The organism is Curvibacter sp. Hmag1.1 (assembly GCF_059769165.1).
Genome location: NZ_JBMBGX010000001.1, coordinates 1 through 57,386 on the forward strand (window position 1 = coordinate 1; position 57,386 = coordinate 57,386).

Consider the following 57,386-nt stretch of genomic DNA (forward strand, 5'->3'; position numbering starts at 1 on the left):
TCTCCCTGTGGGGTTGCAATTGCCGAACACTATAACTGGCGAGGGGATGCTAAATCGAGGGCAAGAAAACCAAGGGTTTACCCTTGGTAGAAAGCGCGACAATTTGCACGCAAACCTAGATTACCCCATCTCCCACAGCCTGCCGTCCGGAGCCTGCACCAGCCCTTGAGGGTTGCGATGGCCGTAGCTCCAGATTTCCGGGAGCGCACCAGTTTTGCGTGATTCTGGAGTGGCAAAGGGGTTGTCCGCCGGTGCCTTGCCGTCCTTGAGGATGCGGATGACTTTGCCGTGGTGGTTGTTCAGTGTCTGGGCGTCTTCCTTGCGGCTGAAGCGTTCACCCAAGGCAAGGTACAGAGTGCCATCCGCCTTCCCGTTGCGTTTGCCTTCGACGATGCGGCAGCCAAAATGCGCGCTGCTCTGCACCTTGGGTTGTTGCCGGAACAGTACCTGTAGCTCTGTCAGTTGGCTGCCATCCGGGCTCAGGCGTGCACGCGCAAGCGCTGTGCTGTTGCCGCCTTCCCCTGGCTCGGCATAGCAGAAGTAAATCAGCCGGTTGTCCGCAAATTCGCTGTCGAGCTGCAGGTCCAACAGGCCGCCTTGTCCCCGGGCGTCCACCCTGGGAAGCCCCGTGATCGGAACCCCTATCCGACCTTGGGCATCCACAATTCGGAGACGGCCGGGGCGCTCGGTCACCAGAAACCGTCCGTCCGGCAAAAACGCCAAGGCCCAAGGGTGCTCCAGTCCCTGCGTCACTGTCTCAGTGCGCAGTGAATCTGCGTGCCCCAACGGAGTTGCGAAGGTGATACAGAGTGCTAAGCATGCGCCCCCAACACGCCACCGGCTGACATACGGCTTGAGCCACGCAAAGACTGAGAATTTCATCTGTATAGACCTCCAGCGCACGCTGAATATGAGCGAGCAGCTATAAAAAAAATAGCAGAGCTTCTCGCCAGATGAACTTATAGCTTTTTGAGTCTTTCCAATGCCAGTTCCAGGGTTTCATCCTTTTTGGCGAAGCAGAAGCGCACGACCCGTTGATCGAAGCCATTGCCATAGAAGGCGGAGAGCGGAATCGCTGCCACGCCCACTTCGCGGGTGAGCCATTGGCAGAAGTCCGCCTCATTGAGGTCGCTCACTTCAGAAATGTCCACGCACTGAAAGTAACTGCCTTGGCTGGGCAGCAGTTTGAAGCGGGTGCTGGCCAAGCCTGCGCGGAAGAGGTCGCGCTTGGCGCTATAGAACGCCGGCAGGTTGACATACGGTGCGGGGTCGCCCAGGTAGGCTGCCAGTGCATGCTGCACCGGGGTGTTGACCGTGAACACGTTGAACTGGTGCACCTTGCGGAACTCGGCAGTTAATGCCGCGGGTGCTGCGACAGTGCCCACTTTCCAGCCGGTGACGTGGAAGGTTTTGCCGAAGCTGGACACCACAAACGCCCGCGCCGCGAGGCCCGGAAAGCGCGAAGCGCTCTCGTGAGGCTGCCCGTCGAACACCATGTGCTCGTAGACCTCGTCACTGATGAGCAGGATGTTGGTAGGCTCCAGCAGGTCTTGGAGGGCCAGCATCTCGGAGCGGCTCCACACTGTCGCACTCGGGTTGTGGGGGGTGTTGATCAGGATGGCGCGAGTCTTGGAAGTGATGGCCGCGCTGATCTTGGCGAAGTCGGGGCGGAAGGTACCGGGCGTCAGGGGTACGCGCACCACGACGCCGCCGGCCAGTTCGATATTGGGCACGTAGCTGTCGTAGCAGGGCTCCAGCACGATCACCTCGTCACCCGGATGTACGATGGCCAGAATGGCCGTGATGATGGCCTGCGTGGCGCCGGCGGTGATGGTGATCTCACTGTCGGGCTGGTAGGTCTTGCCATGCAGGCCCGCAATTTTGGCCGACACCGCTTGCCGCAAAGCCGGTACACCGGTCATGGGCGGGTACTGGTTGTGCCCGGCCTGCATGGCAGATGTCACTGCATCAACCAGTTTGGGGTCACACGCAAAGTCCGGAAAGCCTTGACCGAGATTGACTGCCTTGTGCTCTGTAGCGAGCGCCGACATGACGGTAAAGATAGTTGTGCCCACATTCGGCAGGCGGCTGGTGAGTGAGGGTGTAAACGCAGTGGTCATGAAATCACAGCTCATAGTCGTTGACATGGCCTTCCATGGCCTTGGCAATCAGGGCGCGGTTCAGGCGGCTGCTGAGCAGCTCGGCAAAGGTGAACACGAAGTTGCGCAGGTAAGCACTTCGCTTGAAGGCCACGCGCGTGACGTTCTGGCCAAACAGGTAGCCGGCAGGTCGCACCACCAAGCCACCGCGGGCGCCGTTTTTCTCCATGTCTTCCACCACATCGGTCACGGCCATTTCGGCGGCAATGCCGATGCCAAGGCCCAGGCGCACATAGGTCTTGATCACGTCAGAGTCGATGGCTTCCAGCGATATGCGGGGCTCCAGTTTGCGGGCCTCAAAGGCCTGGTCGATCTTGGTGCGGCCAGTGAAAGACGGGTGGTAGGTGATCAGCGGCTCTGCGGCTACGTCTTCCAGGGTGACGCGTTCCTTCTGGGCCAGCGGGTGGTCCGTGGGAAGCACCAACACGTGCTGCCATTCGTAGCAGGGCAGGGTCACCAGCTCGGTGTAGTTGGAGAGCGATTCGGTGGCGATGCCGATTTCGGCCACATCGTCGATCAGCATGCGCGCCACCTGGTCCGGGGCCCCTTGGTGCAGGCTGACGTTCACTTTGGGAAAGGCGGTGCGCAACTGGGCCACTTTCTCGGGCAACACATAGCGCGCCTGGGTGTGGGTGGTGGCGATCGACAGCGTGCCGCTGTCCTGAGAACTGTATTGCTCGCCGATGCGCTTAAGGTTGTTGACCTCGCGCAGGATCAGTTCAATGCTTTTGAGCACATGCTGGCCGGGCTCGGTGATGCGCTTGAGGCGCTTGCCGTGCCGGGCGAATATGTCTATGCCCAGCTCTTCCTCCAGCTCAATGATCGCTTTGGACACCCCCGGTTGCGAGGTATGCAGCGCCTTGGCGGCTTCGGTGAGGTTGAGGTTGCGTCGCGCAGCTTCTTGAACGAAGCGGAATTGGTGGAGGTTCATATCGAATTCCAACTAAAGATGGAATTCATTATGCCTCAGGGGTATTGCTTCAAGCGGGGCTTAGCGCTATTTTTGCCAGCATGTCCAGAAGGCGCGCATCTTCGCCCACTGCGGCCTGCAAGTGAAAGGTCACTGTTGGATGTTGCGCCTTCAGTTGCACCACCAGTTCCGGCAAATCTTCTCGTGCATGGCGCCCCACACCCAGGAACATGGGAACGATGGTGATGTGATTCACCTCCTTGGCGACCAGCCTGGATACCGTGTCGGGCAGGTCCGGCTGGCTGAGTTCAAGGTAGGCACAGGTGACTTCCACATTGGCAGACTGCGCGCGTATGCGCTCGGCCACCGCCTCCATGGGTTTGTGCCAAAGAGGGTCGCGGGAGCCATGGGCAAACAGCACGATGGCGTTGCGGGGAGAGGAACTTGTCATCGTCGGAGTACCAGCCAGGTGAAGGCAGCAAGGGAGAAGAAGGAGTAAATCAACCCCGGGAGCGCCGCCGTAATCCACGGCTGCCAGCCTTGCAGGTTGCCCAGGTCATTGAGCACGTTGTTCAACAGCACAAAGCTGATGCCCGCCATCACGCCCCCAAATGTGTAGCCCGCTATGCTGCCGGAGCGGAAATGCAGGTACGCAAAGGGGAGTGACAACACCACCATCACCAGGCAGCTCAGCGGATAAAACACCTTTTTCCAGAACTGGATTTCGTACTTCTGCGCACTTTGGCCGTTGGCGTTGAGGTGGCGGATGTACTGGAAGAGATCAATGGTGCCCATGCGTTCGGGGCGAAGCACGGCTGCAGCCACCATTTCAGCGCTGATTTGGGTAGGCCAACGGAAGCTCTCAAAAGCCACCCGGTCGACCTTGGAGACCTGGTCGGGCCCGCTGGTGAATTCGGTGCGCACACCCTGCGTCAGCATCCACGATTCGTCATCGCCGAAGGTGCCGGCTTTGGCTTCCGTCAGGGACACCACTTTGCCTTGGTTGTCGAATTCATAGACGCGAACATCTTTCAACGTCGCATCAGACGACAGCGCCCCCACATTGACCGAGTAACTGCCATACGCCTGCCGCTCTTTGAGCCAGGCGCCCGTTTTGCCGACACTGATCTTTCCCTGAAAACGGGACTTCAGCAGTTGCGCCGTTTTGTCCGCCAAGGGGGCGACATAGTCGCCAACGGCAAAAGTGAACAGGACAAAACCCAATCCCAGCGCGAGCAAGGTGCGCAGTGCCCGCCAAGGGCCGAGGCCACTGGTGCGCAGAATGGTGAATTCCGAGCTGCGCGCCAAGCGTGCCATCACAAAAATCGTCCCGATCAACACCGTGATGGGAAAGAGTTCATACACGTGGGCGGGAATCATCAGCGCCACATAGATCAGCGCCTGGGGAACCTGGTAGCCGCTGGAAGCAATGCGGCTGACAGACTGCAACTCTTCGACCACGTCAAAGAAAAAGAACAGCGCCATGAAGCCCAGTGTCACCAAAGTCACCGCGGTAATGACCTCCCCGTACAGGAGTTTGCGCAGTGTCTTCATGAGGGGCTCCCGGCAACCGTTTTTCGGCGGGGCAGGCGCAGGGTCCAGTGGTTATGCCGTTTGGCAAGCCACAGCATGGAAAGCAGAAAGACGCCTCCATGCAATTGGAGCAGCATGGGAATGAGCTCCGCCTTGCCGTTCTCCACCCAATTCTTGCCAAGCACCAGCAAATTGAAATACACCACAAACGCCAGAAAAGCGAAGATGAGGTTGGTGCTGCGTCCGGCTCGCGGATTTGCACCGGCGGCCGCTAAACCGATCCAGATCAGGTTGAAAGCGGCCAGTGCCAAACCGGCACGCCACGACAATTCCCCCATGTGCAAGGCCGAAGGCGTTTGCACGAGCTCCAGCGTGGTCTTTGCGTTGGACGGTGCATAGTCCCGCGCTGAGTTGTCATCGGCGCCAACCCTGGCCCCGTAGCGCTCGAAAGTGCTCAGGGTCATGTCGTTCTTGCCGGAACTTCGCTCCAAGCGCTGACCGTTTTGCAACACCAGAAATTTGTCGCCGTTCATCACTTCCACAGTGCCCGATCGAGCGCTCGTAATGGTTTCCTTGTTTCCCTCGTGGGTGGCAATGAATACGTTCTTGCCGGTCTGCTGGCCTTTGCTGTCTTTCTCGATAAAGAAAACCCGGTCCCCATTGCCGGACTCCTGAAACTGGCCGGGTTCAATTCGGGCGATGTCTCCACGCTTGTCGTACTTGTCCCGCAGATCTTCAATCTTGCTGAAAGACCAAGGCAGGATCAAAAAAGCCAAGGCAAGGATCACGACCAATACGGGCCAGGCAAATCGCATGAGCGGGCGCACCAGGCCCAAGAGCCCACGGCCACTGCCGAACCAGATCACCATTTCACTGTCCCGGTACATGCGGGTTACCACACTCAACACCGAAATGAACAGGCTCATGGACAGGATGGTGGGCATGTCCGAGAGCACGGTGTAACCCATGATGATCAGGACGTCCGCCGGATTGAAGGTGCCGCGCGAAGCTTCGCCCAAGGTGCGCAACAAGGTCATGGTCATCACGACCGTGACAAGCACCACCAGGGTAGCCCCGAAACTGCGGCCTAATTCTTTGCGGATGGAGGAATGGAATAACATTGTGCAGAACGAAAGCGTGAATTATGAACTTTGAACTCAAGCCTCTGAACCTCGTCGCCCTTGCCAACGAAAAAGCTGATTTGCTGATCCTGCTGGTCGCGCAGGATTTCAAGGCCGGCAAAGATGAATTGTCTGTGCTAGTGGCCCAAACCCTGAAGCAGGGGGACTTTGCCGTCAAGCCGGGCACCGTGCTCTCGCTGTACCGGCCAGTGCAATTCAACGCCACCAAGGTGGTGTTGGCAGGAATCGGCGAAGGCCGTGCGCGCCAAGTGCGCAGTGCGCTGGCTGCCTGTGCGAGCGCCCTGAAGGCCACCAGTCTCAAAAAACTGGTGGTAGCGTTTGCCGCCCCCGCGCAGGAAGATGCAGTACGCGCGGTACCTTTGGCGGTTGCAGATGCGAGCTACGTGTACACACACACCAAATCCAAGTCTGAGCCCCGGACTTTACAAAAGGTTTTGGTGGCTGCCACCAATGCGTCTGAAGTGAAAGCGTCTTTTGATACAGGCGCAGCTACGGTTAGCGGTGTGGAATTCGCCAAGGAATGGGCGAATCGTCCTGCCAATTACGCAACCCCCACGCTGCTGGGGCAGGCCGCTCAAAGTCTGGCCAAGTTTGCCAAGATCAGTTGCGAAGTACTCGGGCCCAAAGAAGTGGCCAAGTTGGGCATGGGCTCCTTCATGGCCGTAGCACAAGGTTCTGACGAGCCCTTGCGCTTCATCGTGTTGCAGTATTCCGGCGCGCCCAAAGCACAAGCTCCCGTGGTTCTGGTGGGGAAGGGCATCACGTTTGATAGCGGCGGCATTTCCATCAAGCCGGCGGCTGAAATGGATGAAATGAAGTTCGACATGTCGGGTGCTGCCAGCGTGTTGGGAACATTCCGGACTCTGGCAGAGCTCAAGCCGGCTATCAACGTCATCGGTTTGATTCCCGCCTGCGAGAACCTGCTTAATGGAAAAGCCGTCAAACCGGGCGATGTGGTGACCAGCATGAGCGGGCAAACCATTGAAATATTGAATACCGATGCAGAAGGGCGCTTGGTCTTGTGCGACGCTCTGACTTATGCGGAGCGCTTCAAGCCTGCAGCCGTGGTTGACATTGCCACACTGACAGGCGCTTGCATGGTGGCTTTGGGCGGCGTACGAAGCGGCTTGTTTGCCAACAAGCCGGAATTGGGTGATGCATTGTTCCATGCGGGTGAGATCAGTGGTGACCTGTGCTGGCGCCTGCCCCTGGACGATGACTATGCAGAAGGCCTAAAGACCAACTTTGCGGATGTTGCCAATGTGGCCGGACGGGCGGGCGGAGCCATCACCGCTGCCAAGTTTTTGCAACGATTTACCGACAAATACTCTTGGGCTCACCTGGATATCGCGGGGACCGCATGGAAGAGCGGCGGTGCAAAAGGCGCTACCGGCCGTCCTGTGCCCCTGTTGGTCGAGTTTCTTTTGAGCCGGGTTGCAGGCAAGTGACTGACATCGCGTTCCATTTCGGTGCGCCCAACAAATTGGAATATGTGGGGCGCCTGCTGCGCAAAGCAGTAGCAAGGGGTGCCCGGTTGACGGTCCTGGCACCACCTGCTCAGGTGCAGTACCTTGATGCGAGCCTTTGGGCGACCTCTCCCACCGATTTTCTGGTGCACGCCGTCGATGACGGTCAAGCACCGCATGCGATGTGCCCGGTAGTTTTGACGTCCAGGGTGCACGGTGCGTTGAAGAACCATAGCGTATTGGTAAATTTGACGACCGCGGTGCCGGCTGATTTCGTTCAGTTTGAGCGGGTGATTGAAGTCGTATCCGTAGACGATGACGACCGGGCTTTGGCGCGCAATCGATGGAGGCACTATGTGCTGCAAGGTTACGAGATTCAGCGGCACGATCTGAAGCTGAAAGGGCCTGAGTGATGCACGCACCCAAGGCGACTCCGCGGTTTTTGCCGACCTTGACTGAGGTTGTAAAGCCATCGGCACCACTTTCTGAGGAGCCCATGCAGCTGTCGGCTGAAGCGCCCGTGCCAAGTCCTTTGACTCAAGATGCGTTGGTGGCTGCGGTGATGGAGCGTCTTTTACCCAATCTGGAGCACCAGGTGCAGAATGCTTTGCGACAGAGCTTGCAGGCTCAGTTGGAACTGCTTTTGCCGGCTGTGATGGCGGACCTCGAAGACGCAGTGCGTTCCGCGGTCAGAGAAGCTGCCACCCATTCTCGGGATGCCAACCACTCGTAGTGCGTGGTGTGCAGGAATTACGTGCTCAGTCGCACGGACTTTTTCTAAAAAGTTTTCGCTGGAGTCCGGAATGCGCAAAATTACGGGCTAGAATACGAGGCTCTGGAGCGGTGGATGAGCGGTTTAAGTCACACGCCTGGAAAGCGTGCGTGGGGTAAAACCCACCGCGGGTTCGAATCCCGCCTGCTCCGCCAGAAAACAGATAGCCCGTAGCGCGTAAGCGTTACGGGCTTTTTTGTTGCCCGCCGTCTTAGACCTATTTGCTGGACTGCACCATTTTCATGGCGGTCGCGATCAAGCCGGACACCTCGCTCATATTGCCAGGGATGATCAAGGTCGTGGTCGCATCGGCGGCCACTTTGCCATAGGCGTCTACTGCACGTTCGGCCACCTTGAGTTGTACCGCCTGTTCACCCCCGGGTTGCCGGATGGCCGCTGCAATGCGTTCGATGGCGGAGGCCGTAGCTTCTGCCACCGCAGTGATCGAGGCAGCCTCACCTTGTGCGCTGTTTATGGCTGCCTGCTTTTCGCCCTCCGAACGCGCGATGAAGGCTTCGCGTTCGCCGGTCGCGATGTTGATCTGTTCCTGGCGACGGCCCTCAGAAGCTGCAATCAAGGCACGCTTCTCGCGCTCAGCCGTAATCTGGGCCTGCATGGCATGCAGGATCTCTTTGGGCGGCGTCAGGTCCTTGATTTCATAGCGGAGCACTTTCACGCCCCAGTTCAAGGCCGCCTCGTCAATCGCTGCGACGACCTGGGCATTGATGATGTCTCGCTCTTCAAAGGTTTTGTCCAGCTCCAGTTTGCCGATGACCGAGCGCAACGACGTTTGCGCCAGCTGAGAAATCGCGACGATGTAGTTGCTGGAGCCGTAGCTGGCCCGCATGGCATCAGTGACCTGGAAATACAGAATGCCATCCACCTGCAGTTGGGTGTTGTCCTTGGTGATGCAGACCTGACTGGCGATATCGAGCGGGATTTCCTTCAGCACATGCTTGTAGGCCACCTTGTCGATGAAGGGCACCAGAAAGTTCAAGCCGGGGGTGAGGGTGCCGTGGTATTTGCCGAGCCGCTCAATCACCCAGGCATGCTGCTGCGGCACTACCTTGACGGAGCGCGTCACAAAAATCACGGCGATAACCAAAAGTACGATTGCGATTTCCATAGGGTTTCCTTCTTACGATTTGTCGACCAACAGGCGGTTGCCCACCATTTCTGCCACGCGGTGCGCTCCCGGTACCGGAATGACTCCGTTGCGATGAATAGCTGTCCAATGGGCTCCACGGTACTGCACGCTGGCGGTGCCATCCGGATTCCAAGCGATGATTTGCACGGTTTCACCGATATCGAGGTTGACGTTGGGGTTGGCCTGGGCAGGGGGCTCGTCGTTCCGGCGGGTCCGTTTCAAGTGCCATGCTGCCACCGCGCCGCCGCCTACAACAGCTGCCAGCACGAGTTGTGTTGTGACAGTGGCACCGGCATGGGCCGCAAGTGCTGCTGCCACGGCTCCCGCTGCCAACATAAGCAGGTAAAACGTGCCAGTGAGCAGCTCAATCGCCACGATGGCACCTGTGAGCAGCCACCAGAGGGTGGGTTCTGACATGGGGCGGACTCCGGTTGTATTGATGACGCCACATTGTGGGCCAATTGAATGACCGTGCCGCGGACTTGCCGCAATAAGTCCTTACACTTCGCGCCTGTTTGCCTTTTTTAGCCCGTCGTTGGAGCCTTTCGATGAAGTTTCGCTTTCCCATCATCATCATTGACGAAGATTTCCGTTCGGAAAACACGTCGGGCCTGGGCATACGCGCCCTGGCCCAGGCCATCGAAACGGAAGGCTTTGAGGTTCTGGGCGTCACCAGCTACGGCGATCTCTCGCAATTTGCGCAGCAGCAGTCGCGTGCCAGTGCCTTCATCTTGTCAATTGACGACGAGGAATTCACCCCCGGCCCCGACCTGGACCCTGCGGTGCTGAACCTGCGTCACTTCATTGAAGAAGTGCGCCGCAAGAACCTGGATGTTCCGATCTATGTGTATGGCGAAACGAAGACCAGCCGCCACATTCCTAACGACATCCTGCGCGAACTGCATGGCTTCATTCACATGTTTGAGGACACGCCCGAGTTCGTGGCGCGCCACATCATCCGCGAGGCCAAGGGCTATCTGGAGGGCGTACAGCCTCCGTTTTTCAAGGCGCTGCTGGATTACGCCGAAGATGGCTCCTACAGCTGGCACTGCCCGGGGCATTCCGGAGGCGTTGCCTTCTTGAAGAGCCCGGTAGGGCAGATGTACCACCAGTTTTATGGTGAAAACATGCTGCGCGCCGACGTGTGTAATGCGGTGGAAGAGCTGGGCCAGTTGCTGGACCACAACGGAGCCATCGGTGCCTCCGAGCGTAATGCGGCGCGGATTTTCAATGCGGATCACTGCTTCTTTGTGACCAACGGCACCTCCACCTCCAACAAGATGGTGTGGCACCACACGGTAGCGCCCGGTGACATCGTGATCGTGGATCGCAACTGCCACAAGTCCAACCTGCACGCCATCATCATGACCGGGGCGATCCCCGTGTTCCTGAAGCCCACGCGCAACCACTTCGGCATCATCGGCCCGATTCCGCAAAGTGAGTTTGAGCCGGCGACTATCCAGGCCAAGATCAAGGCCAACCCTTTGCTCAAAGGCGTGGACACCAAGAAAATCAAGCCGCGCATCCTGACGCTGACGCAGTCCACCTACGACGGTGTGCTTTACAACACCGAAACCATCAAGAGCATGCTCGACGGCTATGTGGAGAACATCCACTTCGACGAAGCCTGGCTGCCCCATGCGGCGTTCCACCCGTTCTATGGCACCTACCACGCCATGGGCAAGAACCGCGCGCGCCCCAAGGAGGCCGTGGTGTACAGCACGCAATCTATCCACAAGCTGCTGGCCGGCATCAGCCAGGCCAGCCACGTGTTGGTGCAGGACTCCCAGACTGTCAAGTTGGACAAGCACTTGTTCAACGAGGCCTACCTGATGCACACCTCCACCAGTCCGCAGTACAGCATCATTGCCAGCTGCGACGTGGCCGCTGCCATGATGGAGCCACCCGGTGGCACCGCCTTGGTGGAGGAGAGCATTGCCGAAGCACTCGATTTCCGCCGTGCCATGCGCAAGGTGGACGAAGAGTACGGCGACGACTGGTGGTTCAAGGTCTGGGGACCGGACAAGTTGGCCGACGAAGGCATTGGCAAGGCCGCTGACTGGATCATCAAAGGCGAGTCCAAGAGCGCAAAGGCCAACTGGCACGGCTTCGGCAAGCTGGCCAATGGCTTCAACATGTTGGACCCGATCAAGTCGACCATCGTGACGCCCGGTCTGGACCTGAACGGCAAGTTCGCCAAGACCGGTATTCCGGCTTCCATCGTGACCAAGTTTTTGGCTGAGCACGGGGTGGTGGTCGAGAAGACCGGCCTGTACAGCTTCTTCATCATGTTCACCATTGGCATTACCAAAGGCCGCTGGAACAGCATGTTGACCGCGTTGCAGCAGTTCAAGGACGACTACGCCAAGAACCAGCCCATGTGGCGCGTGTTGCCTGAGTTTGTGCAGAAGTACCCGCGCTACGAGAAGATGGGTTTGGCCGACTTGTGCCACCACATCCACCAGCTGTACGCCAAGTTCGACATTGCCCGCCTGACGACCGAGGTGTACCTCGGCGATCTGGTGCCCGCCATGAAACCCAGTGATGCCTATGCGCACATTGCCTTGCGTAAGACCGAACGTGTGGAAATCGACCACCTGGAAGGCCGCGTGTCAGTGGGCATGGTCACGCCATATCCACCCGGTATCCCTTTGCTGGTGCCTGGCGAGGTGTTCAACAAGAAAGTGGTGGACTACCTCAAGTTCTCGCGCGAGTTCAACGCCCAGTGCCCCGGTTTTGAGACCGATGTGCACGGTTTGGTAAGTGAAGTGGGAGAAGACGGTAAGGTCCGCTACTACGCTGACTGTGTGAAGGCTTGATTCACCCCTAAGGGACAGGAGTCCCATAGAAAAGAGCGCCGGCAGATCAATCTGCAGGCGCTCTTTTTTTGATAGCTGCCCGCGCACATTCCATGGGCGCGAGCGGTGTATTTGATTTAAATTTCTGCGGTCACGCCCATGGTCTGGCTGTAGCCGCCGTCCACGTAGGTGATCTCTGCAGTCACACCACCTGCCAGGTCGCTCAGCAAGAAAGCAGCCACATTGCCTACATCCTCAATCGTCACATTGCGACGGATGGGGGAGGCGCCGGCCACCATGTTCAGCAACTTGCTGAAGTCCTTGATACCGCTGGCAGCCAGTGTCTTGATCGGACCGGCGCTGATGCCGTTCACGCGAATGCCCTTGGGGCCCACGGCCTCCGCGAGGTAGCGCACGCTGGCTTCCAGTGAGGCCTTGGCCAAGCCCATGGTGTTGTAGTTGGGGATGATGCGCTCGGCACCCAGGTACGAAAGGGTCAGCAAAGCCGCTTTGGGTGTCAGGTAGGGCAGGGCCGCCTTGGCCATCGCCGGGAAGCTGTAGGCGCTGATGTCGTGCGCGATTTTGAAGTTCTCGCGGGTCAGGCCGTCCAGGAAGTTACCTGCAATCGCTTCGCGTGGCGCAAAGCCGATGCTGTGTACAAATCCGTCAAAGGTAGGCCAGTGAACAGACAGGTCCTTGAACAACTGGTCGATCTGCTCATCGTTGCCCACATCGCAGTCAAAGACCAGCTTGGAGTCGAAGTCGGCCGCAAACTCGGTGATGCGTTCCTTGAAACGCTCGCCTACATAACTGAAGGCCAATTCGGCGCCTTGTTCTTTGCACGCTTTGGCAATGCCGTAGGCGATGGAGCGGTTCGACAACACTCCGGTGATCAACAACTTCTTGCCTGCTAAAAAGCCCATATCGTCCTCATAAAAATGCGTGGTCTGGTGCAGAATTGTCTCATGCGGAAATGGGTGGCATTACTGTGGAGTTTCATGGCGGGCGGCGCGTGGGCAGCGCATGGCTATGCACTCTGGGGCGACCTGCAATATCCGCCGGGCTTTGCCCACTTCAGTTATGTCAATCCGGCCGCACCCAAAGGTGGAGAGTTGCGACTGGTCAGCAACTTGCGAGTCTCCACCTTCGACAAGTACAACCCGTTCACAGTCAAGGGCTCGGCGCCTGCCTACCTCAGCAGCCTGATGTTTGACAGTCTGCTTGCCGGCGCATTGGATGAGACCGCGGCAGGTTACGGGCTGCTCGCCAAAGACGTGAGCGTGTCAGCAGATGGCTTGAGCGCCACCTTTGTATTGCGGACTGAAGCGCGTTTTCATAATGGCGATCCGGTGCTCGCGCGCGATGTGAAGCACAGCTTTGACATGCTCAAAGGCCCGCTGGCATCCCCCGGGTTTCGGACCCTGCTGGAAGACGTGCTGGGGGTGGATGTGCTGGATGAACGCACCGTGCGTTACCGCTTTGCCAAGCCCAACCGCGACTTGCCGCTGACCGTGGGCGGACTGCCAGTCTTCAGCCACCGATGGGGCGAGGAGGGTGGCAAGCTCAAACCTTTTGACCAGATCGTGATGGACATCCCCATCGGCAGCGGGCCTTACAAAGTGGGCCCGGTGAACTTCGGCAAAGACATTACCTATGTGCGTGACCCGCAGTATTGGGCGCATGATCTGAACGTGCGCCGGGGTACCGCTAACTTTGACCGCATCACGGTCAAGATTTACAAAGACAGCACGGCCCGCCTGGAAGCCTTGAAGGCCGGCGAGTTCGACCTGATGCGTTTCTTTTCTGCCGGGGACTGGGCGCGACGCGTCACCGGGCGCAAGTTCGACAGCGGTGAGTTGGTCAAGGCCGAGTTCCAACACCGCTTGCCCACGGGTTTCCAGAGCTATGTGCTCAACACCCGCAAGCCCTTGTTGCAGGATGTGCGGGTGCGCCAAGCCCTGGGATTGGCGCTGGACTACGAGTGGATGAACCGCCAGATGTTTTACGGCGCCTACCAGCGCGTGCAGGGGCTGTTCGGCAACACCGACTGCCAGGCCACCGGTCTGCCCCCAGAGCAAGAGTTGGCACTGTTGAATCCGTGGCACGGCAAAGTGCCGGAGGCTGCTTTCGGCGCTATGGCGATAGCCCCTCGCACCGATGGCGAAGACTCTCTGCGCAATAACTTGCGCAAGGCGCAAGCCTTGTTGAAAGACGCCGGCTGGACCTACCGCGACGGCGCCTTGCGCAACGCCAAAGGCCAGGCGTTTGAGCTGGAGTACCTGGACAGCAATGAGGCCGGCGCACGGGTGGTGACTCCGTGGGCGCGTAATCTGGAAAAAATCGGCGTCACGCTCAAGTTCCGTCCGGTGGACTTTGCGCTGTACCAGCAACGACTCCAGAAGTTCGATTTCGACATTACTTCCATCGCCTTTGCAGGTACCCAGAATCCCGGTCAGGAGTTTGTGGATTTGTTCAGCAGCAAAGCGGCAGACCAGGAAGACTCAGGCAATTTGAGTGGCATCAAGAGTCCGGCAGTGGACGCTTTGATTCAGCACATGACCAGCGCCAAATCCAAGGCTGCTTTGTTGCCCGCCTGCCGCGCGCTGGACCGGGTGATCGCCCACAGCCATGTGCTGGTACCCCAGTGGTCTGCGGCCACGCACCGTATTGCGTACAACGCTTGGCGCCTGGAGAAGCCAGCGCAGATGCCGCCCTACGCCCAAGGCGAGGGTTGGGCCATTGACACCTGGTGGGCCAAGCCATGATGGTCTATACCCTTAAGCGCTTGTTGTTGATGCTGCCCACGCTGTTCGGCGTGCTGCTATTGACTTTTGTCGTAGTGCAATTTGTGCCCGGAGGGCCCGTGGAGCAGTATCTGGCGGAAGCTAAGGCAGGTGCCGGCGTGGGTGCGGAAGGGGGCATCAGTTATCGGGGCGCGCAAGGGGTTGACCCCAAACGCTTAGAGCAAGCCAAAGCGCTGTATGGCTTTGACAAGCCTGCGCCCGAGCGCTTCTGGCAGATGCTTACCCAGTTCGCCCGCTTTGATCTGGGTACCAGCTTTTTCCAGAACCGCAAAGTCTCTGAGCTGATCTGGGAGAAGCTGCCGGTCTCCATGAGCTTGGGGCTGTGGACCTTCTTTCTGAGCTACGGCATTGCGGTCCCGCTGGGCATTGCCAAGGCGGTCCGCGCGGGCTCCCGGTTTGATTTGGTGACCAGCATCGTGGTGCTGGTGGGCTTCGCCATTCCCGGTTTCGTGCTGGGCGTGGCGTTGCTGGTGGTGTTTGGCGGGCAGTTGCAGTGGTTTCCGCTGCGCGGGCTGGTATCGGCAAATTGGGAGAGCTTGTCCTGGGGCGCCAAAGTGACGGACTACCTCTGGCACATCGCCATGCCGGTCACAGCCATGGTGATGAGCAGCTTTGCCACCATCGCGATGCTCACCAAAAATTCTTTTTTGGAAGAAATCCGCAAGCAGTATGTCTTGACCGCCCGAGCCAAAGGCTTGCCCGAGCGCAAAGTGCTGTGGAAGCATGTGATGCGCAACGCCTTGATTCCCATCGTGACCGGGTTTCCAGCTGCGTTCATAGGCGCTTTTTTTACGGGGTCCCTGCTGATCGAGACCCAGTTTTCGCTCGATGGCCTGGGCCTCTTGAGCTACGAGAGCGTGATCCGGCGTGACTACCCTGTCGTCATGGGCACGTTGTACCTGTTTACGCTCATCGGCTTGGTTACCAAGCTGGTGTCAGACCTTTGTTATGCCTGGGTGGACCCGCGTGTTACCTTTGAATAATCCCGGCCCCGCACTGCGCGCCTGGAGGCGCTTTCGCAGCAACCGACTGGGCTTTGCCAGTCTGATCATTTTTTGTGGCTTGGTGGTGCTGAGCCTCGCGGCTGAGTTGGTCTCCAACGACAAGCCGCTGGTCGTGGTCTACCAAGGCACGACCTATTGGCCTTTGGTGAAGGATTACCCGGAAACCACCTTCGGCGGCGACTTCGCCACGCCGACCGACTACCTGGACCCTTTCATCCAGCAAAAGTTTTCGGAGCCTGGCAACTGGGCGCTGTTCGCTCCCAACCGCTACGGCCCCAAGACACTGAATTACTTTGCGACCTCGCCCAACCCGGCACCGCCCAGCGCCGCCAATTGGCTGGGCACGGATGACCGGGGCCGTGATCTGCTGGCTCAGCTGCTCTATGGCTTCAGGGTCAGCGTGTTGTTTGCGTTGGCGCTGACCGTGACCGGTGTTTTGCTCGGCATCCTGACAGGTGCGATTCAGGGCTTTTTTGGCGGCAAAACAGACCTGGTGTTTCAGCGCTTCATCGAAATCTGGAGCTCCATGCCGGAGCTTTATCTGTTGATCATTTTCAGTGCCCTGTTTGCCCCTAGTGTGGGCTTGCTGCTGATTTTGCTGAGCCTGTTCGGCTGGATGGGCTTGTCCGACTATGTACGGGCCGAGTTTCTGCGCAATCGCCAGCTGGATTACGTGCGCGCAGCCAGAGCACTGGGGGTGTCCAACCGGGCCATCATCCTGCGGCATATCCTGCCCAACAGCTTGACGCCGGTGGTGACCTTTCTGCCATTCCGCATGAGTGGGGCGATTCTGGCACTTACCTCTTTGGATTTTTTGGGCCTCGGCGTTCCGCCCGGTACCCCTTCTCTGGGCGAGCTGCTGTCCCAAGGGAAAAACAATATTGATGCCTGGTGGATTTCGCTTTCCACGTTTTGTGTGCTGGTAGTGACCTTGCTATTGCTCACGCAGATGGGCGACGCGCTGCGTGACGCCCTGGACCCCAGGAAGCAAGACACATGAGCAAGCCAACTGCATTGCTAACCGTGGAAGGGCTGCGGGTGGCATTCGGCCATCGTGAGGTGGTTCGTGGCATCCGCTTCGACATCCAGCCGGGGGAAAAGCTGGCGCTCGTGGGAGAGTCCGGCTCCGGCAAAACCATCACTGCATTGAGTCTGCTGGGTTTGGCCCAAGGCGCCAGCGTCACAGGGAGAGCGGACTTTGCCTCCAGTTCCGGCCCTATCGATTTGTTGGCTTTGCCGGAGCGGCAGCTGCGCGGCATTCGCGGGCAAGACATCGCCATGGTGTTTCAGGAGCCCATGACGGCGCTGAATCCGGTATTCACCATTGGCAGCCAGATTGCTGAAGTTCTAGAGGAAAAACAAGGTCTGACGCCCAAGGAATCTGCGCGGGCTGCTATTGAATTAATAGCAGAAACGGGCATTGACGACCCTGCGCGGCGCGCGAACGCCTATCCACACCTGCTCTCAGGCGGCCAACGCCAGCGCGCGATGATCGCCATGGCTTTGGCCTGCGCCCCCAAATTGCTGCTGGCGGATGAGCCCACGACAGCGCTGGACGTGAGCGTGCGGCAGCAGATTCTGGATTTGCTCACTGACTTGCAACGACGCAAGGGTGTGGCTGTATTGCTAATCACCCATGATTTGCATCTGGTCCGCAAGTTCGCGGATCGCGTGGCGGTGATGGAAAAGGGTGAAATCGTGGAGCAGGGCACAGTGGCGGAGGTGTTTGCACGGCCCCAGCACGCCTACACTCGCCAACTCTTGGACAGCCTACCGGTGCGTAAAGTGCCTGTCGTGGCACCCGGTGCACCCTTGTTGCTCGAAGCCAAAGCAGTCCAAGTGACCTACCCCATTCCCAAGTCGGGTTTTCGGGGGTGGTTCTCCAGCGGACGATTCACTGCGGTGCACTCCGCCGACTTCCAGTTGCATCGCGGCGAGACATTGGGTGTCGTAGGGGAGTCAGGCTCTGGCAAGTCCTCCTTGGCGCTGGCGGCTCTGGGTTTGACGGCTTTTGAGGGTGTGGTCCAGGTAGGCGGCAAAACGTGGTCCGGCAAAGCTGCGCGTGATGTTGGGCTGCGCAAACAGGTGCAAGTGGTTTTTCAGGATCCGTTTTCCTCCCTATCGCCACGGATGACGGTGGAGGAGCTGGTGGGCGAGGGTCTGGATGTGCATATGCCTGACTTGGCTGCAGACGCGCGGCGGCAGCGCGTGTTGAGCGCGCTGGAGGTGGTCGGCATGGGAGAGCAGCAGTTTCCCGCCATTTTGCAGCGCTACCCCCATCAGTTCTCCGGTGGGCAACGCCAGCGATTGGCGATTGCACGGGCATTGGTGCTGGAGCCCACCGTCATCGTGCTCGACGAGCCCACCAGCGCCTTGGATGTCACCATGGCGCAGCAGGTGTTGCGTCTTTTGCAGTCACTCCAGAAAGAGCGCGGCTTGACCTATCTGCTAATCACCCATGATGTGGCGGTCATCAAGGCCATGGCGCACCGGGTACTGGTGATGCAGGGGGGCAAAATTGTGGAATCCGGTAGTGTAGAAGCCGTGATGGAGGCGCCTGTGCACCCTTACACGGTCAAGCTTCTCGCGGCGAGTGCGTAATTTCCTTAAGAATCAAGGGACTTAGCGCGCTTTTCGAGTACAATCCAAAGCTCACGACCAAACGGGCGGGTAATTACCGCCCGTTTTTTTTGGTCGATCGTTTTTCACTCGCATTTCGTTGCTCAACATTAGGCAGGCTTTACAGACGTGGCATTACAGGAAATCGTTGAACAAACCGTAGCAGGACTGGGATATGACTTGGTAGAGATTGAACGCTCTGCCGGAGGCTTGCTGCGTATTACCATCGATTTGCCGTGGGTCGCGCCTGTTGAAGGGCAGCCTGTGTCCGAGCAGTTTGTAAACGTGGAAGACTGCGAAAAAGTGACTCGCCAGTTGCAGTTCGCGCTGGAAGTCGATGGCGTGGAATACAAGCGGCTCGAGGTGTCCTCGCCCGGTATCGATCGCCCTCTGCGTCACACCCAAGATTTCGAACGTTTTGCCGGTCACGTGATTGACATTACCTTGAAGGCGCCCATGGGGGCTGCTGCCAATGGCCAGGTCAGTGCGAACCGCAAGAAGTTCCGTGGCACGCTGGAGCGAGTGCCAGCGGCTGATGGCAGCACAGGATGGCAGATCGTTTGGAGCGATGCCCCTGAGGTCAAGCCCGGGCAGAAAGTCAGCAAAAAGCGTGTACCGCCGCCCCTGCAGGCGCTGGGCTTTGCTTTCGACGAATTGCGGGATGCCCGTTTGGCACCCATTGTGAATTTCAAAGGCCGTGGCGGCCAAGGGCAGGCGGACGAGGCCTGAGTGCCCGTTTGTCACACCATCCGTTTTTGTATTGGTTGATTAGAGTGTTCAGGAGAGTCATGGCATGAATCGCGAACTGTTGATGCTGGTGGAAGCAATTTCCCGTGAGAAGAACGTGGAACGTGATGTGGTGTTGGGCGCCGTCGAGGCAGCCTTGGCCCAGGCGACCAAGAAGTTGTACGCCGGTGATGTGGACATCCGTGTCGCATTGGATCGTGACAGCGGCAACTACGAAACCTTCCGTCGCTGGCACGTAGTTCCCGATGAGGCCGGTTTGCAATTGCCTGACCAGGAAATTCTGCTGTTTGAAGCCAAAGAGCAAATCGCCGACATCGAAGTTGACGAGTACATCGAAGAGCCTGTGGCGTCTGTGCCCATCGGCCGTATCGGTGCGATGGCCGCCAAGCAAGTCATCTTGCAAAAGATCCGTGATGCCGAGCGCGAAATGCTGCTCAACGACTTCATGTCGCGTGGCGAAAAGATCTTTGTCGGCACCGTCAAGCGCATGGACAAGGGCGACATCATTGTCGAAAGCGGCCGTGTGGAAGGCCGTCTGCGCCGCGGCGAAATGATCCCCAAGGAAAACCTGCGCACAGGTGACCGCGTTCGCGCCATGATCATGGAAGTGGACCTGACCTTGCGCGGTGCGCCCATCGTGTTGTCGCGCTCTGCGCCGGAGTTCATGATTGAGCTGTTCCGCCAGGAAGTGCCCGAGATCGAACAAGGCTTGTTGGAGATCAAGTCCTGCGCACGTGATGCAGGTTCCCGCGCCAAGATCGCAGTTCTGTCCCATGACAAGCGGGTAGATCCCATTGGCACTTGTGTGGGTGTGCGTGGAACCCGCGTCAATGGTGTGACCAATGAGCTGGCTGGTGAGCGTGTCGACATTGTGTTGTGGAGCGAAGATCCCGCGCAGTTCGTCATTGGAGCCCTGGCGCCCGCGAACGTGACTTCCATCGTGGTGGACGAAGAGCGTCACGCGATGGACGTGGTGGTGGACGAAGAAAACCTTGCCATCGCCATCGGCCGTGGTGGTCAGAATGTCCGCTTGGCCTCCGAGCTGACCGGCTGGAAGATCAACATCATGGACGCCGCCGAGTCTGCTCAGAAACTGGCGAACGAAACGGATTCCGGCCGCAAGTTGTTCATGGAAAAGTTGGATGTGGATGAGGAAATCGCCGACATCCTGATTGCCGAAGGCTTCACCAGCCTGGAAGAAGTGGCCTATGTGCCGCTGCAGGAAATGCTGGAAATTGAGTCCTTCGACGAAGACACCGTGCATGAACTGCGTAATCGCGCAAAAGACGCGTTGCTCACCATGGAAATTGCCCACGAAGAGAGCGTGGAAGAGGTTTCGCAGAATCTGCGCGACCTGGAGGGCTTGACCCCTGAACTGATCGGCAAACTGGCAGACGGCGGTGTTCACACCCGCGATGAACTGGCTGACCTTGCCGTGGACGAATTGACAGATATTACCGGCCAGTCTGCGGACGAGGCCAAGGCCCTGATCATGAAGGCGCGTGAGCATTGGTTTACCAATGACGGCGCTTCTCAAGAGTAACGGTCATGAAAGGTTTCACAGAATATGACCAGTACGACCGTTGCCGAGTTTGCCAATGAACTCAAAAAATCTACCGATATCTTGCTCGAACAGCTGAAGTCTGCCGGAGTGCCCAAGGCCTCCGCAGCCGACGTGCTGACCGATGCTGACAAGCACAGCCTCTTGAACTACTTGCAAAACAGCCACGGCACTGCCAGCCCTGAACGCAAGAAGATCACGTTGGTGAAAAAGCAGACTACAGAAATCAAGCAGGCCGACGCCACTGGCAAGGCCCGTACCATCCAGGTGGAAGTGCGCAAGAAGCGCACCTTTGTCCGCCGTGATGATGGTGTTGAAGGCACGACTGAAGTTGAAGAGCAGGATGTTGCCTCTGCTCAAGCCGCTCAAGCGTTGGAAGATGCCGAATTGGCCCGCCGTGAGGAAGAGGCCAGCCGTCAGGCAGAGTTGATCCGCCGCCAGGAAGAAGAGCTGGCGCAACGCCGTCGCGAGCGTGAAGAGCAGGAAGCCCGTGCCAAGGCGGCTGCTGAGCAGGCCGCCGCTGCAGAGCGCGAAGCTGAAGCCGCTGCCCGCCTGGCCAAAGAGCAGGCAGTGGCACAGGTCCAGTCTGCTGTCAAAGCCGAAGCAGCACCCGCAGCACAGGCTGTGGATGCCGCTGCTGCCGCCCAAGCCAGCGAAGCTGCTGCCAAAGCTGCAGCGCAAGAACGTGCCGCTGCGGCTGCGCAAGCGTCCAAGGCTGCTGCGGCTGAAGAAGCAGCCCGTGCAGCCGATCTGGGTGAACGCCGTCGCAAGGCGGAAGCCGAAGCTGCCGCCATCCGCTCCATGATGGCGGCTCCCAAGAAGGTCATGGTTGCGCCCAAGAAGGTGGAAGAGCCCAAGAAGGTGGAAGAGCCCAAGCCTGCGGCTGACGCCAAGGCCGGAATGAAGGGTACGCTGCACAAGCCTGCCAATGGGTCCGCGGTTGCCAAACCGGCAAAACCTGCAGCTGGCGCCCCGGGTGCGGGCGCACCTGCCGGGAATGGCAAGGAAGTCAAATCTGCCAAGCTGTCCAGCAGCTGGGCTGGAGACACTGCCAAGAAGAAAGAACTCAAGACCCGTGGTGACACAACGGCAGGCGCTGGGCGTTCCAGCAACTGGCGTGCTGGTCCCAAGGGCCGTCGGGGCAATGACCGCGATCGTGATGACCATCACAACCAGCAGTCCGCTCCGGTCGAAGCACGTGTAATCGAAGTGCACGTGCCCGAAACCATCACCGTGGCCGAATTGGCGCACAAGATGGCGATCAAGGCCTCTGAAGTCATCAAGCAGTTGATGAAGCTGGGCCAGATGGTCACCATCAACCAGCCTCTGGATCAGGATACTGCCATGATCGTGGTGGAAGAGCTGGGCCACAAAGCAGTGGTAGCTGCGCTGGATGACCCGGAAGCGTTTACCGACGACGAAGTGCAAGGTCAGGAAGCGCCTTCCTTGCCACGCGCTCCTGTGGTGACCGTGATGGGCCACGTGGACCACGGCAAGACATCGCTGCTGGACTACATCCGCCGTGCCAAAGTGGCTGCGGGCGAAGCCGGTGGCATTACGCAGCACATTGGTGCCTACCACGTGGAAACTCCCCGCGGCATGGTTTCCTTCCTCGATACCCCAGGTCACGAAGCGTTTACCGCCATGCGTGCCCGTGGTGCACAAGCAACCGACATCGTGATTCTGGTGGTGGCAGCCGACGACGGCGTGATGCCGCAAACCAAGGAAGCGATCAAGCACGCGAAAGCGGCTGGCGTTCCCCTGGTGGTAGCGATCACCAAGTCCGACAAGCCCGATGCCAACCCCGATCGCGTCAAGCAAGAGCTGGTCGTCGAAGAAGTGGTGCCCGAAGAATACGGTGGTGATTCTCCGTTTGTGCCCGTGTCTTCCAAGACCGGCATGGGTATCGATGCCTTGTTGGAACAGGTGCTTTTGCAAGCCGAAGTGTTGGAGCTCAAGGCGCCTGTCGATGCCATGGCCAAGGGTCTGGTGATCGAAGCCAAGTTGGACAAGGGCCGCGGTCCTGTGGCCACCATGCTGGTGCAGTCCGGTACTTTGAAGGTGGGCGATGTGGTGCTGGCTGGTCAAACTTATGGCCGCGTGCGTGCCATGTTGGACGAGAACGGTCACAAGATCGAAACCGCCGGACCTTCCATTCCAGTGGAAATCCAGGGCTTGACCGAAGTGCCGCAGGCCGGTGATGAATTCATGGTGTTGACCGATGAACGTCGTGCCCGCGAAATCGCAACCTATCGTGCAGGCAAGTTCCGCAACACCAAGTTGGCCAAGCAGCAGGCTGCCAAGTTGGAGAACATGTTCTCCGACATCGGTGCAGGCGACGTGAAGATGTTGCCCATCATCGTCAAGGCGGATGTACAGGGTTCGCAGGAAGCTTTGGCACAGTCGCTGCTCAAGCTGTCTACGGACGAAGTCAAAGTGCAGATGGTCTACTCTGCGGTGGGTGGTATCAGCGAATCTGACATCAACCTGGCCATCGCTTCCAAGGCGATCGTCATCGGCTTCAACACCCGTGCCGATGCCGGCGCGCGCAAGTTGGCTGAGGGCAATGGCGTGGACATCCGCTACTACAACATCATTTACGACGCGGTCGATGAGTTGAAGGCCGCCATGTCCGGCATGCTGGCACCCGAGAAGCGGGAAGAGGTCATTGGTATGGCCGAGATCCGCACGGTATTCGTGGCTTCCAAGATCGGTACGGTTGCAGGTTGTATGGTTACCAATGGCTTTGTTACCCGCAACGCGCACTTCCGCTTGTTGCGCGACAACGTGGTGATTTACACCGGCGAGCTGGATTCCCTGAAGCGTATGAAGGACGATGTGCGCGAAGTCAAAGAAGGCTTCGAGTGCGGTATCAAGCTCAAGAACTACAACGACATCAAAGAAGGTGATCAGTTGGAGTTCTTCGAAGTCAAAGAAATCGCCCGTACCCTGTAAGCGAGAGAACCCGAGTGCGCAAAAAGTCAGCTACACCCAATCGCAGCTTTCAGGTGGCCGACCAGATCCAACGGGATCTGGCCGAGCTGATCGCGCGCGAGCTCAAGGACCCGCGGGTAGGCATGGTCACGATCCAGGGTGTGGAAGTCACGCCCGACTATGCCCACGCCAAGGTCTTTTTCAGCTTGCTGGTCGGCGATCCGGTGGAGACGGCAGAGGGACTGAACCAGGCTGCGGGCTTTTTGCGCGCCGGTCTGTTCAAGCGTTTGCATATCCACACGGTGCCGACATTGCATTTCATTTTTGACCAGACCACAGAACGTGCGGCTGACATGAATGCCTTGATTGCTCGCGCGGTGTCATCGCGCGCCAAAGAGGACTAAACACATGAACGCGCCACGTGCACGGGTTGCAAGGCGCCCTGTGCATGGGGTGCTGTTGCTGGACAAGCCGATCGGCCTGTCCAGTAATCAGGCTTTGCAGAAAGCAAAGTGGTTGTTGCGGGCTGAGAAAGCAGGACATACCGGAACGCTGGATCCTTTGGCGACAGGCGTGTTGCCCTTGTGCTTTGGCGCGGCGACCAAATTCAGCCAAATGCATCTGGATGCGGACAAAGCCTACGAAACGACAGTGCGGCTTGGCATTAAAACCAGTACGGCCGATGCGGAAGGCGATGTGCTGAGTGAGCGGCCGGTAGATGTTTCGCAAGCAAAGTTGGATGCCGTGTTGCAGCGCTTCACCGGGCCGATTGCCCAGGTGCCGCCCATGCACAGTGCCTTGAAGAAGGACGGCAAGGCGTTGTACGAGTACGCGCGAGCCGGGATTGAGGTGGAGCGCGAGCCCCGCCATGTGGTGATTTATGCATTGAAACAGCTGGCAGCGCCCATGGATACTGCACAACCAGCTATTAAATTAGTTGTGGAGTGCAGCAAGGGAACCTATATCCGAACCCTGGGTGAGGACATTGGCGAGGCCTTGGGTTGCGGTGCGCATTTGAGCGCCTTGCGCCGGACCCGAACGGGTGGGTTTGATACCAGCCAGTGTGTGAGTTTGGAGGCCCTGGAGGCCATGACGGAAGAGCAGCGCCTCGCGTGTCTCTTGCCCGTCGATGCTTTGCTGCCGCAGCATGTGACTGTCACATTGGACAGTGAGAATGCGGCACGATTTTTGAGTGGCATGCGCAGGCGCGGAGCGTGGGCGGATGCTGAGCAAGTGGCGGTATACGCCACGATGCCGAAAGCCCTGTTGGGCACGGCACATGTGAAAGCCGGGGAGTTGATCCCCGTGCGTTTGCTGAGTCCGCTGGAGATCAGCGAAACCTTGGGCCAGCAGCAGGCCCTGGAACAGAGTTTGAAACAGAGTAACGAAACCTTGGCCCTCGGGGCGTAAGCAGAAAGTGAACCATGAGTAAACAAATCCGAAACATCGCCATCATTGCGCACGTTGACCACGGCAAAACCACCATGGTTGACCAGCTGCTGCGTCAGTCCGGCACCTTTGCCGAGCACGAAAAAGTGGTCGACACCGTGATGGACAACAACGCCATCGAAAAAGAACGCGGCATCACGATTCTGGCCAAGAACTGCGCAGTGAGCTGGGAAGGTACCCACATCAACATCGTGGACACCCCCGGACACGCGGACTTCGGCGGTGAAGTGGAACGTGCCCTTTCCATGGTCGACAGCGTGTTGCTGCTGATTGATGCGCAAGAAGGCCCCATGCCCCAGACCCGATTTGTGACCAAGAAGGCCTTGGCCTTGGGTCTGAAGCCTATCGTCGTGGTGAACAAGGTGGACAAGCCCGGCGCCAACCCCGACAAGGTTGTGAACGCTGCATTTGACCTGTTTGACAAACTGGGTGCGACCGACGAGCAGCTGGACTTCCCCGTGGTGTATGCCTCCGGTATCAATGGCTGGTCTTCCTTGGAGGAAGGCGCTCCCGGTGAGCAGTGGGGCCCCGACATGTCGGCCCTGTTCAACACCATCCTGAAGCACGTGCCACCGAACTCCGGTGACCCGACAGCTCCCTTGCAGTTGCAAATCTCTGCACTGGACTTCTCCAGCTTCGTGGGCCGCATCGGTGTGGGTCGTATCAGCCAAGGCACGATCAAGCCCATGCAGGACGTGGTGGTCATGGAAGGCCCGGACGGCAAAGCTGTGAAAGGCCGTGTGAACCAGGTCTTGACCTTCCAGGGCCTGGACCGCATGCAAAGCCCACTGGCAGGCCCTGGTGACATCGTGTTGATCAACGGTATCGAAGATATCGGTATCGGCGTGACTGTGACCGACCCTGCCAACCCCCAGCCACTTCCCATGCTCAAGGTGGATGAACCTACCCTGACCATGAATTTCTGCGTGAACACCAGCCCCTTGGCCGGTCGTGAAGGCAAGTTCGTGACCAGCCGCCAGATCTGGGATCGTCTGCAAAAGGAACTGCAACACAACGTGGCTCTGCGCGTCAACGAAACCGACGAAGAAGGCGTGTTTGAAGTGCTGGGTCGTGGTGAACTGCACTTGACCATTCTGCTGGAAAACATGCGCCGTGAAGGTTATGAAATGGCCGTGTCCAAGCCGCGCGTGATGTTCAAGGACATCAACGGCGAGAAGCACGAACCTATCGAGCTGGTGACCGCGGACATCGAAGAACAGCACCAAGGCGGCGTGATGCAGGCACTGGGCGAACGCAAAGGCGAGTTGATCAACATGGAACCGGACGGCCGTGGCCGTGTCCGTTTGGAATACCGCATTCCTGCCCGTGGCTTGATTGGCTTCTCCAACGAATTCCTGAACTTGACCCGTGGTTCCGGCCTGATCTCCAACATCTTTGACAGCTATGAGCCGCACAAGGGTGACATCGGTGGCCGAAAGAACGGTGTGCTGATTTCCATGGACGACGGTGAAATCTTCACCTACGCCTTGGGCAAGCTGGACGACCGCGGTCGCATGTTCGTGAAGGCGAACGATCCGGTGTACGAAGGCATGATTGTGGGTATCCACAACCGTGACAACGACCTGGTGGTGAACGCAACCCGTACCAAGCAGCTGACCAACTTCCGCGTGTCCGGCAAGGAAGATGCGATCAAGATCACTCCCCCGATCGAGTTGACTTTGGAATACGGTGTCGAATTTATCGAGGACGACGAGCTGGTGGAAATCACGCCCAAGTCCGTGCGTCTGCGCAAGCGTTTCCTGAAAGAGCACGAACGCAAGCGCGCCTCCCGCGATTAATTCATGCGGCCGGCGACAGCCGGTGCATGAACGCCCCGCAAGGGGAATCAACGTCCGCGGTCCGGCAGAGCTGGTCCCGCGGCGTTGTTGTTTTCACCATGTCTCCTCCCAAGGCATGTCAGCACAGGAAACTGCATGAAGCTCTCCCACAACCGCGCCGTTTTGCTGATGGTGCTGGTCGCCCTGATGTGGTCCACCGCCGGCGTGGTGACGCGCCATTTGGAGTCTGCGCGAAGCTTCGAAGTGACCTTCTGGCGCTCGTTTTTCACAGTGATCAGCTTGCTGGCGATCCTGCCTGTGGTGAGCGGGAAGGGTGTGTTCGCCAAACTGCGCAGTGCTACGCCAGCTTTCTGGCTTTCCGGCATGTGCTGGAGCGTGATGTTCACAGCCTTCATGGTGGCACTCACCCTGACCTCGGTGGGCAATGTGTTGGTCACCATGTCCATGGGGCCGCTGCTGACTGCCCTGATGGCGCGCATCTTCATCGGGCACCGCATACCGGCGCGCACCTGGGTGGCGGTGCTGGTGGCAGGCGCGGGCATTGTGTATATGTATGCCTCGCAAGTCGGCAGCATCACGCTATGGGGAACCTTGGTCGCCCTGTGTGTGCCCATTGCGGGCGCGACCAACTGGACGGTGACGCAGCACGCCCACGACCAAGGGCATGACATCGACCTGATGCCCGCCGTGTGGGTGGGTGGCGTGATTTCTTGTATCGTCACCTTGCCCCTGGCGCTGCCCTTGCAAGCAACTGCACATGACGTGGCTCTGTTGGGATTTCTGGGCGTCTTTCAGCTCGCCGTGCCCTGTGTCTTGAGCGTGCGGGTGGCCCAGGTACTGAAAGCGCCCGAGATATCCTTGCTCCAATTGCTGGAGGTTATTTTCGGCATTTTGCTAGCGTGGCTGGGTGCGAACGAGGCGCCAGGGAGTGCCGTTGTGTCCGGCGGTGCCTTGGTCATCGGTGCGCTGCTGGTGAATGAACTGATTGGATGGAGACAACGCAAATGAAACACGGAGACTGGGGTCTGGATGTCGTTACCGAGGTGAGCGGTGGGGTGGGTTACATCACCCTGAACCGCTCTAAAGCATTGAATGCCTTGAGCTTGGGCATGGTGCGCTCGCTCACAGCAATTCTTTTGGCGTGGAAGGATGATTCCAGTATCCATGCAGTGGCCATCCGCGGCAGCAACAAAGAAGGCCCCTTCGGCGGATTTTGTGCAGGCGGGGATATCCGCTTTTTCCACGCTGCGGCACTGTCAGGCGACCCGGCGCTGGAGGACTTCTTCACGGAGGAGTACGCGCTGAACCACCTCATCCACACCTACCCCAAGCCTTACTTGGCATTCATGGACGGCATCGTGATGGGCGGGGGCATGGGTATCAGCCAAGGGGCGTCACACCGCTTGGTGACCTCGCGAACCAAGATGGCCATGCCCGAAACCAACATCGGCCTATTTCCGGATGTAGGCGGGGGCTACTTTTTGAGCCGTTGTCCGGGTAACACCGGCGAATGGTTGGCTTTGACCGGAGAGGTTATTGGTGCAGACGCTGCTATTGCGGTGCAATTGGCGGACCACATGCTGGACGCAGGTCGACTCCAGGAAGCTTGGGATGCCTTGGCTGGCGTGGATTGGGAGTCTGCAGGATCACTCGACCCTTGGATTGCTACATTTTCTATAGCTGCTCACGCTGACTCCATAGGCGCTAGAGATCAAATTGATGCCTATTTTTCTCGGGCGGATGTGCAGTCTATCGTGGGTGCTCTGGAGGCAGACAGTTCTGAGTGGGCACAACATACTGCAGCGACTTTGCGCAAGCGTTCGCCCCTGATGCTGCATGTGGTGCTGGAGCAGGTGCGCAGAGCGCGCACCATGCGCCTGGCCGAGGACTTGCGCATGGAGCGTGACATGGTGCGGCACTGCTTCGTCACCCGCCATTTGGATCGCGCTGGAGCGCGCAGTGAAACGGTGGAGGGCATCCGTGCACTTGCGGTGGACAAGGACCACCAGCCACAGTGGAACCCGGCACGGATTGAGGATGTGACCACCGCCATGGTGGCCCCATTCTTCGACAGCCCATGGCCCGCGAACGCTCACCCCTTGCGTACGCTTGCCTAAGGCGAACCGGCGACTCCGCTCAGCGTGGAAGTTGGGCGTACACGGCTTCGGACAAGGCCATGAGGGCAGGGCGGTCCAGGTCGCCGGTCAGGGCGTAACCGAAATTGCGGTTTACCCAGTAAAAGCTGAGGTTCTTGCCCTGTTGGCTGAACTGGAACGAAGTTACTGTTGAGGATGCGTTCGTAGTGCTGGAGAGACCGCCCACATACAAGGTGACGCGCTTGCCGGTGGCGTTGTCGAACATGAACTGGGCGCGGGCACCGCTATCCCCCGACAAAAGACGCCCGCCCATGAGCTGAAAGCCTTGGGCAGACAGATCGGGCACCTTGAGTTCGCGCCCCAAGCGTTTGGAAAGCCACTGGACCAGATGCTGTTGTTCTGCTGCACTGACTTCGACGGGGTGCTTCACTTCCGGGGAAAACACGGCATGGGCCACACTCGCTTGCATGACAAATGCCTTTTCGCTGCGCTGTTGGCTGGCGTAAGTGCCAGGGCTAAAGCCGCTCAGCACAGGTTGCAAAAACCAGCCCATCCCGAATGCAAACAACACGCTGGCAGCCATACCACCCCAGCGAGTCCATTGGTTTCTTTGCTGTTGACGCTGACCGAGTTGTGACGCCGCCTGCAGCAGATGCGTCGGCAATGGTTCATCCAGAACGTCAGCGTGCAATTCACTGATGCGTTGGTTCAGGCGTTTCCATTCCTGTGCATCTGCCAGTAATGCGGGTTGATCCCGTAGTTGGTCTTCCAATGTCGCACGCTGATCCTCAGGGAGGCGCCCGTCAACCCAGGCATGCACATCATCCGGGCGCGGGGGAGGGGAAGAAGGGTGATTCATAGGCAGGTTCTCAACGCACTCGTTGGAGAGGAACAACGTCCGCACCGCGTTTGCTGCTGGCGGGCGTTCCATCCATCAGGTTTTGCAAACGTGTCCGGGCCCGGGACAACCTTGACATCACAGTGCCTAAAGGGCTGCCGGTGATCTTGGCCACTTCTGCATAGCTCATGTCTTCCAATGCCACCAGCAGGAGGACGGTTCTCTGGTCTTCGGGTAGCAAAAGCAGGCAACGTTGCAAGTCCATGCGACTGTCTGCGTGAGAGGCGGGCGCTGCGAGGCCTAAGGCTTCTCCCTCAAGCCCTTCCGGATCGGTTGCCGCTTGATGCCGGATGACTCTCCGTACATCACTGACGTGGATGTTGTGCATGATGGTGAACAACCATGCTCGCAGGTTGCTGCCTGCGGTCCATAAGGTCCATTTTGTGCAGGCACGCTCTAGTGTGTCCTGCACGAGATCATCCGCGGCCCATGCGCTGCCGGTAAGCGCTCTGGCGTAGCGGCGCAGCGCAGGGATCTGATCTTTGAGCTGCGCTGCATCCATGGTGAATCAGGGGGTGACGGTGCGCCAGACGTTCTGCACGCCATTGCCGGTGGCGTCTCCGGGCTTGGTGTCCTTGATCCAGAAGTACAGGGGTTTGCCTTTGAGAGCCCACTGCTTCTTGCCGTCATCGCGGGTGATGATGCTGTAGTCGCCGGCGGCCTTGTCGGTGTCCGAAGCCATCAGTGGGGGCCAATTGATCGCGCACTGACCATTGCACACCGATTTACCACTGCCGGTTGTGTCTTTGTCAAAGGTGTACAAGGTCATGCCGTTGCTGCCCGTCAAAATGCCTCCATTCACGGCAACGGGTGCCGATGGCGCCATGGCCGCGCAGCCGCCCAGCAGGGCGGCGGTAAGTGTGGCTATCGCGAGAAATTTCATGGAGTACTCCGGAGTTGTAAAGCCCGCGGGATGCGTGCTCACCAGATAAACGCCGGGCCGTGACGGTTTATTCCATGTCGCCGGAAAAAATTAACGGTTCCGGTCTTTCATGGCGCGTTCAACTTCCCGCTTGCCCTCGCGGTCCTTGATGGTGTCTCGCTTGTCGTGCTCAGCTTTGCCTTTGGCCAAGGCGATGTCGCACTTCACTTTCCCGCTCTTCCAATGCAGGTTGATGGGCACCAGCGTGTAGCCCTTTTGTTCAACCTTGCCGGTCAGGCGCTTGATTTCTTCCTTGTGCAACAGCAGCTTTTTGGTTCGGATTTTGTCCGGACTGACGTGGCTGGAAGCCGTGTGCAAGGGGTTGATCTGCAGGCCGATGATGAACATTTCACCATCGCGGATAACCACATAGCCGTCTGTCAGCTGCACTTTACCTTCGCGCAGGGATTTGACCTCCCAGCCTTCGAGCACAAGGCCGGCTTCAAACCTCTCTTCAAAAAAATAATTGAAGGCGGCTTTTTTGTTGTCAGCGATGCGGGAGGCAGTTTCGGGTTTTTTGGCCATGGAGTGAAAGTGGGGGCGAAGGGCAGAATTGAAAGACACGCATTGGGGCTTGTCTACAATCCCGCGCAACCCTGCATTCTATGAAAACTGTCAACAAGTCCGTCCTGATCTGGTACACCCCTGCCGAAATGTATGCTTTGGTGACGGATGTCGCGAGGTATCCCCAGTTTCTGCCGTGGTGTGATCACGCCCGGGTGCTCGAGCAGGATGAGGCCGGCATGACGGCCGAAGTAGGCATTTCGTTTAGCGGGATCCGGCAGACATTCACCACTCGCAACGATCATTCGGATGCCCAGCGTATCGGCATGCAACTTGTCAAAGGACCTTTCTCCAAACTGGACGGTGAATGGTTGTTTGCGTCTGTGGGTGATGGCAGCCAACGTGCGTGCAGAGTGAGCCTTTCGCTGAATTACGGTTTCGAAAATGCCACACTCGGAAAGTTGGTCGGACCTGTTTTTGACAAAATCGCGGCGAATTTGGTGGATGCATTCGTCAAGCGGGCGCAGCAGGTCTATGGCGACTGAGGCGCCGTTGACGCCAGACGGCACGCTGTCAGTGACGGTGTTTTACGCTCCTGGATCGCGTCAAATCGAGCAGTGTCAGCTGTCGATGAAAAACGGTGCCCTGGTGGCAGAGGCGATTGTTGAGAGTCAGTTGTTGAACGCCCTGCCTGCCGACGTGGTTGACGCTTTGGTCGTGAGTGTCTGGGGGCGGAAGGCAGGCTTCAAGGACAGATTGCGGAATGGCGATCGCATTGAAATTCTCCGCGATCTGAGGGTAGATCCCAAAGTAGCCCGCAGAGAGCGCTTCGCCAAACAAGGGGCAAAGTCAGCAGGTTTGTTTGCGCGGCGCCGCGTGGGCGGCAAGGCAGGATACTGATGCGCTTTGCGACATGACAGATTCCGCTATTTGCAGTCAGCGTCGATGACGCCTTGAACACGCTGTGCCTCAGCTGCTCGGGCTGCGTCGTCCAAAAATTCGCGCTCACCTGAAGCATTCGTACGGGATATCCGGGCGCCTGAATCGAACGTTGCCTTTGCTTGCCGCGCCAATTTGCAGTTGTCGGCCTTGGCTTTGGCAACCCTCTCTTCTTCAGCTTTTTTCTTCGCCGCTTCAGCTGCTTCAGCCTGCTTTTTCTTTGCATCCAAGGTTTTGTCTACCCCCGCGTCTTTCGGCAGGGCAGGCGCCGCCTCTGGCGCAGGTCCACTCGTGGTTGCCGCCTCTGTGGCTACTGAAGGCCCAGGAGATTTGCTACCAGCGGGGCGTTTCAGGATGTTTTTCTCAGGCACATCAGGTCCGGGTCCCCGGTCGCTGAATATCTTTCTTCCGTCCTTGTCTATCCACTGCCACTGAGCAACGGCGCTGAGAGAGGCGATGGTCAAAGTGATCGCAATGAGGGGCTTGATCAGTTTCATGGTACGAGTTTAGCGCTTTGGACGGACGACGCGTCGGGCGGCGAGGGTACAATCCGTCTTTTGGAGCTTTGACATGCGCCTTCTCGGCAAAGCGCTGACCTTCGACGATGTGTTGTTGGTACCAGCGTTCTCCCAAGTCCTGCCTAAGGACACCAGCCTCGCCACCCGTTTTTCCCGCAATATCGCACTGAATCTGCCGCTGGTGTCCGCCGCGATGGATACGGTGACCGAAGCCCGCCTGGCAATTGCCATCGCGCAAGAGGGTGGTATGGGCATCGTTCACAAAAACCTGACTCCCGCCGAACAGGCCGCGCAAGTGGCAAAGGTCAAGCGCTATGAGTCCGGATTGCTGCGGGACCCAGTGGTTATCACGCCTGAAACCACCGTTCGCCAAGTCATGGCGCTGTCAGACCAGTTGGGTGTATCCGGTTTCCCCGTTTGCGATGGCGGTAAAGTCGTCGGTATCGTGACTGGTCGCGACCTTCGTTTCGAAACCCGGTACGACCAGACCGTGCGTGAAATCATGACTCCCCGTGAGCGCCTGATCACCGTTCCCGATGGCACCACGCCCGAAGCTGCAAAAGCGCTGCTGAACAAGCACAAGCTCGAGCGCCTGCTGGTCGTCAATGACGCTTTTGAGCTCAAGGGGCTGATTACCGTTAAGGACATTACCAAGCAGTTGAACTTCCCCAACGCCGCTCGCGATGCCACAGGACGTTTGCGCGTGGGTGCTGCAGTCGGTGTGGGCGAAGGTACAGAAGCTCGCGTGGAAGCGCTTGTTGCTGCCGGGGTAGACGCAATCGTGGTGGACACGGCGCACGGACACAGTAAGGGTGTGATCGACCGGGTACGTTGGGTCAAACAGAACTTTCCTCAAGTAGACGTGGTGGGTGGCAATATTGCCACCGGAGCCGCAGCGCTTGCCTTGGTGGAGGCTGGAGCTGACGCGGTCAAAGTGGGTATTGGTCCTGGCTCGATTTGCACCACGCGCATTGTGGCTGGGGTGGGTGTCCCTCAAATCATGGCAGTTGACAGCGTTGCCACTGCATTGCGTGGAACCGGTGTGCCTTTGATTGCCGACGGTGGCATCCGCTATAGTGGCGATATTGCAAAGGCAATAGCCGCTGGAGCCAGCACGGTGATGATGGGGGGCATGTTCGCAGGAACTGAGGAAGCCCCTGGCGAAGTCATTCTCTACCAAGGCCGCAGCTACAAGAGCTATCGTGGAATGGGCAGTATCGGCGCCATGCAACAGGGAAGCGCCGACCGCTATTTTCAGGAGTCCAGCACAGGTAATCCCAACGCCGACAAATTGGTGCCCGAGGGTATCGAAGGTCGTGTTCCCTACAAGGGGTCGATGGTGGCGATCGTGTTCCAAATGGCTGGAGGCATCCGGGCCAGCATGGGCTATTGCGGTTGCGCGACGATTGCCGACATGCAGGACAAGGCAGAGTTTGTAGAGATTACGACTGCCGGCATCCGCGAAAGCCATGTGCACGATGTGCAGATTACCAAAGAAGCCCCCAACTACCGCGCTGACTGATATCGCACGCTCATGCACCAAAAAATATTGATTCTTGATTTCGGTTCTCAAGTCACTCAGCTGATCGCGCGCCGGGTCCGCGAAGCCCATGTCTTTTGTGAAGTGCATCCCTGTGATGTCACAGATGAGTGGGTTAAATCCTATGCGTCAGACGGGAATCTGAAAGGTGTGATCCTGTCCGGAAGCCATGCGAGCGTTTACGAAGAAGCTACGGACAAGGCCCCGCAGGCTGTGTTCGAGCTGGGCATACCCGTTCTGGGGATCTGCTACGGAATGCAGACAATGGCCCAGCAATTGGGCGGCAAGGTAGAAGCCGGCCACACACGTGAGTTTGGTGCTGCACAGGTTCGGGCACATGGCCGCACCAAGCTCTTTGACGGTATTCAAGACGGAACCAATGCTGAAGGTCATGGCTTGCTGGATGTCTGGATGAGCCACGGTGACAAGGTCACAGAAATGCCACCCGGCTTTTCTTTGATGGCGTCCAATCCGTCTTGTCCTATTGCGGGCATGGCAGATGAGGCGCGCCGATTTTATGCCGTGCAGTTTCACCCGGAAGTGACTCACACCCGTAAAGGGCAGGAATTGCTGGAACGCTTTGTTCTGGGGATTTGTGACGCTCGTCCAGACTGGATTATGGGTGACTATATCGCTGAGGCAGTGCAGAAGATACGAGAACAGGTCGGTGATGAAGAGGTCATTCTGGGTCTTAGTGGCGGTGTTGATTCGTCCGTAGCGGCCGCCCTTATTCACCGTGCCATAGGCGACCAATTGACATGCGTGTTTGTTGACCATGGTCTACTTCGATTGAACGAAGGCGACATGGTCATGGACATGTTTGTTGGAAAACTGCATGCCAAAGTGATACGTGTGGATGCGTCTGACCAGTTCTTGGGCCACCTTTCAGGTGTCAGTGATCCGGAAGCCAAGCGAAAAATCATCGGCCGTGAGTTTGTCGAGGTTTTCAAAGCAGAAGCTGCACGACTGACGGCTGCCGGTGAAAGCAAAAATGGTGCGAAATGGCTTGCACAAGGCACCATTTATCCGGACGTCATTGAATCCGGCGGAGCCAAGAGCAAAAAAGCAGTCACCATCAAGAGTCACCATAACGTAGGTGGCTTGCCGGAACAGTTGGGCTTGAAGCTCCTCGAACCACTTCGTGAACTTTTTAAAGACGAGGTGCGTGAACTGGGTGTTGCTCTTGGCCTGCCAGCCGATATGGTGTATCGCCATCCTTTCCCGGGGCCCGGACTGGGGGTTCGCATTCTGGGCGCTGTGAAGAAGGAATATGCCGATCTGTTGCGTCGCGCAGATGCAATTTTTATTGAAGAGCTCCGCAAAACTCCTTACGAGGGTGCAACTTTGCCAGGAGCTAACCCCCGGAAGCCGCCAAGAACCTGGTACGACGCAGTGTCTCAGGCGTTCACCGTTTTTTTGCCGGTCAAGAGCGTTGGTGTGATGGGGGATGGTCGTACTTACGACTATGTTGTCGCTTTGCGAGCGGTTCAAACCAGTGATTTCATGACCGCCGACTGGGCGGAACTTCCGTACAGCCTGTTGAAGACAGTGTCAGGACGAATCATCAACGAGGTTCGTGGCATCAACAGGGTGACTTATGACGTGAGTAGCAAGCCTCCTGCCACTATTGAGTGGGAGTGATGTTTCTGTATTTCACACGTGTTAGGTAAGAAGCGGACATCTAGGGACTACCCCTGATGTCCGTTTTTCATTTGGCTTTCGATCGCAGCTTGGTGCACAATGTTTCCATGAGTACTGGGAATCTGTTGGAACCACATGCAGACGCTGATGCACTTCAGTTTTTGGATGATGACGCAGTTATCGGCTTTGAAAAAGAGCTGACCTGGCGACTCTTGATTGTTGACGATGAGCCCGACGTCCACAGAGCAACGACCTTTGCTTTGGCAGGAGTCCTGATTCTGGGGCGTCAATTAGAGTTCTTGCATGCCTACTCTGCGGCTGAGGCAGCCAACATCCTTCGTTCGGAGGCTGACGTAGCCATCGTGCTTCTTGATGTGGTGATGGAGCGCGAGGACGCTGGACTGGCGTTGGTAAAAACCATACGCAAGGAATTGAAACTAACGGATTTACGCATTATTTTGCGTACAGGGCAGCCCGGATACGCACCTGAAATCGAGACCATTCATGATTTCGATATTAACGACTACAAGACGAAGTCCGAGCTGACACGGACCAAGCTTTATGCCACCGTCACTGCGGCATTGCGCGCGTATGAGCAGATCCGGAAGCTTGACGAGATGGCGTTCTACGATCGACTTTCATGTCTGCCTAACCGGAACAAGTTTATCGATATCAGTGATGAGAGGTTGGCCAATGCATCCCTGAGCAACGAGATGATGGCTATTCTCGATATCGATGACTTTTCGGAAATCAACGATGCGCTTGGCCATCAGCAGGGCGATCGATTGCTTCAAGCGGTTGCAGATCGCTTGAAGTTGGAACTTGGGCCTGATGCCGTATTGGCGAGGATCGGTAGCGATACATTCGGTTTGATGGGTCCGGCTGAAGTGGTTGATCCGCTCCGCGTGTTGGCATTGTTCCGTACGCCCTTCCTCGTACAGGACGATGCCATGGTGGTCACCGCGACCATGGGGCTAACTAGCTTGTTTTCGGGTGGCGTCTGTGGTCGGGATGCTTTGAAGGATGCCAATATCGCGCTCAAGCGCGCCAAGAAAAGCAGGCGAGGCAGCTTTGTTTTCTTTTCAGCTGAAATGGGCTCTGACATACGAGAGCGTGTCCGGTTGCTTCAAAGTCTGCGCAGTGCGGTAGAAAGTGAGCGGTTGTTCATTGTTTACCAGCCGCAGATTGATCTCGTTTCGGGTGCCGTAATCGGAATGGAGGCATTGATCCGCTGGCGCAATGAGGACGGCACCTTTGTGCCTCCTGACCGGTTTATTCCACTCGCAGAGGCTTCGGGAATGATAGTGGCGATAGGCGATTGGGTGCTCAGAATGGCATGCCATGAATTGGTCAGGTTGCAGGGATTGGGACTCGGCGACGTAAGAATGTCCGTGAATGTTTCGCAGATTCAGTTTCGCCACCCAGAGTTCCTGGATAAACTAAATGCGGCATTACTGGATACTCGAATCAGCCCCAATTGCCTCGAGTTGGAAATCACCGAATCTGTGGCGATGGAAGACGCAGAGTTCATGCTGGAGACCTTGCATGGAGTACGTCAACTCGGCATCTCTATTGCCATTGACGACTTTGGTACTGGATATTCTTCTCTCAGTCAGCTCCGTCAATTACCCATTGACCGTCTGAAAATTGACCGCGCTTTCGTATCGGAGTTGGGTGGCGATGTTTTGGGTGGTCATATTGCTTCGATGGTGATTGAATTGGGACGCAATCTTCAGCTCAAAGTCATTGCGGAAGGTATTGAGACTCCTGAGCAGGCGTCGCGACTCAAAGATCTGGGTTGTCACGAGGGTCAAGGGTATCTTTATGCCAAGCCCATGACTTCACCATTGTTAAAAGAGTGGCTACAAGCCCGCGGTGCTTTTGATTCAATCTGACGAATATTTCATGTCGCTGGCCCTGGAGCAAGCGATCGAGGCAGAGTTGGCTGGCGAGGTACCAGTCGGTGCAGTCATCGTAAAAGGTGGTCAAGTTATCGCGAAGGGGCGCAACAGGACCATTGAATGGAATGACCCCAGCGCCCATGCAGAAGTAGTAGCGCTCAAAGAAGCGGCAAGAGCCTGTGGCACGCACCGACTATCCGGACTTCAGCTATTCGTGACGCTTGAGCCATGTGCTATGTGTAGTGGTGCGATTTTCCACGGCCGGATAGAGCGCGTTGTGTTTGGTGCTGCCGATCCCAAAACAGGCTGCGCGGGGTCTGTATTGAATTTGTTTGCGGTGGACAAGCTCAATCATCACGCCGAGGTATCGGGTGGCGTGCTTTCACATGAGTGCTCTGACATCCTGGTGCGTTTTTTTGAACGTAGCCGTGCAAGAAAAAACGCATCCTCAATTCCTTTGAGAGAGGATACGCTTCGTACGTCAGAGTTCCGTTTCACAGGTTTATTGTCTAGCAACATGCCCAGCCATTTCCATTTAGGGCGCGAAGGATTCAGGTTGCACTATCGAGATGTCCACCCTGCAGTCTCACGTAAAACCGTGCTTTGTCTTCATGAGTTCCCGTATTGGTCTGAGCAGTTTGTTTCACTGGTTTCGAAATTTGAGTCTTCAGGATGGCGGACCATTTGCCCGGATCTCATTGGGTGCGGACTGAGTGACAAGCCCAAGAAGGCTGCATGGCATAGCGATGAGTCGCATGCTAGAGTACTCTGCGATTTGCTTTCGCATTTGAACGTGATCCCCCAAACCATCATTGCATTAGGCGGAAGCGCAAACATAGCTTCAACCTTGGTTCAATCGACTGACTGGGCCGCAACAAAACTCGTGCATTTGGATCGCTGCGATGACGAGGTTTCCTATCGTGACGCCGGTATAGCCCACTCCGGGAAGAGAACGATCGGACCATGGCGGGCGGTCGAGCAGCATTTTTTGGCAAATTTAAGCCCCACTCAGTATCGAGTTGCAACGGCCCCGTTTCCGGACGCCGGACATACAGCCATCTTTAAGGGTCGGTTGCATATTTCGTTCGCTCATAAACATAACGACGGGTTTATTTGTTTACTGCGTCCAGTCAGTTCTAACCGTTTCGAGTTGGGCGAGGATGTCGAAGAGGCGCTTTTTCGTATGGTCGAACAGGGATAATGGGCGAGTGAAGAAATCTGTTTATATCTACTCTCCGTCGGGCGCAGTTCGGGACAAAGCTGCATTCAGGCGAGGCGTCCGGCGACTTCAGGCCCTGGGTTATGAAGTCGAAGTGGATTCGGACGCTTTATCGAGTCATATGCGATTCGCTGGCGATGATGAATCACGCTTGAGATCTATTTCGCGGGCGTGTGATAGTCGGGCAGACATTGCTCTAGTTAGCAGGGGAGGGTATGGAATCACCCGGATACTTGGGCAGATTAACTATGCGGATGTAGCAAAGGCCATCGATCTCGGCACATCTTTTGTTGGCATCAGTGATTTCACAGCATTCCAATCAGCCGTTTTTGCAAAGACAGGACGTATCACTTGGGCCGGTCCCGCACTTTGTGAAGGCTTTGGGGTGCCTGTTACACAGGACTCACAGCCGGACGACATCATGGAAGACTGCTTCAATGACTTGATGTTGGGGCAGGGGGAGGGCGCAGGTTGGCGTCAGGATAGATCTGGATTTTGTCCACCTGAAGATGTCCAGCTTGCAAGTGATTCAGTCGTTTGGGGCGGGAACCTTTGCGTGCTTTCCACCTTGATTGGTACAGAATTCTTACCAAGCATTGACGGAGGAATTTTGTTCCTCGAAGATATCGCCGAGCATCCGTATCGCATAGAGCGCATGTTGACGCAACTTTTGTACTCGGGTGTCTTGAGTCGTCAAAAAGCCATCCTATTAGGACAGTTCACCGGCTATCAGTTGGGGTCCCACGACAAGGGATTTAAGTTTTCTACGGTGATCGAGTGGCTTAGAACTCGAGTCAACGTTCCAATACTGACCAACTTGCCGTATGGGCATGTCCAAACGAAAGTGTTGATTCCATTTGGGAAGAAATCCGATCTTGCTGTGTCGGGCAGAGATGCAATGCTTTTCTGGGGGCACTAGATCTGGTTAGCGTTTTAGCATCGCAGACTTGGCGGTCAACGTACTCGGTACCAGACCTACAAAAAGTTCACTGATAGCGGCTAATTTTTCCCGAGCCAATGCTTCGCCGTCGAAACTCGCAATGGCTGCGAGTACATCTCCTCGCAAGTACCAGAGGTCTTGGACATCGTCCGCATAAGTCACCCGAAGCTGGATGACTGGAAATTGGGTGGATGCTGCGCTGCCCATGGCGCGCAACATTGCTTCGCGTATTTCTTGGATTGAACTTGAAGAGGCTCCGCCTCTTTCAGAAGAGTTGCCCCTGAACAGGGTCTGTATTCCATTCATGAAACTAGATGATGTCCAACGCATATTTCCTGCTTTTTAGTTTTGTCAGACGATAGAGAAAGTCGCTCTCGTGCGCAATAGGGCTACGCCTGAGCCTGTTATCACTTTGCAACATTCAAGTCGCCTTAGCGTCTGTTTGTTGAGGATAGCCAAAGGTCATGAACATTACGTGACGGCAAACACTTAAGCATCATTCAGGCCATGTCTATGCAATAAACTCCGGCCTGATAGTCAAAGTTTCGGAAAGAGTTGATGGGCGTTCAATCCACTGTTGTATTTACGGATCTCCACGGGAGCACCGCTGTTTTTGGTGCGCTTGGAAACGTCCGTGCTACCGAAACCATCACCGCTATCACCTCCTGGATTGCGAATTTGTCGCAATCATTCGGGGGGCGGTTGGTCAAGACTCTGGGTGATGGTGTGATGGTGGTGTTTGCCGACAACGCGAAAGCTATAGACTTTGTCGTTGAAGCGCAGAGGGCGCACTTTAAAGGACAGCATCGCCAGAGCAGCGATGTTCGGTTACCGATCAGAATCGGTATTGCCAAAGGAGAGATCGAGGAACTGGCAGGTGATTGCTACGGTGACGCAGTCAATGTGGCTGCACGACTTTGTGATCTATGTGGCCCCAATCAGATTTGGGCCAGTGATTCTGTAGTCGATTCAGTTTCGCTCGCGCGTGGTGTGTCTACTCGTTCCCTCGGGCCCATACATATTCGTGGACGGGTTGAGGCTTGCGGTGTGTACCAGATTGAGTGGCGTGAGGAAGAGCCCTCAGACTTTCTGACTATGCAGGCTCAATTGGTCACTGATTTCGGGAACGAGCGTGATGTGTTGGGCAAGGAGGTTTGCCTGCGTTGGGGCGAAACCGTGGCGTCGTTTAGATCGTATGAGTTGCCAGCGCAGATCGGCCGTGTTAAGTCTGCGGAGTTTGTCGTTTCAGATCCCCGTGTATCCCGTAACCATGCCAAGTTGGTTTGGCGGAATGGCGGAGTTATTTTGGTCGATTTAAGTACCTATGGGACATGGGTTCGTTTTTCGGATGATGCTCCTGGCGACATTTTGCTTAGACGCGAGGAGTGTGTGTTGCACGGAAGCGGTCAGTTGGCCCTTGGAGGGGTCTCCTCGTTTTCAGTGCAATAAGTGACGGTACGCAAAGCTAGCACTGGCGCGGGGGTGGTCTGGGTAGACCGTTGATTTCATTGACTTTCCTGTTCGCTTTGTAAACGGGTATGGTGGCCTCCCACTTTTGAGGTTCACGATGCAGGGTTGGCACACAACGTTTTTGGGGATGCGTGGGCTCCCCCGCGATATCAGCGACTTCGAGATGAAGGCATTTTTCACCTTCGATGGTGCCGAGCGCGACGCAATCAATGCACGCCGAGGTGATTCCCACAAGCTTGGTCTGGCGCTCCATATTGGTTTCCTGCGCATGAGTGGGCGTTTGCTCGGTGCCTTTCGGGTAATTCCAGTAGCCTTGTGGCGCCACCTTGGCAACGAGCTTGGCATTGCAGCACCAGAAGTCGCCTCGCTAAGAGCCATGTATGAACGCGGGCGCACGCTATTCGATCACCAACAAGTAGCCTGCACGGTCCTTGGATTCCAGTGGATGAGCGAGCACCAGCGCCGCTCACTGGTACGTGAACTGCGCGACGAAGTGGCGCGCTGCGCCGACCGCGATCAGCTACTCGTGCGGGCGCGTCAATGGCTGTACAAGAACAAGCTGGTGATCGTGCACGAGCGGGCAATTCGGACACTGATTGCGGCGGCACTTGCCCAGCTTGAAGTTGAAACAGGCACCGCCATCGCCGCCAGCGTTGATCCAGCAACACTTGATCGCTGGCGAGCCTCAGTTTCAGAGCTGCGCCCAGATGGACAAACCCAGCAGAGTTGGCTATGGGCTGCACCGGCGAAACACTCAACCCGCCAAATCAGCGAGGTACTGGAGCGCATCGACCTGCTTTACACGCTGGACGTTCATAAGCACCTGGCAGACATCCCCGATCTCATCTTGCGCCGCTACGCGCGCCGACTTGTCTCCAGGCCGCCCTCAGCCGGAGCCAAGATCAAAGAGCCAGCGCGCACCGTGGAGGTCGCATGCTTTCTTCGGTATTGCCTGTTCACCACCACAGACCAGTTGATCCTTATGGTGCAGCGCCGGATCGCCGATCTGTGGCGTCAGGCTGCCGCCGATGTCCCCGCTACCGTCAATTGGGCCGCAATGTACAAAACGCTGCTCGGCGAACTTGTTGCCTTGAGCGCGCAAGGTGCGGTGCCAGATGCTGAGTTGCGTGCCCGTCTTGAAGCCTTGATCACCGAAACCCAGAAACGCAAACCACCGAGCAGGGCCTCCCTGGTCCGCGAGGGATTGATTGATGGAATTCGCCCCGTGCGGTCGTTGCTCGTCGCCATTGCAAAGCTGCCCTGGCAGGCCACCGGCGAGCATCCTGCCATCGAGTACCTTGCCAAGCTGCAAGCTTTATATCTCAAAGGATCCAGAAAGCTGCCAGTTGAAGTGGTGGCACCAAGTCTGGGAATGATCTGGCAGGTTTCGATCTCCAGCCCAGACCGGGAACGGGCGTTTCAGGCGTTGGAGGTGGCCACCCTGTTTGCCCTGCGCCGCGCGGTGCGCAATGGCTCGGTCTGGATTGAGCACAGCCTGAGCTTTCGGGGTCGTGCGCGCTTGTTCTTCACGGACGAGCGTTGGCAGGCAGAGTCCAAGAAACACTATGCCCGTCTATCGTTACCCAGCAAGGCTGCCACTTTCTTGAAGCCTTTGCTGGCCAGAGTAACTGCCGGTGTCGATGCGGTGGCCGCTGCAGCCCGCAGTGGCGTACTGCGCGTGGATGATGAACTCCATTTGTCGCCATTGCCCGCAGAGGACGAAGACCCAGAAGTGACCAAGCTGCGCGCGGCTTTGGATCACCGCATCGGTGAGGTTCAATTGCCGGAAGTGATTCTGGCCGTTGACGCCCAGGTGCGCTTTAGCTGGATCATGCTCGGACGTGAGCCGCGCTCTACCGACGAGCTGCTGATGGTCTATGCCGGCATCATGGCCCACGGCACCAGTCTGACTGCGGTCGAATGCGCGCGCATGATTCCGCAATTGTCTGCCACCAGCATTCGCCAGGCCATGCGCTGGGCGCGGGACGAACGGCGTCTGAGCCAGGCCTGCCAGGCTGTGCTGGAATTCATGCAGCGACACCCGATTGCCGCCACCTGGGGGCGGTCCGATTTGGCATCTTCTGACATGATGAGCATGGAGACCACCAAACGGGTGTGGCAAGCCCGGCTTGATCCTCGGCGCAACACACCTTCCATTGGAATCTACTCCCATGTAAAAGACCGGTGGGGCATCTTCCATGCGCAGCCCTTTGTGCTCAATGAGCGCCAGGCGGGCGTGGCCATTGAAGGTGTCATCCGCCAAGAAAAGCTGGAGACCAGCCAGCTTGCTGTGGATACCCATGGCTACACCGACTTTGCCATGTCACATGCCCGTTTGCTTGGTTTTGATCTTTGCCCGCGGTTGAAGGAACTCAAACAGCGCCACCTCTTTGTGCCACGCGGCACCAAAGTGCCCGCAGAAATCGCTGCGGTGTGCGAAGCCAATGTCGACGTCGCTTTGATCGAAAAGCATTGGGATAGTCTGGTGCACCTGGCAGCCTCGGTCATGAGCGGACATGCCAGTGCGGTGGCAGCTCTTGCGCGGTTCGGTTCTGCCGCCCAGGGCGATCCAATCTATGAGGCTGGCGTGCAATTGGGGCGGTTGCTGCGTACGGCGTTTTTGGCTGACTACTTTGTCAAGGACGCTTTCAGGAACGAGTTGCGCCGGGTGCTCAATCGGGGCGAGGCTGTTAACGCCCTCAAGCGCGCCATTTATACCGGCCGGATCAGCCCGGCGCAGGCCAAACGTGTCGATGAAATGCAGGCTGTGGCCGATGCGTTGAGCCTGATGGCCAGCATCGTGATGGCGTGGAATACCTCACAGATGCAGGCGGTCCTGGATCGCTGGTCGAACCGCCGCCAGGTCATTCCACCGGAACTGATCGGGAAGATTGCGCCCACCAGGCTGGAGAGCATCAACTTGCGGGGTGTGTTTCGCTTCCCGGTTGACCGCTATGCTGACCAAATCCTGCCTTCGCGGCCAAATGCATCGATAACTGGCACCAATGGATGAAACCGACCACGGTTTGACGCCACGAATCGCAGATTTGAAAGTGAACAGGAAAGTCAATGAAATCAACGATCTACCAACACCACCTCCGCGCCAGTGCTAGCTTTTCGTACCGTCACTTATTGCACTGAAAACGAGGAGACCCCAGCAGGCACGCGTGAAGCCTTGATCGGCTTTAGGACCGATGAGCAACTCGAAAACCGCTTCATGCCCTTGCGCCTAGAACTATGGTCCCCTGGATCAGAGTGCCAAAAACTGTTGAGGGGCATGGAACATCTAATTCCTCTCAGAGAGGAGTCGAAGCTCGCCGAGGCGGAGTTGGCGGAAGCAATTCGATCACGTGCAGGTGGATTGATTGGAGAAATTGCCACTCTAGTCAGCATGGCCGCTGTTTATGCAATAAGGGAAAAGCAAGAAAGAATTGAAGTGAAAACCCTAGATCTGTGCGGATACGTTCCGATTCATACCCGGAAGAGACAAAAATGAAGGACCGAGGGCTGCAATATGCATTGTGGCCTGTTCATCCGCAGCCTTTTGGGGATGAATTGCTTTCCAGTTGGATTATTCGATTGGCGCATGGCAACGGCTTCAAAGCACAGACCTTTGTGTATGGATACTTTGAAAACGGAAAGAGTATGTGGGCGCGAGACGTGGATAGAACCGTGGACACACAAAGTATGAGGATTCTTGCAGAACGTTCCGGTCAGACTATTGAGCGAATCAGCGCCATGTCCATCGATAAATACACGGGAAAAGTATTTGAAGAATTGCGCAGTGGATGTCATGTGAATTGGCTTATGCCTTTGGGCATACGAGGCAGATTCTTTCGTCGGCCCGGACTAATGTTTTGTCCTGCGTGCTTCCGCGATTCTAAAGAGCCATATTTGCGGACCAATTGGAGAATGGCGTGGAGTACGGTTTGCACGGTTCATAGCAGGTTGCTATTTGACCGATGTCCTGCATGCGAAGCTACGTTGCAACCTCACTTAGCGGATCGTCAGTATCGAAGAAAGTTGAATAGGCAGGTCAGTATTGCCAATTGTGCGCATTGCGGTTTTGATTTACGCCTATGGGAGCGTTTTACACCAGTAGACGAAGAAGCGCTCGTGTGAAGCCTCCTTGAAAGCTTGAGCCAGTTAGAAGTAGAGAAAATCCCCCCAACGGAGTCTCTACGTGAAGAAATCAAAGTTCAGCGAAAGTCAAATCGTCGGCATCTTGAAAGAGGTCGAATTGGGAGCCAAGGTCGGTGAGACCTGCAGGAAGCACGGCGTCAGCGAACCCACCTACTACAAGTGGAAGAATCAGTTCAACGGGATGACTGTCCCGCATCTTTCTCAGTTGCGAGAGCTGCAGGAGGAGAACGCCAAGCTCAAGCGCATGTATGCCGACCTTGCACTCATGCACCATGCGTTGAAGGACGTCGTTGACCGAAAGCTCTGACCCCGCAGCGTCGGATTGATGTGGTGCAAACGCTCATGGCCGACCATGGCATGAGCCAACGTAAAGCCTGTGTTGCCAGTGGCATTGCCCGCTCCACACTGCGCTATTGCCACAAGCAGCCTGACGACTCCGGGGTCATCCAGTTCATGCAGACCTATATGGCTACCAATCCACGGCATGGTTTTGGCCTGCTTTACGCAAGCGCCCGCCATCAGAACCAGCCCTGGGGCAAGACAGTGTTGTGGCGGGTGTACTGCCAGCTCAATCTGAATCTGCCACGACGGGGTAAGAAGCGCCTGCCTGCGCGCATCCGACAGCCTCTGGAGGCGGGAAAGCAGCCCAATCAGGGTTGGAGTTGTGACTTCATGTCCGATGCTTTGTGGTCGGGCCGCAGGTTCCGCACCTTCAATGTCATCGACGAATTCAACCGGGAGGCGTTGCGCATCGAGATTGACACAAGTTTGCCCGCTGCCAGGGTTATCCGGGCCTTAGACGAACTAGTGGAGGTGCGTGGTGCGCCGCTGTTCATTCGTCTGGACAACGGCCCGGAATTCATTGCACATGCGCTGGCCGAGTGGGCCAAGACCAAGGGTATTGCCCTCAATCACATCCAACCAGGCAAACCAACGCAAAACGCCTATGTCGAACGATTCAATCGGACGTATCGCACCGAGGTGCTGGACTGCTACGTCTTCGATTCCTTGCAGGAGGTCAGAGACATGACTGCGGACTGGCTCCATCGCTACAACCACCACCGACCCCATGAAGCATTGGGGTCAGTTCCGCCGGTCGAATACCGTGTGACAAAATTCCCCAACCTCTACTTCTGAATGGTTCAGGAATTCGAGGTGGCTTCACGTGCGCGAAAACACATTCAAGCTGGCTTCAACGCAAGGCTATACCTCACTTGGGGTTATCGAAGACCTACATTCATTGTTCTACTTCAATGGACTGAGAGCCATCACTCAGTTCCTACTTGGTGAGGATAGTGGGGACTCCAAGTCTCTTGCGAGTGTCAACTATGTGGAAAGGATGAATGTAGAGAGCCGCCATGAGGTTTTGACAAAGCTTTGGTCCATCCTAGCTGATTGGCCGCACCGATTTCTGGCGATGTGCGAAACATACCGCTCTCCCTACACTCGATTGGTTTGTGAGCGAAGGGTGTTGCCGTGGTGGTTATATTCTGTCTGCAGCAATGAACTTCGACGTGATCCGCTAGCGATTTCGGCAAAGGAAGTTCAGTACATCCAGCACACGGTCCAGGATGCAGACGGGCGCTTTAGCTTTACGGCCGCTAGAAAAATGTATGGACGCGATATTTCGGGGCACATTGCCTTAAAAAGCGTAAGTATTTCAAAATCAATTGCACTGCAATTGTTCCAATACATAGATAGAGAAATTTCATTGGCGGAGGCAAATAAACATAAAAGGTATGCACTTATTCGAGACAAGGTGATGTTGCTTTGCGGCCATCATCGTCGACTAACTCAAAAGCAATTGGCGGGCTGGTTCACAGATGATGTGAAGGCGCAGGACAAAATAGCCAGGACACAGCCAGAAGTTCATTTTCCACTGACAGATTCGTCGCTTGATGAGTGGGTCTGCTGGTATGGCGAAATCCTTGGTAGCTACCTTACAGGTTCCGACTCACCGCAGGCTCTTTTTGTATCGAGTTTAAAAAAACCTATGTCTGAAAGCTTGATCGGACAACGATTTATCAGGCATGCACGAGGTGCCGGAGTCATCAATAATTTACCAACGTATTCACATTGGGCACGCGCGACAATAACCAGCGCTTAGCGTTGATTCGTTTTCAAATTCCTTGCCCATTGTTCGTCAAATTACTGAGCGGCCTTCCTCAAATCAACAAGATTAGCTTGGTGGAGATCATCCAATCACATGGCTGAACATGACGAGAATCGACGGCGGTCGTAGTTAAGTTCAGATACCTAGCCGGACAGCATTCGTTGAAAACCAACACGACGCAACACTGACAGCAAGATGAGAACTAGCTTGGCAATACCCTGTGCACCTACTGATGCATCCAAATTAATTCATGACCGAAGTATGGAAGTTCCTACTGGAGCGATTCCACTACACGATGGTGGGTCAACACCCAACTGCCACTCAAATACGCCTCAGACCAATGGATAGGCCCAACTTCCCAGAGTTATTAATGGCTGGATAGGGGTTAGCAAAAAATCCGACGGGTAGCCCATCATTCCTCAGAGCGTTAAATGCAATGGACAGGCACTTGCGCCTTGGTTGTATCTCAATTTCTATTTGAAGTGAACTGGAGTCAGTTCTTGCATCCATGCCAAACCGGTGGAAGTTGCCCCGCGCACCGTACCTAGTGCTGGACGGTATTCGCACCCGACCCAGCCCTCCCAGCCCGAGACCGCGGAAACTTCGTCGATTACGCTAAAAAGATAACGATGGTTCAGCTCTCCCAAGTCGGGCTCATGGCGCATCGGCACACCCGCAATCTGGAAGTGGCCGACCCGCCCGGTAGGCAAATACTGACGGATTTTCATGGCTACGTCGCCTTCAACGATCTGACAGTGGTATAGATCGAACTGCACCTTGAGATTTGGCGCTCCGATAGCCTGTACCGTACGGTGAGCTTCGTCCTGCCGGTTCAGGAAGAAACCGGGAATGTCTCGCGTATTGATGGGCTCAATCAGGACGTCGCGTCCGTCGGTGCAGGCCTGCTCGGCGGCCCAAGCGAGGTTAGCTTCGTAGGTGGCCTGCAGCTCAGTGCGGTCGATTCCGGCTGGTGCCAGGCCGGCCATAACGTGGATGCGCGGACAGTTCAATGCCTGTGCGTATTCAAGGGCTTTAGCAAAACCAGCTCGGAACTCGGCCTCGCGTCCGGGCAGGCACGCTAGCCCACGCTCGCCAGCATCCCAGTCGCCGGGTGGTGCGTTAAAGAGCACCTGCCGCAGGCCATGATCCTGTAGACGCAGGGCAATGTCTCTGGAGGCGAAGGCATAGGGAAACAGGTATTCCACCCCCTGGAAGCCATCGGCTGCTGCTGCGGCAAAACGGTCGAGGAAGGTATGCTCGTTGTAGAGCATGGTGAGATTGGCGGCGAAGCGGGGCATATGGATTCTCGTTGTTGTAATAGGTCACCAGAAGGCACCGAACTGCTCCCGCAGTTCCTGTATCTGGTCAGGGTTCAGAGGCGTGGCGCGCGTCAGCAGCCACAGGCGCGCGGTTTCCTCTAGCTCTTCCAGCACAGCGCAGGCCTCGGCCGGTGAGCGATGCCACACATTGGGACCGAGGCGGTCCAACATGACCGCGCGGATAGGCGTATCAGCAGCATGCATCTGCACGATGCGCTGCGCCACCCGCTCGCCCACCGCTGGGTCCCCCGGGCGGTGGTAGGGAATCAATGGCACGTGACCCACTTTCATCACAAAGTACGGCGTGATTGGCGGCAGCAGATCGTCGCTGGTTGGGTTGTCTGCTCCCCTACTTTGACCAAGCGATACTGCCACTAAGTGTGTGGAATGGGTGTGAATTACACAGCTTGCCAGTGGGTCGGCGCCGTAGATGCGGCGGTGCAGCGTGAGGGTCTTGGAAGCCCGGTCACCGCAAATCTGAACGCCGTTTTCGGTCACCTTGGCAAGGCGCGCTGGGTCCAGCGTGCCCAGACAGGCGTCGGTAGGCGTGATGAGGTAACCGCCTTCTTGCAGGCGCACGCTAATGTTGCCGGCTGTGGCATGCACATAGCCGCGCGCGAATAGCGAGACACCTACGCGGCAGATCTCATCTCTCAGTTCGTGTTCGGTCATGACAGAACTGAAAGTTGAGTGAATGCCTTCGTGAAGAAGTCGGTGCTACCGAAGTTGCCCGACTTCAGCGCTAGATGCATCGGCTCGCCTTGGCATAGTGGAGTGTCCACCGCGGTCCATGGCACACCGGGGTCGATTTGTGGCCCGATTGTCATGCGTTGCACCCCCAGAGCCTGTACTACCGCGCCGGAGGTTTCGCCACCGGCCACCAGTAGTTGGCGAACACCGCGCTGTACTAATCCGGCGGCAATGCGCGAGATCGTCTGTTCCACCATCTCACCCGCCCGGGCCACGCCCAATCGATCCTGCACGGCGCGCACCGTCGCCGGTTCGGCTGTGGCATATAGTAGAACTGGGCCGCTGGCCAGCAGCGGTTCTGCCCATGCCAGGGCCTGGGCGGCCACGTCTTCGCCCGCTGCTAAGGTCAGCGGGTCGATGGCCATGCAGGGCCGTCCGCTCTGTTTGAAATGCAGCACCTGCGCGTTGGTGGCGACCGAGCAGCTACCCGAGACCACGGCCTGCAAGCCGCGAGCAGGGGGCAGCGCATCGGCGCGCGTACTGGCATCCCGCGCTTGCAGCTGCGGCCAGTTCTGCGGTAGACCGATCGCAACGCCCGAGCCTGCAGTCACCATCGGCATGCCGGCCAGGGCCTTGCCGATCTGCATCAGATCGTCGTTGCTCACTGCATCCACCACCGCCACACCCACGCCTTGGGCCCTCAGCTCGGCAAAACGCTTGCTTATCATCTGTGGCCCGGCGGACACTACGTCCTGAGCAACCAGCCCGACCTTGCGTTTTGTTTGCGCCTGCATCACACGCACAAGGTTGGAGTCGGTCATAGGCGTGAGTGGATGGTTCCGCATACCACTTTCTGACAGCAGCAGATCGCCCACAAACAGGTGGCCCTTGAAAACCGTACGTTGGTTCACCGGAAAGGCAGGGCAGGCGATTGTGAATCCCTCCTCCGGCCCGTGCAGCGCATCCAGTAAGGCTTCGGTGACTGGACCAATGTTGCCTTGCGAGGTGGAGTCGAAGGTAGAGCAATACTTAAAATATATTTGGTCAACGTTTTGTGCTTGCAACCAACGTAGTGCGTCAAGTGATTGCTCGATGGCAGTATTTACTGACAATGTGCGCGATTTGAGTGCTATGACGATTGCGTCAGCTTGGATCGATACATCGTCTTGGGGTACACCAATCGATAGCACACAGCGCATACCAGACAGCACTAAATTGTTGGCTAGATCAGTGGCGCCCGTAAAGTCATCGGCGATAGCACCAAGCAATGTTTTCATGGGTTTATGCTCCTGCTTCGGTTAGCAGTCCAAGCGCCGCGAACAGCTTCGATTCTTTGGTTTGCTCCGGCCTTCAACATGTGTGCATCGTTACCGGGTGTGACTAGGTCAAAGCCTTGTGCGGCCATACTCTGCGCCATCTCTGGAGAGCTTGCAAATACTCCACTGTACTTACCTCGAGATTTTGCTGCTTCAAGCACATGTGATATCGCATCACGCATAGCAGGTGATGGCCATGCATTCGAACCTATACCCATAGCAAGACCCAGATCGCTTGGTCCGAAGTAAATACCATCCAATTCATCAATTTCGAGTATTGCCTCGACTGCTTCTAAAGCCGGTACCGTTTCGATCATTGCCAATGTCAAAATTTCATCATCAGCATGCGATGGGTAGTCAGCTCCTCCGTAAGTAAGTCCTCTGGAGGGCCCAAAGCTTCTGAAGCCACGCGGCGGATACCTGCAAGATCGCGCAAAATTTGCGGCTTGATCAACCGTTTCAATAAGGGGGCAGATGATGCCGTAGGCACCTGCATCCAGTAATTTGTTGATTTGAGCAAGTGAGCTGTCCGAGCTTCTCGCTATGGGAATTGCAGGAGTCGAAGAGATGGCTTGCAGCAACTGGACCGCAGTATCGAAGCCAAAAACTCCGTGCTGCAAATCTACCGTTACAGAATCAAAGCCCGTGTGGCCAAGAATCTCAGCTAAGTAGCTACTACCCATCGAGACCCATGCATTGATCGCCAACTCGCCGCGCTGTGCTTTTTTCTTAAGTTCGTTTTTTCGCATATTCGTCGCTTTCAATTGCGGCAAAACCGCAGATGGATACGACGTTAATTCAGGGAGCGCAAAGTCGTCCAATACGAATTGGAGTCTCTATTGAGAGGTGGCGCATTCAGTACAGATTCAAAACCCTTGCGCTGCTACCTCACGTGCGGATGCTTTGAAATTACTTATGAGTGGCGATATATTTTCTCGTCGCCAGCAAAGATGAAGTTCGGGCCGAGGTAAGCGGCTAGCATGCAAAGGTCTATAGACCACTCGATCCATGTGAACGCGTGCGGACGCGTCAGGTACGATTGCTAGACCTAACCCTGCACTCACCAATGCGATGACTGCATGAGGTTGGGTAGCTCTCTGTACAAGTTTTGGTACGACTTTCTCACCACCGAGCAGGTTCTCAACCATGTCGTGAAAATACTGTGATCCATAGCTAGAAAAACCCACGAATGGCTGGCTTTGAAGGTCATGTATATCGACTATTCGTTGCTGAGCTAGCGGGTGTTCTGACGGGATTGCGACGATCAAATTTTCTTCTATGAGCTTTTCGGTTGCTAAATCTGGCAATGCTCCAAACGGTCGCACTAGTCCTATATCAAGGCGGCCTTCCCGGATGTCTCTATATTGGTCTCCCGATAAAGACTCCCGCAGTGCAACTTCCACCAAGGGATAACGCTGTTTGAATGCGTGCATCACGGAAGGAATAACTGCGTATGCGCTAGCAGCGGTATAGCCACACCGCAAAAAGCCAGCCTCCCCCCTTGCTGCTGCGCGGACAACGTCTACAGCCTCCTCGAGCTTACTCAATGCGTTTCTGGCCTGAGCAAGAAATACCTGACCAGCGTAAGTCAGCTTGACTGAGCGCTGCGTACGCTCGAATAGAGTCACTCCAAGCCCCTCTTCTAGCTGCCGAATCTGCTGCGACAGGGGGGGTTGTGACATGTGCAATCGAACAGCAGCTTTCCCGAAGTGCAACTCTTCGGCTACTGCAACAAAGTATCGCAATTGACGGGTTTCAAGTCGCATTGAGAGTTTTTTCGTATCAATAGGCATCAATCATTATATTGGACGTACCAAACTTGTGACTGATAGAGTCCGCCCACGCTCAAGAGCCCAAGCGTTACCCTGCTTCAAAGTAAACAGCAATATAGGAGATACACATGCAACGAATGCTCGCTGGTCTAACTGGCCTACTGTTATCTGTCTTAGTCTCAAATCAAGCATGCGCTCAGGCCAACATGCCTCATGGACTCAAGCCCAACCAACCGTTTGCAGGGCAAACAGTCCGAGTGCTTGCAGTTGAAACGCCCCAATTCCAGGGGCTCCAGTTAAGAGACGAAGAATTTACTCGCCTTACTGGTATCAAAGTTGAGTGGAACTTCACACCTTTTAGGGCTTTACAAGAGAAGATCAGTGCGACTGGTGCTGCTAAGAGCAGTGAGTTCGACGTCATTAATTTTATGGATGCATGGGGACCCCCCAACGCATATTGGCTAACCCCGCTAGACCAATTGATCAAGCGTGATGGCATAGATATCAAAAGGTACCCTCCTGGATTCTTAGATGCTTCAAGTTTTGAAGGAAAACTGTTGGGACTGCCAATGCGCGGTCATGCACAGCTGTTCTTCTATAGAAAAGATATTTTTGACAAACTAGGTTTGGGGGTTCCCAAATCCTGGGATGACGTGATCACAGCGGGTAGAAAAATTCGGGACGCCAATCTTGGCATTGCACCTTTGGCTTGCTACTACGGAGCTGATGGGAACCGCCAGAATCTATTTTTGTGGGCGAACTTCTTGTGGGGTGCAGGTGCAGACGTCTTGGATAAATCGGGGCAACCTGCATGGACGTCACCACAAGCGATTAAAGCCACTGAGGACTACATTGGCCTTCATACAAAGGAAAAGCTTTGCGGTGATGGCGCTGTGTCCAATACTGAACAGGATGCGCGAGTTTCATTTGCTCAGGGCAAATCTGCAATGATCCCAGTTTGGTGGTGGTTTTACTCTGCAGCGATAAACCCGAAAGACTCAGTGCTACGCGCTGATCAAGTCACCTTTACATCCATGCCTTCGTATGCAAATCGTCAAGCCGTGACGTTGGTAAACGTGCACGCTTGGGCGCTGTCCTCTTACTCTCAGAAAAAAGATGCGGCATGGGAATTTCTCAAGTGGGCCTCGAACCCTGACTTGGAAAAGCGCAACGCAATTGAACGCTCGGTTGGTGGCAAGCCTATTGTGAATAACGTCGTTGTTCAAGTTAGCAACATGCGCGATGCCGAAATTAATAAGGTAAATAGTGGAGTTCCAGGTCTTGGTGCGGTCAGCCTTGCAAATTCAAAGATGCTACCTATGGTTGTTGCTTGGCCCGAAGTGGGAGACAACCTTTCCAGGGCAATCAACAAAGCAGCTGGTGGAGCTGACGTTAAAGCTTCGCTCACTGCCGCGGCAGATGAATCCAAACGTGCGTTGCGACGTGCATCTCGTTAATTGAAATCATTGGAAGTCGGAGCTGAGATGAACGATCGCTGGATCAAATATTTGCTGGTTCTACCTGGTGTGCTAGCAGTGTTGCTATCTGCCGTGTGGCCGCTGGTACAGGTCTTTTACCTCAGTTTCCGCGACTGGCGGCTTAACCGTTCAGCAGAATCGAGTCCACTGTGGCGCTTGGAAGATGGCTGGAGTGAAATCAGCTGGCTATTCGATAACTATGCGAGAGCATTCCAAGATCCTGGGTTTTGGTCTTCTGCATGGACCACCACTATCTTTTGTTTGGCAGCCGTTGTGATAACGCTCGTCCTGGCACTTGCCTCTGCACTTTTACTTTTTCCGGGCGGTCGCACACGAGGGGCTCTCCGTACTCTTTTGATTTTGCCATTTGCCATGAGTCCAGCACTGATCGGCATTAATTGGCGGTTTATGTTTAATGCCGAATATGGATTTGTCGCGAGTCTTGCTAAAGCTACAGGATGGAATGGGCCTGTCCCCAATTGGTTGGGCACCCCCAATGGAGCTATGGCGATATTGGTGAGTTCAGACGTATGGCATTGGACACCCTATATCACCATGATGTTTATTGGAGCACTAGCTTCTGTACCGCGTGAGGCGCAAGAAGCAGCTCGAATAGATGGTGCCTCTGAACTGCAGGTTTTTAAAGATGTGACATTACCTCTAATCTGGCCAGTCATCAGTGTGGCGGCAGTTCTAAAGACCATATTTGGACTCAAGGTTTTTGATCAGGTCTACCTAATTACCAATGGAGGTCCAGGGAATACGACTCAGACCCTTGCGCATTACATCTACTACCACGGAGTCAAATATTCAGACATGGGTTACGCAAGTGCACTTTCATATCTGCTTGTTGTTCCGCTGGGTGTTTTGGTCGTGATCCACACGCGCTCAGTATTTAAACGCTAAGGATTTGAGATGAAGTCTAAAGTCTGGATTACGTTCCAGTGGTTTTGCATGCTACTGCTCGCCTTAATCATTCTTGTCCCGATATATTGGGTGATGTCAGCGGCGTTCAAGGAGTATGTTGATATTTATGCGGGGCGGTGGTTGTTTATACCAACGCTGGATAACTTTAAAAAGATTATTCAACCTCCCTATGCAGTTCACCTTAAATTCTTAAACTCAATGGTAGTGGCTCTTGGCACTGTTGCCATATCACTCCCACTTGCATTATTTGCCGCCTATGGATTTTCGCGATTCCGTTTGCGATTTGAGAAAACCATGATGGTGTTGATCCTGGCGACTCAATTTGTCCCAGGAATAGTCATTGTTCTTCCTTATTTTTTGGCTTTTCGTGATTTGGGGTTGTACGACTCTCTATTCGGTCTGATTCTTGTGAATCTGTCTGTGGTTATGCCATTTGCAGTTTGGATGATCAAAGGATTTATTGATCGAATTCCTCTTGACGTGGAGGAGTCTGCTTTGGTGGATGGAGCTTCCCGTTGGCGCGTTATTTGGGATCACGTACTTCCGTTGGCACGCCCTGGATTGATCACTGCAGCTGTGTTCGGCTTCATCCTGACTTGGAATGATTTCAACTACTCGGTCATCCTCACTTCAACAAAAGCGGTGACTCTGCCGGTGGGGATGGCTCTGTTTTCCGCAGAAGAAGGTGACCTCTGGCATCTCATCGCAGCTACTGGTGTGCTGGTGATGATCCCGATGTTTTTATTCTCATCCGTAATTCAAAAGCATTTGGCGACCGGTAGTTCCGGCGCGGTGCGCTAAGGAGTATCAGACGATGGCTAGTATTGTTTTGAGGGGCATCACCAAAATTTGGGGTGATGTAGTAGTGATCCCAAATCTAGATCTTGAAGTCCATGAGGGTGAATTCCTTGTGTTGTTGGGATCCTCTGGTTGTGGCAAGACCACGACCATGCGAATGATCGCAGGGCTTGAAGATCCGACTGGTGGAGACATTCTATTTAATGGAAAAAGAGTAAATGCACTGGCGCCAAAAGACCGAAACATCGCCATGGTATTTCAGAATTACGGTTTGTATCCACACTTGACTGTGCGAGACAACATTGCATATCCACTGAAGGTTCGCAATGTCCCTGCCGGCGAGCATGACAGCTTGGTAAAGAAAGCTGCGAAAAGAGTTGAAATCGAATCATATTTAGATAGAAAGCCAAAAGACCTCTCAGGGGGACAAAGGCAACGTGTTGCCTTGGCGCGCGCAATTGTTCGCCAACCTGATGTATTTCTGATGGATGAGCCTCTTTCGAACCTTGACGCAAAGCTTAGGGTCACGATGCGATCAGAACTAAAACATCTCCATCACGAGCTCGGCGCTACAGTGGTTTACGTGACACATGACCAGATTGAGGCCATGACACTTGCTACACGCGTAGCCATCATGAGTCACGGGGTTATTCAGCAACTTGATACACCTAGGAACATTTATAACGACCCGGCAAACTTATTTGTTGCGGGATTTATTGGTTCTCCTTCGATGAATTTTGTTGAAGGAACCGTGACGTCAGGCAGCTTTATATCCGACGCTGTCAAAGTAGACGAAATAGACATCAAACACCAAGGCGCAGCCAAACTTGGATTCCGCTGGGAAGACGCTGAGATTGTCCCAGTTGGAAAAGGGAATTTGCAAGGACAGATCTACGCCGTTGAACTCATTGGCGAATCGACTCAGGTGACACTGAAAGTTGGCCAAGACCGTGTCGTAGTTAGGGCGCATAAAGACTACGCTGCAAATGATGGCGAAGTAGTCGATCTCAAACTTCATAAGCCCGGTTGCTTCTATTTCAATTCAAAAGACGGCGCACGTCTTCGCTCTTAACCATCAGACTAAAAAGGAAAATTCCATGCAGGAAGTCATTGTTTCAGCGGCCGAGCTTCGGCGCCGCACTATTCCGTTTACTGAACTTCAGTCGGACTCAGAGGCATTTGTTGATACTCGTTTACCAGGATCCACACCAAAGTTCAACTATGCCTTGATAGGGTCGGGGGTTTCACAAAATCCGACTGCGCATATAAATCTTCGTGAGACACATGGGTTTAATATTGGTGGCGCAGCCATGCCAAACGGTGTTACCAACAATCTGCATGTGCACTTTACAGCGGAAGTTTTCATATGCTTTAAAGGTAACTGGAAGTTCCGTTGGG

Annotated in this window: 52 protein-coding genes, 1 tRNA gene and 1 pseudogene (1 of these 54 running past the window's edge); 34 read left to right on the forward strand and 20 right to left on the reverse strand. The window is 56.1% G+C overall.

What is annotated here, in order from left to right; genetic code table 11:
• Positions 1-132: 132 nt before the first annotated feature.
• The 6 genes and pseudogenes from ACOAP0_RS00005 to lptF form a co-directional block, all read right to left on the reverse strand.
• Positions 133-882 (reverse strand): annotated as a pseudogene (locus tag ACOAP0_RS00005) (PQQ-dependent sugar dehydrogenase); the annotation flags it as partial.
• A 77-nt stretch (positions 883-959) separates the two neighbouring features.
• Positions 960-2,120: a pyridoxal phosphate-dependent aminotransferase gene (locus ACOAP0_RS00010; RefSeq protein WP_498374542.1), complete on the reverse strand. Its 1,161-nt coding sequence runs from the start codon at positions 2,118-2,120 to the stop codon at positions 960-962.
• A 4-nt stretch (positions 2,121-2,124) separates the two neighbouring features.
• The gene (locus tag ACOAP0_RS00015) at positions 2,125-3,090 is read right to left on the reverse strand and encodes a CysB family HTH-type transcriptional regulator (RefSeq protein ID WP_481873970.1); all 966 of its coding nucleotides are present in this window, start codon (positions 3,088-3,090) and stop codon (positions 2,125-2,127) included.
• A gap of 49 nt (positions 3,091-3,139) precedes the next feature.
• Complete coding sequence (locus ACOAP0_RS00020; RefSeq protein WP_498374541.1) at positions 3,140-3,520, reverse strand: sirohydrochlorin chelatase; 381 nt, start codon at positions 3,518-3,520, stop codon at positions 3,140-3,142.
• Positions 3,517-4,623: an LPS export ABC transporter permease LptG gene (lptG, locus tag ACOAP0_RS00025; RefSeq protein WP_481873968.1), complete on the reverse strand. Its 1,107-nt coding sequence runs from the start codon at positions 4,621-4,623 to the stop codon at positions 3,517-3,519. The genes ACOAP0_RS00020 and lptG overlap by 4 nt, the downstream gene beginning before the upstream one ends.
• Entirely contained in the window at positions 4,620-5,723 is a 1,104-nt protein-coding gene (gene lptF / locus ACOAP0_RS00030) for an LPS export ABC transporter permease LptF (RefSeq protein WP_498374540.1), read from the reverse strand. The genes lptG and lptF overlap by 4 nt, the downstream gene beginning before the upstream one ends.
• 23 nt (positions 5,724-5,746) lie before the next feature.
• Between lptF and ACOAP0_RS00035 the strand changes: the two genes are divergently transcribed.
• The 4 genes from ACOAP0_RS00035 (at position 5,747) to ACOAP0_RS00050 (ending at position 8,137) form a co-directional block, all read left to right on the forward strand.
• Entirely contained in the window at positions 5,747-7,192 is a 1,446-nt protein-coding gene (locus ACOAP0_RS00035) for a leucyl aminopeptidase (protein WP_498374539.1), read from the forward strand.
• Positions 7,189-7,623, forward strand: a complete 435-nt coding sequence (locus ACOAP0_RS00040) for a DNA polymerase III subunit chi (protein WP_498374538.1) — start codon at positions 7,189-7,191, stop codon at positions 7,621-7,623. Before ACOAP0_RS00035 ends, ACOAP0_RS00040 begins: the two co-directional genes overlap by 4 nt.
• A gap of 83 nt (positions 7,624-7,706) precedes the next feature.
• The gene (locus tag ACOAP0_RS00045; RefSeq protein WP_498374537.1) at positions 7,707-7,943 is read left to right on the forward strand and encodes a hypothetical protein; all 237 of its coding nucleotides are present in this window, start codon (positions 7,707-7,709) and stop codon (positions 7,941-7,943) included.
• 104 nt (positions 7,944-8,047) lie between these two features.
• Positions 8,048-8,137, forward strand: a tRNA-Ser gene (locus ACOAP0_RS00050).
• A 62-nt stretch (positions 8,138-8,199) separates the two neighbouring features.
• Here the strand turns inward: ACOAP0_RS00050 and ACOAP0_RS00055 are convergent.
• Together ACOAP0_RS00055 and ACOAP0_RS00060 are read right to left on the reverse strand one after the other, a co-directional pair.
• Complete coding sequence (locus tag ACOAP0_RS00055) at positions 8,200-9,108, reverse strand: SPFH domain-containing protein (RefSeq protein ID WP_087493795.1); 909 nt, start codon at positions 9,106-9,108, stop codon at positions 8,200-8,202.
• Between the two features lie 12 nt (positions 9,109-9,120).
• Positions 9,121-9,546, reverse strand: coding sequence for an NfeD family protein (locus ACOAP0_RS00060; RefSeq protein WP_498374536.1), 426 nt, complete (start codon positions 9,544-9,546; stop codon positions 9,121-9,123).
• A 131-nt stretch (positions 9,547-9,677) separates the two neighbouring features.
• Between ACOAP0_RS00060 and ACOAP0_RS00065 the strand changes: the two genes are divergently transcribed.
• The gene (locus tag ACOAP0_RS00065) at positions 9,678-11,948 is read left to right on the forward strand and encodes an Orn/Lys/Arg family decarboxylase (RefSeq protein ID WP_498374535.1); all 2,271 of its coding nucleotides are present in this window, start codon (positions 9,678-9,680) and stop codon (positions 11,946-11,948) included.
• 116 nt (positions 11,949-12,064) lie between these two features.
• Here the strand turns inward: ACOAP0_RS00065 and fabI are convergent, their stop codons facing one another.
• On the reverse strand, positions 12,065-12,850 hold the full coding sequence (gene fabI / locus ACOAP0_RS00070; RefSeq protein ID WP_313866504.1) for an enoyl-ACP reductase FabI: 786 nt from the start codon (positions 12,848-12,850) through the stop codon (positions 12,065-12,067).
• A 42-nt stretch (positions 12,851-12,892) separates the two neighbouring features.
• On the opposite strand from fabI, the gene ACOAP0_RS00075 reads away from it, so the two are divergent.
• The 12 genes from ACOAP0_RS00075 to ACOAP0_RS00130 all read left to right on the forward strand — a co-directional run bounded on the left by ACOAP0_RS00075 (position 12,893) and on the right by ACOAP0_RS00130 (position 28,961).
• The gene (locus tag ACOAP0_RS00075; RefSeq protein WP_498374533.1) at positions 12,893-14,692 is read left to right on the forward strand and encodes an extracellular solute-binding protein; all 1,800 of its coding nucleotides are present in this window, start codon (positions 12,893-12,895) and stop codon (positions 14,690-14,692) included.
• Positions 14,689-15,714: a microcin C ABC transporter permease YejB gene (locus ACOAP0_RS00080; RefSeq protein ID WP_498374532.1), complete on the forward strand. Its 1,026-nt coding sequence runs from the start codon at positions 14,689-14,691 to the stop codon at positions 15,712-15,714. The genes ACOAP0_RS00075 and ACOAP0_RS00080 overlap by 4 nt, the downstream gene beginning before the upstream one ends.
• Positions 15,680-16,735, forward strand: coding sequence for an ABC transporter permease (locus ACOAP0_RS00085; RefSeq protein ID WP_498374531.1), 1,056 nt, complete (start codon positions 15,680-15,682; stop codon positions 16,733-16,735). Before ACOAP0_RS00080 ends, ACOAP0_RS00085 begins: the two co-directional genes overlap by 35 nt.
• Positions 16,732-18,336 carry an ABC transporter ATP-binding protein gene (locus ACOAP0_RS00090; protein ID WP_498374530.1) on the forward strand — a complete coding sequence of 535 codons (1,605 nt, stop codon included), beginning with the start codon at positions 16,732-16,734 and terminating at the stop codon, positions 18,334-18,336. The genes ACOAP0_RS00085 and ACOAP0_RS00090 overlap by 4 nt, the downstream gene beginning before the upstream one ends.
• A gap of 147 nt (positions 18,337-18,483) precedes the next feature.
• Positions 18,484-19,083 (forward strand): ribosome maturation factor RimP, encoded by a 600-nt coding sequence (rimP, locus tag ACOAP0_RS00095; protein WP_481873957.1) that lies wholly within the window; start codon positions 18,484-18,486, stop codon positions 19,081-19,083.
• Between the two features lie 64 nt (positions 19,084-19,147).
• Entirely contained in the window at positions 19,148-20,644 is a 1,497-nt protein-coding gene (gene nusA / locus ACOAP0_RS00100) for a transcription termination factor NusA (RefSeq protein ID WP_087493802.1), read from the forward strand.
• A gap of 24 nt (positions 20,645-20,668) precedes the next feature.
• Positions 20,669-23,617, forward strand: coding sequence for a translation initiation factor IF-2 (gene infB, locus ACOAP0_RS00105; protein WP_498374529.1), 2,949 nt, complete (start codon positions 20,669-20,671; stop codon positions 23,615-23,617).
• A gap of 14 nt (positions 23,618-23,631) precedes the next feature.
• Positions 23,632-24,000: a 30S ribosome-binding factor RbfA gene (rbfA, locus tag ACOAP0_RS00110; RefSeq protein WP_087493804.1), complete on the forward strand. Its 369-nt coding sequence runs from the start codon at positions 23,632-23,634 to the stop codon at positions 23,998-24,000.
• A 4-nt stretch (positions 24,001-24,004) separates the two neighbouring features.
• Positions 24,005-25,006: a tRNA pseudouridine(55) synthase TruB gene (gene truB / locus ACOAP0_RS00115; RefSeq protein WP_498374528.1), complete on the forward strand. Its 1,002-nt coding sequence runs from the start codon at positions 24,005-24,007 to the stop codon at positions 25,004-25,006.
• A 14-nt stretch (positions 25,007-25,020) separates the two neighbouring features.
• The gene (gene typA, locus ACOAP0_RS00120; RefSeq protein ID WP_087493806.1) at positions 25,021-26,844 is read left to right on the forward strand and encodes a translational GTPase TypA; all 1,824 of its coding nucleotides are present in this window, start codon (positions 25,021-25,023) and stop codon (positions 26,842-26,844) included.
• Between the two features lie 135 nt (positions 26,845-26,979).
• On the forward strand, positions 26,980-27,852 hold the full coding sequence (locus ACOAP0_RS00125; RefSeq protein ID WP_498374526.1) for a DMT family transporter: 873 nt from the start codon (positions 26,980-26,982) through the stop codon (positions 27,850-27,852).
• Positions 27,849-28,961 (forward strand): enoyl-CoA hydratase/isomerase family protein, encoded by a 1,113-nt coding sequence (locus ACOAP0_RS00130; RefSeq protein WP_498374525.1) that lies wholly within the window; start codon positions 27,849-27,851, stop codon positions 28,959-28,961. Before ACOAP0_RS00125 ends, ACOAP0_RS00130 begins: the two co-directional genes overlap by 4 nt.
• A 19-nt stretch (positions 28,962-28,980) precedes the next feature.
• Here ACOAP0_RS00130 and ACOAP0_RS00135 read toward each other — a convergent pair whose 3' ends face one another.
• The 4 genes from ACOAP0_RS00135 to smpB all read right to left on the reverse strand — a co-directional run bounded on the left by ACOAP0_RS00135 (position 28,981) and on the right by smpB (position 31,285).
• The gene (locus tag ACOAP0_RS00135) at positions 28,981-29,799 is read right to left on the reverse strand and encodes an anti-sigma factor family protein (RefSeq protein ID WP_498374524.1); all 819 of its coding nucleotides are present in this window, start codon (positions 29,797-29,799) and stop codon (positions 28,981-28,983) included.
• 10 nt (positions 29,800-29,809) lie between these two features.
• Positions 29,810-30,340, reverse strand: a complete 531-nt coding sequence (locus tag ACOAP0_RS00140) for an RNA polymerase sigma factor (protein ID WP_498374523.1) — start codon at positions 30,338-30,340, stop codon at positions 29,810-29,812.
• A 6-nt stretch (positions 30,341-30,346) separates the two neighbouring features.
• Entirely contained in the window at positions 30,347-30,721 is a 375-nt protein-coding gene (locus ACOAP0_RS00145) for a COG4315 family predicted lipoprotein (RefSeq protein ID WP_481873949.1), read from the reverse strand.
• Between the two features lie 90 nt (positions 30,722-30,811).
• Positions 30,812-31,285 (reverse strand): SsrA-binding protein SmpB, encoded by a 474-nt coding sequence (smpB, locus tag ACOAP0_RS00150; protein WP_087493812.1) that lies wholly within the window; start codon positions 31,283-31,285, stop codon positions 30,812-30,814.
• 80 nt (positions 31,286-31,365) lie between these two features.
• On the opposite strand from smpB, the gene ACOAP0_RS00155 reads away from it, so the two are divergent.
• Both ACOAP0_RS00155 and ACOAP0_RS00160 read left to right on the forward strand, forming a co-directional pair.
• On the forward strand, positions 31,366-31,809 hold the full coding sequence (locus tag ACOAP0_RS00155; protein ID WP_498374522.1) for a type II toxin-antitoxin system RatA family toxin: 444 nt from the start codon (positions 31,366-31,368) through the stop codon (positions 31,807-31,809).
• Positions 31,799-32,164: an RnfH family protein gene (locus ACOAP0_RS00160; RefSeq protein WP_498374521.1), complete on the forward strand. Its 366-nt coding sequence runs from the start codon at positions 31,799-31,801 to the stop codon at positions 32,162-32,164. The genes ACOAP0_RS00155 and ACOAP0_RS00160 overlap by 11 nt, the downstream gene beginning before the upstream one ends.
• Before the next feature lie 26 nt (positions 32,165-32,190).
• Here ACOAP0_RS00160 and ACOAP0_RS00165 read toward each other — a convergent pair whose 3' ends face one another.
• Complete coding sequence (locus ACOAP0_RS00165) at positions 32,191-32,700, reverse strand: DUF4124 domain-containing protein (protein ID WP_498374520.1); 510 nt, start codon at positions 32,698-32,700, stop codon at positions 32,191-32,193.
• A gap of 73 nt (positions 32,701-32,773) precedes the next feature.
• On the opposite strand from ACOAP0_RS00165, the gene guaB reads away from it, so the two are divergent.
• The 5 genes from guaB to ACOAP0_RS00190 are packed head-to-tail and all read left to right on the forward strand — an operon-like array spanning position 32,774 to position 39,941.
• Entirely contained in the window at positions 32,774-34,243 is a 1,470-nt protein-coding gene (gene guaB, locus ACOAP0_RS00170; RefSeq protein WP_087493816.1) for an IMP dehydrogenase, read from the forward strand.
• Positions 34,244-34,255: 12 nt separating this feature from the next.
• On the forward strand, positions 34,256-35,902 hold the full coding sequence (gene guaA, locus ACOAP0_RS00175) for a glutamine-hydrolyzing GMP synthase (RefSeq protein ID WP_498374519.1): 1,647 nt from the start codon (positions 34,256-34,258) through the stop codon (positions 35,900-35,902).
• A 56-nt stretch (positions 35,903-35,958) separates the two neighbouring features.
• Entirely contained in the window at positions 35,959-37,797 is a 1,839-nt protein-coding gene (locus ACOAP0_RS00180; protein ID WP_498374518.1) for a putative bifunctional diguanylate cyclase/phosphodiesterase, read from the forward strand.
• Between the two features lie 10 nt (positions 37,798-37,807).
• A complete protein-coding gene (gene tadA, locus ACOAP0_RS00185) occupies positions 37,808-39,004 on the forward strand; it encodes a tRNA adenosine(34) deaminase TadA (RefSeq protein ID WP_498374517.1) in 1,197 nt (398 codons plus the stop codon).
• A gap of 7 nt (positions 39,005-39,011) precedes the next feature.
• Entirely contained in the window at positions 39,012-39,941 is a 930-nt protein-coding gene (locus tag ACOAP0_RS00190; RefSeq protein WP_498374516.1) for an LD-carboxypeptidase, read from the forward strand.
• 6 nt (positions 39,942-39,947) lie between these two features.
• Here ACOAP0_RS00190 and ACOAP0_RS00195 read toward each other — a convergent pair whose 3' ends face one another.
• Positions 39,948-40,268, reverse strand: a complete 321-nt coding sequence (locus ACOAP0_RS00195) for a hypothetical protein (protein WP_498391278.1) — start codon at positions 40,266-40,268, stop codon at positions 39,948-39,950.
• A 252-nt stretch (positions 40,269-40,520) separates the two neighbouring features.
• On the opposite strand from ACOAP0_RS00195, the gene ACOAP0_RS00200 reads away from it, so the two are divergent.
• The 5 genes from ACOAP0_RS00200 (at position 40,521) to ACOAP0_RS00220 (ending at position 47,682) form a co-directional block, all read left to right on the forward strand.
• Positions 40,521-41,411, forward strand: coding sequence for an adenylate/guanylate cyclase domain-containing protein (locus tag ACOAP0_RS00200; protein ID WP_498374514.1), 891 nt, complete (start codon positions 40,521-40,523; stop codon positions 41,409-41,411).
• A gap of 118 nt (positions 41,412-41,529) precedes the next feature.
• A complete protein-coding gene (locus ACOAP0_RS00205; RefSeq protein ID WP_498391279.1) occupies positions 41,530-44,445 on the forward strand; it encodes a Tn3-like element IS1071 family transposase in 2,916 nt (971 codons plus the stop codon).
• A gap of 479 nt (positions 44,446-44,924) precedes the next feature.
• Complete coding sequence (locus ACOAP0_RS00210; protein WP_498374513.1) at positions 44,925-45,554, forward strand: TniQ family protein; 630 nt, start codon at positions 44,925-44,927, stop codon at positions 45,552-45,554.
• A gap of 61 nt (positions 45,555-45,615) precedes the next feature.
• A protein-coding gene (locus ACOAP0_RS00215) for an IS3 family transposase (protein ID WP_498374497.1) occupies positions 45,616-46,712 on the forward strand; the annotation gives its coding sequence in 2 pieces (ribosomal slippage) (positions 45,616-45,868 and positions 45,868-46,712; 1,098 coding nt in all).
• Positions 46,713-46,740: 28 nt separating this feature from the next.
• Positions 46,741-47,682, forward strand: a complete 942-nt coding sequence (locus ACOAP0_RS00220; RefSeq protein ID WP_498374512.1) for a hypothetical protein — start codon at positions 46,741-46,743, stop codon at positions 47,680-47,682.
• 479 nt (positions 47,683-48,161) lie between these two features.
• Here the strand turns inward: ACOAP0_RS00220 and otnI are convergent, their stop codons facing one another.
• The 5 genes from otnI to ACOAP0_RS00245 form a co-directional block, all read right to left on the reverse strand.
• The gene (gene otnI, locus ACOAP0_RS00225) at positions 48,162-48,986 is read right to left on the reverse strand and encodes a 2-oxo-tetronate isomerase (RefSeq protein WP_498374511.1); all 825 of its coding nucleotides are present in this window, start codon (positions 48,984-48,986) and stop codon (positions 48,162-48,164) included.
• A 24-nt stretch (positions 48,987-49,010) separates the two neighbouring features.
• Positions 49,011-49,679, reverse strand: a complete 669-nt coding sequence (locus ACOAP0_RS00230) for a class II aldolase/adducin family protein (protein ID WP_498374510.1) — start codon at positions 49,677-49,679, stop codon at positions 49,011-49,013.
• The gene (otnK, locus tag ACOAP0_RS00235) at positions 49,676-50,974 is read right to left on the reverse strand and encodes a 3-oxo-tetronate kinase (protein WP_498374509.1); all 1,299 of its coding nucleotides are present in this window, start codon (positions 50,972-50,974) and stop codon (positions 49,676-49,678) included. Before otnK ends, ACOAP0_RS00230 begins: the two co-directional genes overlap by 4 nt.
• Positions 50,971-51,762, reverse strand: coding sequence for an HpcH/HpaI aldolase family protein (locus tag ACOAP0_RS00240; RefSeq protein WP_498374508.1), 792 nt, complete (start codon positions 51,760-51,762; stop codon positions 50,971-50,973). Before ACOAP0_RS00240 ends, otnK begins: the two co-directional genes overlap by 4 nt.
• Positions 51,763-51,879: 117 nt before the next feature.
• Positions 51,880-52,806 carry a LysR substrate-binding domain-containing protein gene (locus ACOAP0_RS00245; RefSeq protein WP_498374507.1) on the reverse strand — a complete coding sequence of 309 codons (927 nt, stop codon included), beginning with the start codon at positions 52,804-52,806 and terminating at the stop codon, positions 51,880-51,882.
• 107 nt (positions 52,807-52,913) lie between these two features.
• On the opposite strand from ACOAP0_RS00245, the gene ACOAP0_RS00250 reads away from it, so the two are divergent.
• The 5 genes in view from ACOAP0_RS00250 to ACOAP0_RS00270 are tightly spaced (at most 27 nt apart) and all read left to right on the forward strand, a layout consistent with a single transcriptional unit that may run on beyond the window.
• A complete protein-coding gene (locus ACOAP0_RS00250; RefSeq protein ID WP_498391280.1) occupies positions 52,914-54,242 on the forward strand; it encodes an ABC transporter substrate-binding protein in 1,329 nt (442 codons plus the stop codon).
• Between the two features lie 27 nt (positions 54,243-54,269).
• On the forward strand, positions 54,270-55,169 hold the full coding sequence (locus tag ACOAP0_RS00255) for a carbohydrate ABC transporter permease (protein WP_498374505.1): 900 nt from the start codon (positions 54,270-54,272) through the stop codon (positions 55,167-55,169).
• Positions 55,170-55,178: 9 nt separating this feature from the next.
• Positions 55,179-55,991 (forward strand): carbohydrate ABC transporter permease, encoded by an 813-nt coding sequence (locus ACOAP0_RS00260; protein WP_498374504.1) that lies wholly within the window; start codon positions 55,179-55,181, stop codon positions 55,989-55,991.
• Between the two features lie 13 nt (positions 55,992-56,004).
• Positions 56,005-57,060 (forward strand): ABC transporter ATP-binding protein, encoded by a 1,056-nt coding sequence (locus ACOAP0_RS00265; RefSeq protein ID WP_498374503.1) that lies wholly within the window; start codon positions 56,005-56,007, stop codon positions 57,058-57,060.
• A gap of 25 nt (positions 57,061-57,085) precedes the next feature.
• A protein-coding gene (locus ACOAP0_RS00270; RefSeq protein WP_498374502.1) for a cupin domain-containing protein crosses the window boundary here: on the forward strand, positions 57,086-57,386 show its 5' portion. 830 nt of this gene lie beyond the right edge of the window; 301 of the gene's 1,131 nt are visible here — the first part of the coding sequence; its start codon is at positions 57,086-57,088; its stop codon lies off the right edge, out of view.

Coding starts and splice junctions, on each gene's coding strand:
- ACOAP0_RS00010 (WP_498374542.1), bottom strand. CDS start 2,120: ATGACCACTGCGTTTACACCCTCACTCACCAGCCGCCTGCCGAATGTG.
- ACOAP0_RS00015 (WP_481873970.1), bottom strand. CDS start 3,090: ATGAACCTCCACCAATTCCGCTTCGTTCAAGAAGCTGCGCGACGCAAC.
- ACOAP0_RS00020 (WP_498374541.1), bottom strand. CDS start 3,520: ATGACAAGTTCCTCTCCCCGCAACGCCATCGTGCTGTTTGCCCATGGC.
- lptG (WP_481873968.1), bottom strand. CDS start 4,623: ATGAAGACACTGCGCAAACTCCTGTACGGGGAGGTCATTACCGCGGTG.
- lptF (WP_498374540.1), bottom strand. CDS start 5,723: ATGTTATTCCATTCCTCCATCCGCAAAGAATTAGGCCGCAGTTTCGGG.
- ACOAP0_RS00035 (WP_498374539.1), top strand. CDS start 5,747: ATGAACTTTGAACTCAAGCCTCTGAACCTCGTCGCCCTTGCCAACGAA.
- ACOAP0_RS00045 (WP_498374537.1), top strand. CDS start 7,707: ATGCAGCTGTCGGCTGAAGCGCCCGTGCCAAGTCCTTTGACTCAAGAT.
- ACOAP0_RS00055 (WP_087493795.1), bottom strand. CDS start 9,108: ATGGAAATCGCAATCGTACTTTTGGTTATCGCCGTGATTTTTGTGACG.
- ACOAP0_RS00060 (WP_498374536.1), bottom strand. CDS start 9,546: ATGTCAGAACCCACCCTCTGGTGGCTGCTCACAGGTGCCATCGTGGCG.
- ACOAP0_RS00065 (WP_498374535.1), top strand. CDS start 9,678: ATGAAGTTTCGCTTTCCCATCATCATCATTGACGAAGATTTCCGTTCG.
- fabI (WP_313866504.1), bottom strand. CDS start 12,850: ATGGGCTTTTTAGCAGGCAAGAAGTTGTTGATCACCGGAGTGTTGTCG.
- ACOAP0_RS00075 (WP_498374533.1), top strand. CDS start 12,893: ATGCGGAAATGGGTGGCATTACTGTGGAGTTTCATGGCGGGCGGCGCG.
- ACOAP0_RS00080 (WP_498374532.1), top strand. CDS start 14,689: ATGATGGTCTATACCCTTAAGCGCTTGTTGTTGATGCTGCCCACGCTG.
- ACOAP0_RS00085 (WP_498374531.1), top strand. CDS start 15,680: ATGCCTGGGTGGACCCGCGTGTTACCTTTGAATAATCCCGGCCCCGCA.
- ACOAP0_RS00090 (WP_498374530.1), top strand. CDS start 16,732: ATGAGCAAGCCAACTGCATTGCTAACCGTGGAAGGGCTGCGGGTGGCA.
- nusA (WP_087493802.1), top strand. CDS start 19,148: ATGAATCGCGAACTGTTGATGCTGGTGGAAGCAATTTCCCGTGAGAAG.
- infB (WP_498374529.1), top strand. CDS start 20,669: ATGACCAGTACGACCGTTGCCGAGTTTGCCAATGAACTCAAAAAATCT.
- truB (WP_498374528.1), top strand. CDS start 24,005: ATGAACGCGCCACGTGCACGGGTTGCAAGGCGCCCTGTGCATGGGGTG.
- typA (WP_087493806.1), top strand. CDS start 25,021: ATGAGTAAACAAATCCGAAACATCGCCATCATTGCGCACGTTGACCAC.
- ACOAP0_RS00125 (WP_498374526.1), top strand. CDS start 26,980: ATGAAGCTCTCCCACAACCGCGCCGTTTTGCTGATGGTGCTGGTCGCC.
- ACOAP0_RS00130 (WP_498374525.1), top strand. CDS start 27,849: ATGAAACACGGAGACTGGGGTCTGGATGTCGTTACCGAGGTGAGCGGT.
- ACOAP0_RS00135 (WP_498374524.1), bottom strand. CDS start 29,799: ATGAATCACCCTTCTTCCCCTCCCCCGCGCCCGGATGATGTGCATGCC.
- ACOAP0_RS00140 (WP_498374523.1), bottom strand. CDS start 30,340: ATGGATGCAGCGCAGCTCAAAGATCAGATCCCTGCGCTGCGCCGCTAC.
- ACOAP0_RS00145 (WP_481873949.1), bottom strand. CDS start 30,721: ATGAAATTTCTCGCGATAGCCACACTTACCGCCGCCCTGCTGGGCGGC.
- smpB (WP_087493812.1), bottom strand. CDS start 31,285: ATGGCCAAAAAACCCGAAACTGCCTCCCGCATCGCTGACAACAAAAAA.
- ACOAP0_RS00155 (WP_498374522.1), top strand. CDS start 31,366: ATGAAAACTGTCAACAAGTCCGTCCTGATCTGGTACACCCCTGCCGAA.
- ACOAP0_RS00160 (WP_498374521.1), top strand. CDS start 31,799: ATGGCGACTGAGGCGCCGTTGACGCCAGACGGCACGCTGTCAGTGACG.
- ACOAP0_RS00165 (WP_498374520.1), bottom strand. CDS start 32,700: ATGAAACTGATCAAGCCCCTCATTGCGATCACTTTGACCATCGCCTCT.
- guaB (WP_087493816.1), top strand. CDS start 32,774: ATGCGCCTTCTCGGCAAAGCGCTGACCTTCGACGATGTGTTGTTGGTA.
- guaA (WP_498374519.1), top strand. CDS start 34,256: ATGCACCAAAAAATATTGATTCTTGATTTCGGTTCTCAAGTCACTCAG.
- ACOAP0_RS00180 (WP_498374518.1), top strand. CDS start 35,959: ATGTCCGTTTTTCATTTGGCTTTCGATCGCAGCTTGGTGCACAATGTT.
- tadA (WP_498374517.1), top strand. CDS start 37,808: ATGTCGCTGGCCCTGGAGCAAGCGATCGAGGCAGAGTTGGCTGGCGAG.
- ACOAP0_RS00195 (WP_498391278.1), bottom strand. CDS start 40,268: ATGAATGGAATACAGACCCTGTTCAGGGGCAACTCTTCTGAAAGAGGC.
- ACOAP0_RS00200 (WP_498374514.1), top strand. CDS start 40,521: ATGGGCGTTCAATCCACTGTTGTATTTACGGATCTCCACGGGAGCACC.
- ACOAP0_RS00205 (WP_498391279.1), top strand. CDS start 41,530: ATGCAGGGTTGGCACACAACGTTTTTGGGGATGCGTGGGCTCCCCCGC.
- ACOAP0_RS00210 (WP_498374513.1), top strand. CDS start 44,925: ATGAAGGACCGAGGGCTGCAATATGCATTGTGGCCTGTTCATCCGCAG.
- otnI (WP_498374511.1), bottom strand. CDS start 48,986: ATGCCCCGCTTCGCCGCCAATCTCACCATGCTCTACAACGAGCATACC.
- ACOAP0_RS00230 (WP_498374510.1), bottom strand. CDS start 49,679: ATGACCGAACACGAACTGAGAGATGAGATCTGCCGCGTAGGTGTCTCG.
- otnK (WP_498374509.1), bottom strand. CDS start 50,974: ATGAAAACATTGCTTGGTGCTATCGCCGATGACTTTACGGGCGCCACT.
- ACOAP0_RS00240 (WP_498374508.1), bottom strand. CDS start 51,762: ATGCGAAAAAACGAACTTAAGAAAAAAGCACAGCGCGGCGAGTTGGCG.
- ACOAP0_RS00245 (WP_498374507.1), bottom strand. CDS start 52,806: ATGCCTATTGATACGAAAAAACTCTCAATGCGACTTGAAACCCGTCAA.
- ACOAP0_RS00250 (WP_498391280.1), top strand. CDS start 52,914: ATGCAACGAATGCTCGCTGGTCTAACTGGCCTACTGTTATCTGTCTTA.
- ACOAP0_RS00255 (WP_498374505.1), top strand. CDS start 54,270: ATGAACGATCGCTGGATCAAATATTTGCTGGTTCTACCTGGTGTGCTA.
- ACOAP0_RS00260 (WP_498374504.1), top strand. CDS start 55,179: ATGAAGTCTAAAGTCTGGATTACGTTCCAGTGGTTTTGCATGCTACTG.
- ACOAP0_RS00265 (WP_498374503.1), top strand. CDS start 56,005: ATGGCTAGTATTGTTTTGAGGGGCATCACCAAAATTTGGGGTGATGTA.